Raw genomic sequence first — 56836 nt, 5'->3', positions numbered from 1 at the left:
CGTCGCCACCCCGGGCAGCGCCAACGCCCTGCGCGACCCCAACCAGTTCGTGCTGCGCGGCCTGGTGCAGAACTGGAACGAACAGGCCGGCTCGCAGCTCCAGTGGCGCTCCGACGCCACCTGGCGCCTGGGTGGCGACGGCTTCTTCAATGCGCTGCTGGGCGGCGTGCGCCTGTCGACGCGCAAGGCCAGTTACCACGGCGCCGAAGACCACGCCGACTTCACGGGCGCGGTGCGGCCGACGCCGCTGCAGGCTTTCAGTCCCTCGTTCCAGCAGCTGGTGCCGGGGCTGGACCGCCTGGGCGGGCCATGGGCGACGCCGTCGGCCGACTTCCTGATCGACCATGCCAACCTGGTGCGCGAAGGCTATGGGGTGGGGCCGGGACGGGTGCCCGAGGACCCCACCCGGCTGTTCGACCAGCGCGAACGCAGCGCCACGCTCTATCTCGCCGCGCGCTGGAAGACCGCGCTGGCCGGCGTCGAGGTCAGCGGCGAAGCCGGTGCCCGCGTGGTGCGCGTCAACCGCGAGCTGCGCGGCCAGACCCGCATCGGCGACACCGTCTCGGACGTTGACCTGTCGACCTATGAAACCAACTACCTGCCCAGCGCGTCGGCGATCATCGCCTGGACCGAACAGTGGCAGTCGCACCTCGCGGTAGGCCGCACCATCACCCGGCCCAATTTCAGTGCCCTGAACCCGGCGCTGTCGCTGGTGCCGCCCACCGTGAACGCGCCAGGCAGCGGCGGCGCGGGCAATCCCTACCTGAGCCCCACCCGCTCGACCAACCTCGACGCGACCCTCGAATACTATTTCAAGAACAACGGCTACGCGCAGCTTGCGCTGTTCCACCGCGACATCGTGGGCTACCTGCAGAACTTCACGCTCGACGAATCGATCGGCGGCCAGGTGTACCGCGTGACGCGCCCGCAGAACTCGGGCCAGGGCACGCTGCGCGGCGCCGAATTCGGCATCCAGAAGTTCTTCGACTTCCTGCCCGGCCCATGGAGCGGCTTCGGGGCGCAGTTCAACTACACCTGGATCGACGGCGACAACGAGAGCAAGACCGCCTTCGACAGCGACACCTTCACCACTACCGCGCTGGTGGGGGTAGCGCGCCAGAACTACAACGTCGCGCTACTGTACGAGCGCAACGGCGTCACCGGCCGCCTGGCCGCGACGCGCCGCGGCGACTACGTCGAACAGATCGCCGAGCCGCCATTCAACCAGGACCGCGTGGTCAAGGCTACCACCTTCGTCGACCTGAGCATCGGCTACGAGCTCAATCCGCGGTTGGCGCTGCAGTTCGATGCGATCAACCTGACCCGCGCCAGGTTCCAGAGTTCGCTCGGACCCTACCAGCCGCGCGATATCCGCTACAACCCCACGACCTATGGCGTGAGCCTGCGATTCAAGATGTGAGCACGGCATCGAGGAGAAACGATGGCGCGAACCTACCAGAATCCGGTGTACCCCGACACCATGGCCGATCCCTTCGTCCTGCGGCACGCGGGCGTGTATTACGCCTACGGGACCGGCCCCGCCGGCGCTGACGGGCGCCAGCTGCCGGTGCTGCGCTCGGCCGACCTGGTCGACTGGGAGCCGCTGGGGCACGCCCTGGAGCCGAACGGCGACGCCCGCTACTGGGCGCCCGAGGTGGCCTGCCACGAGGGCAGGTTCTACATGTACTACTCGTCGGGCAATGCGCCGGAGGGGACCGATCAGCGCCTGAAGGTCGCCGTGGCCGACCGTCCGGCCGGACCCTTCGCCGATACCGGGACGATCCTGGTGCCAGACCAACCGTTCTCGATCGACGCCCATCCCTTCCGCGACCGCGATGGCGGATGGTATCTGTTCTACTGCGTCGACTTCCTGGAGCAGGACGCTGACCACCGGGTCGGCACCGGCATCGTGGTCGACCGCCTGCTCGACATGTGCACGCTGGCGGGCGCGCCGCGCGTCGTCGTGCGGCCCCACCATGACTGGCATGTGTTTCGCAAGGGGCGGCATATCTATGACGCGGTACGCGACTGGCATACGGTGGAAGGGGCCGCGGTGCAGGTGCACGACGACGTCTTCTACTGCTTCTACAGCGGCGGCGCCTGGGAGCGCGAGAACTATGGCGTCAGCTACGTCATGGCCGACCATCCGCTCGGCCCCTACCGGCGCCCGCAAGGGGGCGAGGAGGCGCTGCTGATGCGCAGCCGGCCCGGCGCCGTCATCGGCCCTGGGCACAACAGCTTCACGACGTCGCCCGACGGCAGCGAAACCTGGATCGTGTACCATGCCTGGGACGTCGCGCAGACCGCGCGCCGGATGTGCATCGACCGCCTGGCGTGGGATGGCGCGCGGCCGGTCACGTCGGGCCCCAGCGCGGCGCCGCAGCCGGCGCCTAAAAGATCTCCGGTACGATGATCTCGGGCGGCACCGGCCGCCGCACGTAATCGTGGTGGCATTCGCGCTCCGGCGGCTCGATCGTCGGCCGGTCGGCCCCGACATATGGCGTCTGCTGCAGCAGACGATGGATGCAGTGAAGGCGCGCACGCGTCTTGTCCACCCCTTGCACCACCGAGCAGCGCGCCTCCGGGATATGGGTGCGCTCGAGCATGACTTCCTTGGCCCGGGTGTACTCTTCCCAGCGCCGGCGCGATTCCAGATCCATCAGACTCAGTTTCCACTGCTTGAGCGGGTCGTGGATGCGGCGCGGGAAGCGCGCGCTCTGTTCCGCGTCCGAGATCAAGTACCACCGGGCGCGTTCGCGCTCGTTCGGCGCCGGCAGCGCGGCCACCCGGCAGACCCTGGGATTAAGGCGCTGGGCGATGCGCTTGACGACGCCGCCCTTGCCGGCGGCGTCGCGGCCCTCGAACAGGATCACGGCCTTGTGGCCGGTATGCACGACCCTGTCCTGCAGCTTGACCAGTCCGGCCTGCAGGCGCAGCAGATCATGGAAATACTGGCGCCGCGCTTCCTTTTCCTGTTCGTTGCAGGGGGCAAGGGCAGTAGCGTTCCAGGTCGAGGTCAAGGTCGTCGAGTTCCAGCGCGAGTTCCTCGTCGTCGCTGTCGCTGAGGTCGCGCTGCACGCAGCGGGGAAGGCCGATGGCTTGGACGGCAGGCATGGGGGCTTCCTCTGCAAGCGCATGATGGATGGTGAAAAGTCCATGCCGGTGTAGCGCCGTCCCATGTCACCGCCGTGACAGGCCGCCCGTCGGGTCAGTCAGGCCGTTTTCCCGCGTTGTTCCGGATCAGCCCGGGCGCCGCGTACAACCCTTCCGTCACCTGGATCGCCAGGCGCTCGGCATCGCGCCGGCGCACGGTATCCATCACGTGCATGCGTACCTCGGCATCGGGTTCGAGCAGCTCCAGCGCCTTGCCGGCCAAACCGAGCGCCGATTCGACCGTCTCGCGCACCTGCCAGTCCACGCCGGCGCGTATCAGTTCGATGGCGTGCTCGCGGTCGAAGGCGCGCGCCAGCACCGGCGTATGCGGGAACGCGGCCTTGGCGATTTCCACGATCTTGAGGCAGGCCGGACGGTCGTCGATCGCCACGACGATCAGCTGCGCCTCGTGCGCGCCGGCGGCGTGCAGAATATCGAGCCGGGCGCCGTCGCCATAATGCACCTTGAACCCGAGCGGTTCCAGGTCGAAGATCGCCTGGGTGCTGGTTTCGATGATCGACAGCGAGTTGCCGTGCTCGAGTAGCGGCTGGCTGGCGATCTGGCCGAAGCGCCCGAAGCCGATCAGGAGCACGTTGGCCGACAGGTCTGCCGGCGCGGTGACCTTGTCCCTGGATGGCGCCCAGGCAGGCATGAAGGCGTCGTACAGCATGATCAAAAAGGGCGTCAGGATCATCGAGACGATGACGGCGGTGGTCAGTATGGCGTTCTGGCGCGCGTCGAGGATGCCGGCGGCGGCGGCGGCCGCATACAGCACGAAGGCGAACTCGCCGCCCTGGGCCATCAGCACTGCGCGGCCGATCGCTTCGCGGCTGTCGAGCTCGAACATGCGCGCGACGCAGTAGATGACTGCCATCTTGAGCAGCATGTAGCCGGCCACGCCCAACGCCACCTGTTGCCAGCTGCTGGCGATCACGCCCAGGTCGAGCGCCATGCCGACGCCCAGGAAGAACAGGCCGAGCAGGATGCCGCGAAATGGCTCGATGTCGGCCTCGAGCTGGTGGCGAAAGGTCGATTCGGACAGCAGCACGCCGGCCAGGAAGGCGCCCATGGCCATCGACAATCCGCCCAGCTGCATGGCGTAGGCGGCGCCGAGGACGACCAGCAATGCGGCGGCGGTCATGACCTCGCGCGCCCGCGCCCGCCCCAGCACCCTGAACAAGGGGTCGAGCAGGTAGCGTCCCGCCAGCACCAGGCCGGCGATGCTCGCGGCGCCGATGGCCACGGCCTCGATCCGCGCCGCGCCGGTGATGCGTTCGGTGCCTGGCGCCAGCAGGGCCACCACGGCCAGCAGCGGCACGATCGCCAGGTCTTCCAGCAGCAGGATGGCGATCGTGCGCCGCCCGCGCGGCAGCCCGCGTACGCGCCGCTCCTCCAGCATCTGCATCACGATGGCGGTCGAGGTCAGGACGAAGCCGGCGCCGCCGACGAAACTCTGGGCAAACGGGAAGCCCAGCACCATCCCGAACACCGTCAGCACCGCACCGGCGCCTGCCACCTGGGCAAAGCCGAGCCCGAAGATCTCGCCGCGCATGGTCCAGAGGCGCGACGGCTGCATTTCGAGGCCGATCACGAACAGGAACATCACGACGCCCAGTTCGGCGATGTGCAGGATCGCTCCGGGATCGGCCACGATCTGCAGGCCGAACGGCCCCACCGCCATGCCGGCGGCCAGATAACCCGTCACGGAACCGAGCCCCAATCGTTTGAACAGCGGCACCGCCAGCACGGCCGCCCCGAGCAGCATGAGGATTGGCAACAGCTCGATCGCCGCTGCCGGAGCGTGTCCGGCGGTCGCGGAGGTCATGGCATTGCGCTGGCGGGGGCCGGCTTGACCCGGGTCCAGAGCTCGTCGAAGGCGATGGCGTCGAAGAAGGCCCAGACCCTGACGGCCCGGTCGTCGCGCATTTCCATGATCCAGGCATAGGTGTTCACATAAGGCTCGCCATCCAAAGCAGTGCCCTGGGCGTCGAAGAAGACGATCACCGTGTCGCCCTCGGCCACCAGCTTGCGCACGGTGGGCCGCAACGGCCCGGCCATGCGCGCATTGAAGGGGTGGATTACTTCGTTCATGAAGGCCGCTTTGTCGGGATAGGCGCGCGATGCTAGCGAGCGGCCCGTGATGGTCCACTGGGCGTCGTCGCCGAGCAGGCCGAACGGCCCCCCGGTGCCGTCCGCCCAGGCCTGGAAGGCGGCCCTGACCCGTTCCTTGTTGCGCGATTCGGTCTGCGTTGTCATGCTAGCGCTCGTATCGTTGGCCTGCAGCGGAAGTGACGCGCCGGCGGCGAGCAGCGCAGCCGCCAGGCACATGGTTTGCGTGATGGTTGGCATGGTTCGTCGGCTAGATCGTGTTGTCCCAGGCTGCGAGCTGGTGCTGCTTGAGCATGTCCTCGATCACCTTTGGCATCACGTTGCGGAACTTGCCGCTGTCGGCCGGGACGATCTCGATCATCCGCTCGATCATCTCCGTCGGATCCATCTTGCCTTCCGGGGTGGCGAAGAAGTCGTCGAAGCCCTTGCGCAGCTGCGTGCGATCGGTCAGGTGCTTGCGCTCGTCGAGCCAGCGGAAGGGGTTGTCGGCCATGGTCTCGTTGTAGCCGGTATAGTAGGCGCCGGGATTGATGGTCTGGATCCGGATGCCATAAGCCGCCAGTTCCTGCTGCAGCGCCTCGGCGATGGCTTCCAGCGCATGCTTGGTCGAGACATAGGTGCCCCAGTTGGCCGGCGTGAACAGGCCGCCCATCGACGAGGTGAAGACCACCTTCTTGCCCTGGGGCGTGCCGCCGTCGATCCACTTGCGCACCACGCGCTGGGTGAGCGTCAGCGGCAAGAACACGTTCACCTCGTAGTTCTTGCGCACCAGGTCGACGGGGATTTCCCACACCGGCCCGGCCTCGCCCATGCCGGCGTTGTTCCACAGCACGTCGTAATCCCAGGTGAGGGCCTGGTCGATGTCGTAGGGGTCGGTCAGGTCGAGCCGCTCGACGCGGATGCGGTCGGCCAGGCCGAGTTCGCGAACCTCTTCGCGCAGTGTAGTAGCCTGCGAGGACACATGCACGGTGGCGATGATATTGTGACCATTTTTGGCCATGCCGAGGGCGGCGCCGCGGCCGAAACCGACGGCGGGCCGGTAATCAGGATCGTCTTGGACATATCGATACTCCTTGATGGGAAGAATGGATGATGGATTGCCGGGATTACCGTGTGCTGAATGCCGCGGCGCCGGCCCGGGCGATTTCCTGGTCCTCGGTGACCGCGCCGCCCGAGACGCCGACGGCGCCGAGCACGGTCCCGTCGCTGGACTTGAGCGACATGCCGCCGGCGAATGGCATGAGACCACCGTTGCTGAGTTCGAGGCCGGGGGCCGGCGCGCCAGGCTTGCAGTAGTCCCAGATGTCTTCGCTATTGCAGGCGAACAAGGCCGCCGTCCTGGCCTTGCCCAGGGCGACATCGATCGATCCCAGCGGGGCGTCATCCATGCGCTGGAATGCCTTCAGGTGGCAGCCGCTGTCGATCACCGAAATCACGACCGGAACGCCGAGGGTCCTGGCCCTGGCGTGCGCCGCGTCGATGACCATCTGGGCCTGCTGGCTCGTGATACCCATGTGCATACTCCCTTGAATGAAAGTCACGGATCAGGTTTCGGTGGCTACTACCACAGACAGGGACCGCGTTATGACCATGGCCAGAGCATTGCCCCGGCTCGGTGGCAGCGGCTGGCTGCCGCCGGTACCTGATACGGATTATCTGTAAAACATGGTTCGCTGCGTGGTAAGGTATTGCCAATCTCTGGTACTAACGTGCCATGTGCGGGGACACCATGCACACATCAACAACTGCGGACAACCGCCTGCTGGCCGCGCCCGTCGCGAGCAGCCAGAACCGGCCATGGAGCGGTGTCGGCATCAATATCTACGAATGGCAATCGGCCGGCCGGGTCGGCTCGGGTGTGCTTGACCAGGACGTGATCGGGATGCGCATCTCGGGCACGGTCCGCCTGACCCAGGTACGTGACGGCGCGACCCATAGCGCCATGATCGGTCCAGGAAATATCGGTATCCATCCACGCGGCATGCCTTCCGAGTGGGCATGGGATGGCCCCGGCGCCATCATGCTGATGCGGGTGCCGCCGACGTTGCTGCAGCAGGCAGCCGAGACGTCGCTGCGCGGCGCGCTGCCCAGTACCGAGCTGGTGAATTGTTTCGCTACGCGCGACCCGTTCGTGGAGCGGATCGTGGCGCTGTTCCTGGCCGAGATCGAGCGCCCGCCGCACCCGGCTCAGGCCTATGTCAGCCAGGCCTTGTCGAGCGCGCTGGCCCTGCACCTGGTGCATCGCTTCAACTGCCAGATGGCCCCGCCGGAGCGTGCGCCGCGCGGACTGAACGCGCGCAGCCTGCAGCGGGTGAAGGAATTCATCGACGCCAACCTGCACGCAGAGATTGACCTGCAAATGCTGGCCAGCGTCGCCAATGTCAGCCGCTTCCATTTCGCGCGCTTGTTCCGCCGCAGCACCGGCAGCAGCGCCATCGCCTACCTGGAGCGGATGCGCATGCTGCGCGCGCAGGCGCAGATCCGGCATGGCCGGCTGCCGCTGGTGCAGGTGGCGGCGCTGGTCGGGTATGCCGATCAGAGTTATTTTACGAGGCGCTTCCGGCTGGCGGTGGGGGTAACGCCGGCCAGGTATGCGCGGCTGTGCGCCGCGCGCGCGCTCGAGTGGCGCTAGCAGGGCTTCCATGGCGCGGCAGGCGGGGCCGATGGTGTTGGAACGGCATGTTATACTGGCGCCGTTCCGACTTTCGCACTGTATATGCGACGATTCATCGTCATCTGCCTGACCCTGCTGCTCCCCCTGAACATGTTTGCCCTGGCCATGGCCGCATCCGCGATGCAGCCGGCGGCGACGCAACACGTCACACCCTCCGAAGTCCTCATTCACACGGCTGCGCTCGAGACCGATGCCGCCGTGCCGTTGTTCGCCGACGCCTACCTGGGCGGCAACGATTGCCAGTCCGCCTGCGATATCGATCCCGATGAACCGCCGGCCGGCGCCGACGTCCACGATTCGGTCCATGAAGACCTCGGCCTGCTGCTGCCCGGTGCGCCGGGAGGGGCGATCATGCCCCCGGCGCCGCCGCGCGCCAGCCACGCCTCGTTCCCACCGCTGAAACCCCCGCGCAGGCGCTAGGACCTGCCTTGGCCGCGTCCGCGGCGCCACTGGCCGATCACGATCCCCGCATGGAGCGCTGGCGCTGTCGACTGCGCCGCCATGCCGCGATCGCGGCCGCGAACAACTTTTAGCAAAATAACGAGGTAACACCATGGAATGGCTATTCGACCCGGCAATCTGGGCGGGTCTGCTCACACTCGTCGTCCTGGAAATCGTCCTGGGCATCGACAATCTGATTTTCATCGCGATCCTGGCAGACAAGCTGCCGCCGCACCAGCGCGACAAGGCGCGCCTGATCGGCCTGACGTTGGCCATGCTGATGCGCCTGGGCCTGTTGACGATCGTGTCCTGGCTGGTCACGCTCACCACGCCGCTGTTCGCGCTCGGGCCCTGGTCGCCCTCGGGGCGCGACCTGATCCTGCTCCTGGGCGGCGTGTTCCTGTTGTTCAAGGCCACCGTCGAGCTGCACGAGCGCCTCGAAGGCGTGACCCACGTCCAGACCCGGTCGAAGGTGTACGCGAGCTTCGGCGCCGTGGTGGCGCAGATCGTGGTGCTGGACGCCGTGTTCTCGCTCGACGCCGTGATCACCGCCGTGGGCATGGTCGACGAGCTGGGCGTCATGATGGCGGCCGTGATCATCTCGATCGGCGTCATGATCCTGGCCTCGAAGCCGCTCACCCGCTTCGTCAATGCGCATCCGACCGTGGTCGTGCTGTGCCTGTCCTTCCTCCTGATGATCGGCTTGTCGCTGGTGGCCGAGGGCATGGGTTTCCACATTCCGAAAGGTTACCTGTACGCGGCGATCGGCTTCTCGATCGTGATCGAGGCGCTGAACCAGTTCGCGCGCCGTAACTTCCTGAAGAACGAGGCGCGCGTGCCGCTGCGCGACCGTACCGCCGACACCGTGCTGCGCCTGATGGGCGGCAAGCGCCGTCCCGAGCATGACGCCGACGCTGCCGACGCGCCCGCAGAAGAGGCGCAAGCCTTCGGCATCGAGGAGCGCAATATGGTCAGCGGCGTCCTGACGCTGGCCGACCGTTCGATCCGCTCGATCATGACGCCGCGTTCCGAGATGTCGTGGGTAAACCTCGACGACGAAGCGGACGATATTCTGCGCCAGTTGCAGGACTCGCCGCACAGTCTGATGCCGGTGGGGCGCGGCCAGCTGGACAACCTGGTCGGCATCGCCCGCACCAAGGACCTGATCAGCCAGCTGGTGCTGCAGGCGCGCATCGACGATGCCGTCGTGGACGGCAACGGCCCGATCCGCAAACCGATCCTGTTGCCAGACACCGCCGGCGTGCTGAAAGCGATGGACACGCTCAAGCGCGCTCACGGCCAGCTGGTGCTGGTGACCGACGAATTCGGCCTCGTCCAGGGCCTCCTGACGCCGGTCGACATCCTGGAGGCCATCGCGGGCGAATTCCCCGACGAGGACGAGCAGCTGGCGATCCAGCCCAAGGGGCCGGGCGCGTGGGAAGTCGACGGCGCGGCCGACCTGCACCAGCTCGAACAGGCGCTGGAGACCTCGGGCCTGGTCAGCAGCGACGACGAATACACCTCGCTGGCCGGCTTCCTGCTGGCGCGCTTCGGGAGCATGCCGGAACCGGGCCAGGAGGTCGAGATCGACGGCCTGCGCTACCGCATCCTGAGCGTGGAGGAGCGCCGCATCGCCAAGGTGCTGGTCCAGCGTGTCGTGACGGACGCCGCCGAACAAGCCGCCTGAACCCCATTTTCATCATCGTAACCGTACCTGGAAGGACATCATGAAACGTACTCTTCTCTTTATCGCGACCAACCTCGGCATCATGCTGGTGCTGGGCGTCACCGCCAGCCTGCTGGGCGTGAACCGCTTCCTCACCTCGAATGGCCTGGACCTGCCCAGGCTCCTGATGTTCGCCGGCCTGATGGGCTTTGGCGGCGCCTTCATCTCGCTGCTGCTGTCGAAGCCGATCGCGAAATGGAGCACCAGGGCGCGCGTCATCACCCAGCCGTCCAGCTCGACCGAGCAGTGGCTGCTCGACACGGTGGCGGCCCAGGCCCGGCGCGCCGGGATCGGCATGCCCGAAGTGGCCATCTACGACGGCGAGCCGAATGCCTTCGCGACCGGCGCCACCAAGAATTCATCGCTGGTCGCTGTGTCGACCGGCCTGCTGCAGTCGATGACCGAGCGGGAGGTCGAGGCCGTGCTGGCGCATGAGGTGGCCCACATCGCCAACGGCGACATGGTGACGCTGACCCTGATCCAGGGCGTCGTCAACACCTTCGTGATTTTCCTGGCGCGCATCGTCGGCTACTTCGTGGACGGCATGCTGCGCAAGAACGACGAGGAAAACAGCGGGCCCGGTATCGGCTACATGGTCACCGTAATCGTGTGCGAGATCGTGTTCGGCATCCTGGCCAGCATCATCGTGGCCTGGTTCTCGCGCCAGCGCGAATTTCGCGCCGACCGCGGCGCCGCCGCCATCATGGGCCAACCGCAGCCGATGATCGCGGCGCTGCGCCGCCTCGGCGGCATGGCCGAAGGCGAGCTGCCGAAGAACATGAGCGCCTTCGGCATCTCGGGCAAGGGCGGCGCGATGGCGCTGTTCTCGAGCCACCCGCCGATCGAAGAGCGTATCGCGGCGCTGCAGTCGCGCTAATCCTGCGCCGGGATGCCAGGCACGCCGGCGCGAATGGCGTGCGAATAGTCGACGGCCTCCAGGTCCGCCTTGCGGGCGCGGGCATTCACATGGCCGCGCTCGCGCAGGACGGCATAGGGCAGGCCTGCGGTGAGCGCACCCTGGTCGTAGGCATACTCGGCGAAATGGCCGGAGGCCAGGAGCCGGTAGTCGAGCGGCAGCGATGGATCGATGTGGCGCGCCAGCTCGAACAGGATCGTGGTGCAGTTGCTGCTCAAGGTGTTGTAGAACTCGGGCCGGCCACGCAGCCGTTCGGCGCGCGCGAGATAGTCGAGCAGCACCGAGCGCAGTTGCGCCGGCGCCGCGCGCAGCCGGTACAGGTAGACCTGCTCGCCGCGCGCATTGCTGCGGGTGCGGATCAGGTCACGCTCGTCGGCGGCGACGATGACCTGCTCGAACTTGCGAAAGAAGCCGCCGAGCGCCGAGAATTGCTCGCCGTGCTCCTTGCGGATCTCGAGCGAGAACACCAGCCTTTGCCCGTCGCTGAAGCCGAACGACACCAGCGTGTGCGCGATGTGCGGCCCCATCCAGTACGACAGCACCAGGTCGGCCGACTCGAGCTTTCCAAGGTCGTAGCGCCGCGTTTCCCAGCGCGGCGTGTAATCGGTTTCGGTACGCCACTCGAAAGCGCGTACATTGCGTAATTCAAGTTGGTCGCCGATGACTGTCGACTCCAGCAGGCGCGCGACGTCGTCGGCCCACGGCCGGTCGTGCGACGGCGCGAGCGACTGCCACCATCCCAGCATCGACAGGCCCGCCAGTGCCGCCGCGAGCAGCAAGCTGCGCTCGTGCTTTGCACCCGGCGCCCGCATCAGCGTCAGCGCCACGGCAAGGCCCAGCAGACACCACGCAGCGCCGAGGGGCAGGGCGAATGCCGGCGCCAGCTGGAACCACAGGGCCAGCGCGCCCCATGCCGTCACGAGCAGGACGACCAGCGCCAGCACGCCCCTGGCCAGCCGGCGCCAGTTCACCGCGCCTGCTCCGGCGCGGTGGCCTGCTCGGGCAGGAACCAGTTCAGGATCAAGGCGCACAGGCCGCCGGTGGCGACGCCCGATTCGAGCACGTTGCGCACGGCGGCCGGCATATGGGCCAGGAATTCCGGCACCTGCGACACGCCCAGGCCCAGCGCCAGCGAGACCGCGATCACCAGCAGAGCGCGGCGGTCGAGCGTGACGCTGGCCAGGATATTGATGCCGGCCGCCGCCACCGCGCCGAACATGACCATCGCCGCGCCGCCCAGCACCGGCTCGGGCACCGCCTGGATCACACCGGCGACCGCCGGGAACAGGCCAAGGATTACCAGGAACAGCGCGATCCACATGCCGACGTGGCGGCTGGCGATGCCGGTCAGCTGGATCACGCCGTTGTTCTGGGCGAAGATCGAGCTGGGGAAGGTGTTGAAGATCCCGGCCAGGAGCGAGTTGGCGCCGTTGACCAGCACGCCGCCCTTGATGCGCTGCATCCACAGCGGGCCCTCGACCGGCTGGCGCGAGACCTTGCTGGTGGCGGTGACGTCGCCAATCGCTTCCAGTGACGTGACCAGGTAGATCACGATCATCGGGATGAACAGCGACCAGGAAAAGCCCAGGCCGAAGTGCAGCGGCGTCGGCACCTGGAACAGCGGCGCCTCGTGCATGCCGCTGAAGTCGAGGCGGCCCATCCAGCCGGCGAGGGCGTAGCCGACGCCGAGAGCGACCACGATGGCGGCGCTGCGCAGCCACACCACCGGCACCCGGTTCAGGATCACGATGATGGCCAGCACCACGCCGGACAGCAGCAGGTTCTCGCCCGTGGCGAAGCTGCCGTTGGCCATGGCGCTGTAGCCGCCGCCCATGCTGATCAGGCCGACCTTGATCAGGGTGAGGCCGATCATCAGCACGACGATGCCGGTCACGAGCGGCGTGATGAGGCGTTTCACGAACGGCAGCACGCGCGAGACGCCCATCTCGATGAAGGAGCCGGCCACGACCACGCCAAAGATCGCGGCCATCACCGCCTCGACCGGCGTGCCCTGCTTGACCATCAGGGCGCCGCCCGCGATCAGCGGGCCGACGAAGTTGAAGCTGGTGCCCTGCACGATCAGGAGGCCGGCGCCGAACGGGCCGAAACGACGGCACTGGACGTAGGTGGCGATGCCGGAGATGACCAGCGACATCGAGACGATCAGGTTCGTATCGCGGCTGGACACGCCCAGCGCCTGGCAGATCAACAGTCCCGGCGTGACGATGGGGACGATGATGGCCAGCAGGTGCTGCAGGGCGGACAGCATGCCGAGCAGCGGCGGCGGACGGTCATCGAGGCCGAGGATCAGTTCCGACCGGGGTTCTTGGACGTGCTGGCTTGAGGGTGTCGACATGGGAAGCTGCTGGGCAAAGACGCGATTCTACCGCCAGACGGCCCGCCAGGCGCGGTCGGCGTGTAGAATGCCGCCTCTCACGCTAATCATGGGGGGGGGGATCATGGACACGCCAGGACTGACAATCGCGAGGATTCTCCACGCAGGGTATGTCTTCGAATGCGCGGGCCGGCGCATCGCCTTCGACACCATCTTCGAGAATCCTTTCAGCCGCAACTGCCACGCCTTTCCCGATGTGCGGTTCGACGTCGAGGCCATCCGGCGCCAGCGCTTCGACGCCGTCTTCATCTCGCACTTCCATGACGACCACTGCTCGCTCGAGAGCCTGGACTTGCTGGACCGCGCGACGCCGCTCCATATCTATTGCCTGTTCGACGAGCTGTTCGCCATGGTGCGCCAGCTCGGCTTCACCGATGTCCACCGCCTGGTCCTGGACCAGGCGGTCGGGATCGGGCCGTTCACGGTCACGCCGCGCGAGGCGATGGATGCCGAGGTCGACTCGATGTTCCAGGTGAGCGCCGCCGGCATGAACGTGCTGAATGTGGTCGACTCCTGGATCGACGAAGCCGTGCTCTCGCAACTGGTCGCGCAGGGGCCGTGGGACATGGTGCTGTGGCCGTTCCAGACCATGCGCGAGCTCGAGGTGCTGGCGCCGACGCGGCATGCCGCGGCGCCGCCCGGCCTGCCACAGGAGTGGATCGCCCAGTTGCGGGCGCTGGCGCCGCGCATCGTGGTGCCGAGTTCGTGCCAGTTCCTGCAGGAGCCGTGGTCCTGGTATAACCGCGCGTTCTTCCCGATTTCCTATGCCCGCTTCGTGGACGAAGTGGGGGCGGCGCTGCCGCATGCGCGCATCGTGCGGCTCGACCCATCCGTCTCGGTGCGGCTCGATGCCGCAGGCCTGCATCCGGCGCCGCCGCTGCCATGGGTGACCCCGCTAGGCGAGCAGGATGTGGACTATGTCTATGAAGGCAATGCGACGCCGCCGCCGACGAGCGAGGTCGCCCGCCATTTCGCGCCCCTGGCGGAAGACGAACAGGGCCGCGTGACCGAGTTCTGCCGCGTGGGGCTGGCCGCGAAGTATGGCGACACCGAAGCCGACTCCGCGTATTTCGACCATCCGCGCATCTGGCGCCTGTCGGTGTTCGATCATGCGGGCCAGGCGTGCCGGTATCACTACCGCCTGGACGGTGACAGCGCGGTGCCGGTGGACGCCGGCGCGGGTCCCCTCGGCTGGACGACCGAGATCCCGGCCGCCAAGCTGTATGCAGCGCTCGCACTGGGCGAATCGCTGACCTCGATGTATATGCGGATCAACGATGCCACGTTCGATGCCGACACCGAACGTGAGCTGCTGCAAGCCGAGGTGGTCGACGACCCCCTGATCCGCTGCCTGTTCGGCGACACCTTCGGCGCCTACCAGGCGGCCCAGCTGCGCCGCCTGCTGGCGCGCTGATCCCGCTTACTTGCCGAGCAGCCGCAAGGACTGTTCCCAATTGTCCTGCCAGTCGAGCAGGAAGTCGTGGGTTGCGAAGGCGCGCCGCAAGGGGCCGAGCGGCACACGGTAGACGTCGTGCAATCCGAGCGCCAGCGTCACGGGGTTCCACACGGCGTGGCGCTTCGACCTGCGGGCGCTGGCCTTGATGCGTGCGCCGTCGTCGCCGAAGATGCCGATCGCATCGTCGAGCGCCTTGCCCAGGTCCATCCTGGCGTGCGCACCGAACGCTTCGACCAGATGCGCCTTGCCGACGCCGTGCCGTGACTCGGGCGCCGGCCCCGGCGCGGCGGCGCCGCCCTCCAGGGGCGCCGTCTGGGCGCGTGCCAGCTCTTTGGCCAGGCGCTCCAGGTCCTTCCTCAGAAATCGCAATGCGTCCAGCGGTCGCGTGAAACCCGGGGCCGGCAGCCGCGCGACGATCTGGTAGGCGTCCTTGGTGAGGGTGATCACGACATCGTCGCTGCCGGCGGCGAGCCGCGCGATATCGTCGCGAAAGAAGATCGGCGCCGCATAGCCGCCATTGGCGTCGCCGAACAGCTCGGGATGGGCCGGATCGTAATCGAGCCAGACATACGGCGTGAGCGCATGCTCAAGCAGGCGCGCGAGTGTCCAGGCAGACCCGGTCTGTTGCGCAAGCCAGGAGCAGGCCTCGGCGGTATTGGCCCGGAAAGGCAGGTCGGTGGTGTTCATTCGCTGGCCTGATGCATGGTCGGGCCGTCATTCTAGCCGATCGCGGCAGGGTGTCTCCCCAATGCGCGTGTCGCGTTTCTCGCGCCGGACCGCACAGGAACCGACAGGGTGTCAATAGTGACTGACAGCCAGGCAAGCATGCCACTAAGGAGCGTGACCCGGCGATCCGCGTGATCGGCGCCGAACCGGCCCGCTCGGCCTACCGCACGCTGGTCACCGATATCCCGGCCGGCGGCCAGTTCTCCAGCGCGATCGAGGGCGTCGGCAAGGGTTGTCCTTCGCCCGCATTCGATCCGGGCGTGGTCGACGACGTGGCCCAGGTGCCGGATGAAAAGCGCTGGCCTGGATCCAGCGGCTGGCGCGCGAAGAGGGCATCCTGGCCGGCGGCTCGAGCGCTTGCGTGAGCGCCGGGATCGCCCGGCTGTTGCCGCAACTGGGCAAGGCCCGGGTCGTGACGATCTTCCCGGATTCCGGCGCCTTCTGTCGAAGTATTGCTAGGTGGGCTCAGCGCCCGTCGCGGCCGGCGTCGTCGTCGGCCTCGCTGCCTTCCGGCGCACGCGCGGTCGGCAAGTGCCAGCCGAAGCGGATGGCCGCCAGGCGCAGGCCGAAGCACAGGAGCGCCCCGCCGATGGCCGTGGGCGTGCTCGGCAAGCCCAGGGCGTCGCCCACGACCACGACCGACGCTCCCGCCAGCGCCGCGACGGCATAGATGTCCGAGCGGAACACGGCCGGCACGTTCGACAGCAGCACGTCGCGCGCGACGCCGCCGCCGATGCCGGTCAACATGCCGAGCAGCGCCGCCATCACCGGTTCCAGGCCGAATACCAGCGCCTTCTGGGCGCCGGCGACGCAGAACAGGGCCAGGCCGGCGCCGTCGAACACCAGCACCGGATGGCGCAGGCGGTTGATGGCCGGCGCCCAGAAGAAGATCGCCACCCCGGCCAGCAGCGACACGCCCAGGTAGCGCCAGTCGGTGAAGGCGGCCGGCGGCGTGGCGCCGATCAGCACATCGCGCACGATGCCGCCCGAGGTGGCGGCGACGAAGGACAGCACCAGCACGCCGAACAGGTCGAGCTGGCGCCGGACGCCGGCGGTGGCGCCGCTCAGGGCGAACACGAAGGTGCCGACCAGGTCGAGGGTCAGCACCAGGGTCTTCATGGCGACGCCCATGTCGAGGGCGGGAACGGGGAACACGGCATACCTCTGGTCAAAAAGGTGCGAGCCGCACCGAGGATGCGGATTCTACAACGCCGTGCCCGTCCGTGCCGTTGCCGCTCCCGCCCGGTCGCCTTCAGGAGGTCTCGCTGGCCTGCACGATCGCGCGCGCCACGCCGTCCCCATACGCCGGGTCGCACATCGTGCAATTGGCGATGTGGCGCGCCTTGACCTCGTCCGAGGCGCCGGCGATCGCCCGCGCCGTGTTCTGGAACAGGGCTTCGCGCTGGGCCGGCGACATTTTCCGGAACAGCAAGGCCGGCTGCGAATAATAGTCGGTGTCGACCCGGTGGTTCCAGTGGTCGGCCGCGCCTTCGAGCGTCAGTGGCGGTTCCTTGAAGTCCGGCTGGTCCTGCCACTCGCCATGGCGGTTCGGCTCGTACGACGGCGTGCCGCCGCGGTTGCCGTCAACGCGCATGGCGCCGTCGCGGTGGTAGCTGTGCACCGGGCAGCGAGGGGCGTTCACCGGGATCATGTGGTGGTTCACGCCGAGCCGGTAGCGCAGCGCATCGCCATACGAGAACAGGCGGCCCTGCAGCATGCGGTCGGGCGAGAAGCCGATGCCGGGCACGATGTGGGCGGGATTGAAGCCGGCCTGCTCGACCTCGGCGAAGTTGTTCTCGGGGTTGCGGTTCAGTTCCAGCACGCCGACCTCGATCAGCGGATAGTCGGCGTGCAGCCAGACCTTGGTCAGGTCGAACGGGTTGTAGCGGTAGGTGGCAGCTTCTTTTTCCGGCATGATTTGCACGTACATGGTCCAGCGCGGGAAGTCGCCCGCCTCGATGCTGTCGTACAGGTCGCGCAGGTTGCTCTCGCGGTCGCGACCGATCACCGTGGCCGCTTCGGCATCGTCCAGGTTCTGGATTCCCTGCTGCGTCTTGAAGGTGAACTTGATCCAGAAGCGCTCGTTGGCGGCGTTGATGAAGCTGAAGGTATGGCTGCCGAAGCCGTGCATGTGGCGAAAGCTCCTGGGAATGCCGCGGTCGCTCATGACGATCGTGACCTGGTGCAGCGCCTCGGGAAGGCTGGACCAGAAGTCCCAGTTGTTGTCGGCGCTGCGCATGCCGGTGCGCGGATCGCGTTTCACGGCGTGGTTCAGGTCCGGGAACTTGAGCGGGTCGCGCATGAAGAACACGGGCGTGTTGTTGCCGACCAGGTCCCAGTTGCCCTGCTCGGTGTAGAACTTCATGGCGAAGCCGCGGATGTCGCGCTCGGCGTCGGCCGCGCCGCGCTCGCCGGCAACCGTCGAAAAGCGCATGAAGAGATCGGTCTTCTTGCCGACTTCGGCGAACAGCAGCGCCTTGGTATAGCGCGTGATGTCGCGGGTCACGGTGAAGGTGCCGTAGGCGCCGCCGCCCTTGGCGTGCATGCGGCGTTCGGGAATCACCTCGCGGTCGAAGTGGGCCAGCTTTTCCAGGAACCACACGTCCTGGAGCAGGGCCGGTCCGCGCGGGCCGGCCGTCATGGTGTTCTGGTTGTCCACCACGGGGGCGCCCGCGGCGGTGGTCAGTTCTTTCATCACATCGTCCTCTGGTTGGATGGTGGCGCTCGGCCCGGTCCGGGTCAGCCGCGTACGAAGGCCAGCAGGTCGGCATTGACCTGCTCCTTGTGGGTATCGGTCAGGCCATGCGGCGCGCCGGGATACACGATCAGCTGGGCGTGCGGCACCAGCTTCTTCGAGGCACGCCCGGCTGCGTCGATCGGCACGATCTGGTCGTCGTCGCCATGGATGATCAGGGTCGGGATCGCGAACTTCTTGAGGTCGTCGGTGAAGTCGGTCTGCGAAAACGCCTTGATCGAGTCATAGGTGTTCTTGTGGCCACCCAGCATCCCCTGCAGCCACCACGACTGGATCAGGCCTTGCGACACCTTGGCGCCGGGCCGGTTGAAACCGTAGAACGGGCCGCTCGGGATGTCCAGGTAGAGCTGGGAGCGGTCGGCCAGCTGCCCCGCGCGGATGCCGTCGAATACTTCGAGCGGCAGGCCGCCGGGATTGGCCTCGGTCTTGAGCATCAGCGGTGGCACCGCCGAGATCAGGCCGGCCTTGGCGACCCGCCCGGTGCCGTGGCGGCCGATGTAGCGGGCCACCTCGCCGCCGCCGGTCGAGAAGCCGAGCAGCACCGCGTCCTTGACGTCCAGGTGAACGAGCAGCTCGGCCAGGTCGTCGGCGTAGTGGTCCATGTCGTTGCCGTTCCAGGGCTGGCTCGAACGGCCGTGGCCGCGCCGGTCGTGCGCGATGCAGCGGTAGCCCTGGTCGGCGAAGAAGATCATCTGCGATTCCCAGCTGTCCGAACTCAAGGGCCAGCCGTGGCAGAACACGATGCTCTGGCCGCTGCCCCAATCCTTGTAATAGAGTTCGACGCCTTCGGTGGTGGTGAACGTGGCCATGCGGTTACTCCTCGTGGTGTTGGTGGATATGGATCGACAGCGTGGACATGGGCGCTCCTGTCGGTGTGGATCGGTCGCGCGAAGACTGTCCCCAAGTGTAGAGAGACGCCTGGCGCGGGCGTGAGTGAATCGTCGTGAAAGCCGGCGGAGCGGGGCCGCGCGCGCAGGGTTTCACGCAATTTCACCCTCCGGGCGCTGCTTGCTGATTAGACTCGGTTTTTGTCGTCGACAACAGTGACCAAAGGAGGAACCATGAACGCGACCATCGATATTGCCGTCGCCGAGGGCAGCTTTTCCGCCTATCTCGCGCATCCAGCGTCCGGCCCCGCCGATGGGCGCGGGCGGCCCGCGCTGATCGTGCTGCAGGAGATCTTCGGCGTGAACGCGGGTATCCGCTCGATCGCCGCCGAGATGGCGAAACAAGGTTTCATCGTGCTGTGCCCGGACCTGTTCTGGCGCAGCGAACGCGGACTATCCATGCACGAAGGCGACCCGGCGCACCAGGAGCGCGGGTTCGCCCTCTATCGCGGCTACGACTTCGAGCGCGGCGTGGGCGACATCGCGGCCACCGCCGCCACCGCGCGCGCCCTGCCCGGATGCTCGGGGAAGGTCGGCGTCATGGGGTTCTGCCTGGGCGGGCTGCTGACCTTCCTGGCCGCCGCCGAGGACGGGATCGCCGACGCCGCCGTGGCCTATTACGGTGGCGGCACCGAGCGCTTCCTCGCGCGGGCGGCGCAGGTCCGCACGCCGCTGCTGATGCACCTGGCCGAAGAAGGCGAATACATCGGCAAGGACGCGCAGGCCGCCATCCACGCTGCGCTGGACGGGCAAGCCGGCGTGACGATCCATGCCTATCCCGGACAGTCGCACGCCTTCGCCCGGCCCGGCGGCGCCCACTTCGATGCGGCGTCGGCGGCGCTGGCCAACGGCCGGACCGCGGACTTCCTGCGGCGGCATCTCGGGTGACGCCAGGGCGTATCATATTTACATCTTGTCAAGCGCGCGCCAAAGGCTTAAGTTAACCGCTGGGGCGGCCCGACCGGCGCAAGATGCGTCCGGCGGCGTGTCCGCCGGCCAGCGACCCTATCGACATGCATACCGACACCGTATCCGACCAGCCGGCGAACCAGGGCGGCATGCCGCCCCGGCCAGCCGGGGTCGACTATGCCTTCGGGCGCTTTTCGCTCCATCCGGGGCGCAAGCTGCTGGCCTGCGACGGTGCGCCGGTGACGCTGGGCGGACGCGCCTTCGACCTGCTGGTGGCATTGGTCGCGCGCGCCGGCGACGTGGTAAGCCACCAGGAACTCGTGGCCGCGGTCTGGCCGCACGCCGTGGTCGAAGAAAACGGCTTGCGTGTGCATATGTCGGCGCTGCGAAAAGCGCTGGCCGAGACGCCGGCGGACCAATACATCATGACGGTGCTGGGACGCGGCTACCGCTTCGTCAAGCCGGTCTGCGCGGCGCCTGCGGCCGGCCACTCCCAGCCGGGCTGGTCGCCGCTGCCGCCCATGCCCGCCGTGTTCGACCGGCGCGCAGGGCTCGGTCGGCTGCTGGGCCGGGCCACCGTGGCCACCGAACTCGATGCGCTGCTGGCCGGGGCCGCGCTGGTGACGCTGACCGGGCCGGGGGGAATCGGCAAGACGGCCGTGGCCCTCGACTATGCGGCGACCCACGGCGCGCGCCATGCCGATGGCTGCCACCTGGTCGACTTCGCCGCGCTCGATGATCCCGCCCTGGTGCCGGCCGCCATCGGCAGCGCGCTCGGCATCTCCTTGCAGCAGGTCGATCCGCTGTCCGGCATCTGCAACGCGCTCGCTGCGCTGCACACCCTGCTGGTCTTCGACAACTGCGAGCACGTGCTGGGGGCGGCCGCCGAGTTTGCCGGACAGATCGTGGCCACCGCGCCGCGGGTCAGGGTGCTGGCCACCAGCCGCGCAGCGCTGGGCGTGGCCGGCGAAGCGGTGTACCGCCTGCCGCCGCTGGCTTTGCCCGCGCCCGACGCGGCGCCAGACTGCGCCGCGGCCAGCATGTCGCCGGCGGTGGCGCTGTTCGTCGAGCGCGCCCAGGCCAATTCGAGCGATTTCGTCCTCGACCCCGGCAATCTGCCCACGGTGCTCAGGCTGTGTCAGCAACTCGACGGCCTGCCGCTGGCGATCGAGCTGGCGGCGGCGCGGGTGGAGGCGCTCGGCGTCGAGGGGCTGGCCGCGCGCCTGGACGACATGCTGGGCCTGCTCACCCGCAGCCGGCGCCTGGCAAGCCCGCGTCACGCTGCGCTCGAGACCATGCTCGATTGCAGCCACCGGCTGCTCGGCGACGTCGAGCGCACCGTATTCAGGCGGCTGTCGGTGTTCCACGCCGCCTTTTCGCTGGAGTCGGCCGCGCTGGTCTGCGCCTTCGACACGCTGGCGCCGGCCCAGGTACTGGACGCCGTGCTGGCCCTGGCCGACAAATCACTGCTGACGGTCGACGCCGACCACCGCCTGGCGCGCTACCGCTTCCTGAATACCACCCGGCGCTACGCCGCCGCGCGCCTGGCCGCCAGCGGCGAAGGGCACGCATCGCGGCGGCGCCACGCCACGCACCTGTGCACGCTGTTCGGGCAGGCGCGCGCCGAGATCGACGAGCGCTCGCTGCCTCGCTGGTACCGGCGCTACGGTGGGCTGAGCGCCGACCTGCTGGCCGCCCTCGACTGGGCGTTCGGCAGCGGCGGCGAGCCGATGCTCGGACTCGCGTTGTGCGTCGCCGTGCCGCTGCCCATGATCGAATTGGGCATGGTCGACCAGTTCCGGCGCCGGCTCGACATGGCGCTCCAGGCGCTGGGCGCGCTGGTGGCGGCCGAAGCCGTGACGGACGGCGTCGAACTGGAGGCGCGGCTGCTGGCGGCGTGGACGCTCGCGACCACCCATGTCGCCATGCCGCCCGAGCAACGCATTCGCATGTACGCGCGGCTGGTCGACGCCGCACCGCGGGTGCGCGCGCCCGAGGCACGGGCGCTGGTGGCGAGCGCGCTGTGCGTGGGCGCGTTCATCGCCGGCGACTACGCGCGCATCGGCGCGGTCGCGGCGCAGGCGCGCCTGGACAGCACCGGGATGGCCGTGCTCGACCCGGCCGCGCGCGTGGCGCGGCTGCTGGCGACGCGCTGGGGCGCGCTCGGCCTGCATTTCCAGGGCCGCCATCGCGCGGCGCGCGAACAGGCCCTGCATACGCTCGATACCGACATGCCGGGCGGGCACAGCAATGTGCTGGGTCCGATTCCGCAACGGATCGTCATGGGTGTGGTGATGGCGCGCAGCGAGTGGATCACCGGCGAGGCCGACGTGGCGCTGGTACGCGCGCGGCAGATCGTCACCCTGGCCGAGAACGAGCACCCGTTCGCGCTGTCGCTGGCGCTCGGGCTGGCGCTGGCCCCGGTCGCGCTGTGGCGGGGCGACGACGTGCTGGCCCTGGAAACGCTGGAACGCCTCGAATCCCATGCGCGGCGCCATGCGCTCAGCTTCTGGAGCGAATGGGCCGTGCATCTGCGGCTGTCGATGGGCGACGCCGCGCCGGCCGGCGAGCATCAGCTGGCGGCCGTCCGTGAACTGGTGGCGGCCCAGCCGATGATGCTCGAGCTGCTCGCCACCACGCGGCCCGGTTTTCTGCCGCCAGCGGCGCTGGCCACGGCCGCGCGTGGACAAGAGACGTGGTGCGAGCCCGAATTGCTGCGCATCCAGGCCGAGTCCGCGCACGCGAACGGGGCGCCCCGTGCCAGCGTCGAGGCAGCTCTGGCGCATGCCATGGTGACCGCCCAGGCCCAGGGGGCGCTGGCCTGGGAGTTGCGCGCGGCGACCAGCCTGGCGCGCATCTGGGCCGCAGCCGGTCGACAGCGGCGGGCGGGCGAGCTGCTCGACGGCGTGCTGGGACGGTTCCACCAGGGTTTCGACACGGCCGACCTGCGCGCCGCGCGCGACTTGCGTGAACGTTTCGTCCAGGATCCGGATATCCCCGCCGTCCCGCTGTCGCCTGCTTGATCTGCCCCGGGTCGTGGCGCCAGGCTAGTCGAGCGCGCCGCGCGCGCGCCCCGGCGGCGCCGCCGGCAGCAGCAGGAGCCCCGCCAGGACGGTACCGGCGATGACTGCGACCATCGCCAGCGGCCCGCCGGCGGCCATCAGCGGCAGCAGCAGCAGCGGCGCGCAGGCCGCGCCGAAGCGGTTCATGGCCCAGGCCGTAGCCACCGAGGCCGCACGCCTGGTGGTCGGGAACACCTCCGACGCATACAGGTTCAGCACCGCCGCCGCCACCGTGGCGCAGACCATGAAACCGAGATTCGACGCCACCAGCAGCGCCGGCGACTCGGCCTGCACGAACAGCAGCGCCAGCAGCGCGCCGGCGCCCGTGGTCGCGGCCAGGGCGGTCTTGCGCTCGACCCGGTCGATTCCAAACGACGCGGCCAGCGTGCCCACGATCGGGCCCAGCGCGGCCAAGCCGACATAAAGCAGGGTATCGGCCAGCGCAAAGCCCTTGCGCGCCAGGATGGCCCCGGTCAGGATCGGAAACGCCACCGTCGACCAGGCCGACAGGAAAAACAGGGCCGACACCAGCAGCCAGCGGCGCCGCGCACTGGGTGGCGCCCCGGTAGCGGCTTGTGCCGGTGCGGCCGCGGGCGCCAGCGGCGCGCTGGCGGCAAGCACGGCGCGCGCGCGCGCCAGGCGTTCGCAACCGGCCCGCGCCGCCGCCGCGCGGCCGCGCGCCTCGAGCCAGCGCGGCGATTCGGGCAGCCAGGCGAACAGGAGGCCGGCGGCGGCGCTGCCGGCGCCGCCCAGGATGAGGCCCCAGCGCCAGGCCTCCAGGCCGAGGGGCTCGAGCGGCACCAGGGCCCGGATCAGGAAGGTCCCGGCGACCGGTCCCGTGAACCCGAAGGCCACGGTGGCCAGCATGAAGGCGCCGCGCCGCCGCGCCGGCAGCAGGTCGGCCAGGTAGGTAAACATGAGCGGCGGATAGCCACCCAGCGCGACGCCTGACAGCAGGCGCCACGCGGTGAGCTGGTCGGCGTCGCGGCTGGTCGCGGCGCCGAGCGAGGTCACGGCCAGGAACAGCAGCGCCGCCATCAGGCTGCGCTGGCGACCGATGCGGTCCGCCATCCATCCGAGCAGGGGCGCGCCGACCACGGCGCCCACATACACCGCCGCCAGCATGGCCGACAGCCGCACCGGCCCGGTGGCGTGGGGCGGCGCCGAGAATACCGCCGCAAGGGTGGTGCCGAGCGTTATCTCGAACACGTCGAAGGCGAATCCGATCGCGCACAGGCCAACCGCCAGGCAGTGCAGGGTTCCGACCGGCATCTGGTCAAGACGGCTGGCGACAGGCGTGGCGAGTTCAAGGGATGGCATGCATGTTCTCCGATTGCTGCGGGTATCGTAAATGCTTGTCCCCGGCCGCGGGCGGATGCAGAGGAATATTCACAAGGTTTCACGCCGCGCAGCTTCGCGGGGGCGTGGGGGCTGTCGACGCGGGATGCACGCTATTGGACCAGAACGCTTTTTCACAATAATTTATTGGTAAAGGGGCAATTTCCCGCTCAAAATGGTGGGTGCCATATGTTTCATGGGTAATCGTTGGGTGGTCGTGTATTCACTTGATGCGAAATAAGACAATGCTGCGGAGCGGAAGGTATTGGGTCTGCAACAGTCCAGGGGAGAACGAGCGGTGGCGAGGCACGATGCACGGGACGCGCAGGACACGTATGCCTTCGGCGCCTTCCGCCTGTTGCGCCAGGGGCGCCAGTTGTGCCTCGGGGCCACGCCGGTGCGGCTGGGCGGGCGGGCGATCGACCTCCTGGTGATGCTGGTCGAGCGGGCCGGCAAGGTCGTCAGCCGCGCCGAACTCGAACGGGCGATCTGGCCCGACAGCATCGTCGAGGACAGTTGCCTGCGGGTGCACATCGGGGCGCTGCGCAAGGCCCTGGGCGATGGCGTCGGCGAGCCGCGCTATATCGTCAATGTGCCGGGCCGCGGGTACAGCTTCATCGCGCCGGTATCGGTCCTGAGCGGCCTGCCGCCGGCGCCGGAAGCGGCGGGCGGCGCCACGCGTCCGCTGCCGCCGCGCCTGACCTCCATCCTTGGCCGCGACGAGGAACTGCGTCAACTGCGCGCGCGCCTCGCGCAGCGCCGTCTGGTCACCATCGTCGGCCACGGCGGGATCGGGAAGACCACGCTGGCGGTGTGCCTGGCCGCCGAGGTGCGGGCCGAGTATGCCGACGGGGCCTGCTTCGTCGACCTGGCGCCGCTGTCGGGCGGGGCCCAGATCCCGGACGCGCTGGCGGCGGCGCTGGGGATCGCGGTGGCTGGCGAAAGCGTGCTGCTGACCATCGAGCGCTGGCTGGCGCCGCGCCGCCTGTTGCTGGTGTTCGATAATTGCGAACACCTCATCGATCCGACTACCGCCTTCATCGAACAGGTGCTGCACATCGCGCCGCAGGTCGACGTCGTCGCGACCAGCCGCGAACCGCTCGATGCGGTGGGTGAATGGGTGCACCGCCTGGCGCCGCTCGCCTGCCCGCCGGACGATCCGGCGCTCGACGTCGAGCAGGCGCTGGCCTTTCCGGCGCTGCGCCTCCTGGCCGAGCGCGCCGGCGCGAGCATGGACACGTTCCAGCTCGGCGCGGCCGAGCTGCCGGCGGCGGTGAAGCTGTGCCGGCGTGTCGACGGCGTGCCGCTGGCGCTCGAATTCGCCGCCGCGCGCGTCGGCCTGCTCGGCATGCACGGGGTGATCGAGCAGCTCGACGACCGCCTGCGCCTGCTGGGCAGCGGCCGGCGCACGGTGCTGCCGCGCCACCGCACCCTGCGTGCGCTGCTCGACTGGAGCTATGAGCTGCTCACGCCCGCGGAACAGCATGTGCTGCGCTGCTGCGCGGTGTTCAGCGGCGCGTTTTCGCTCGATTCGGCGATCGCGGTGGCCGAGGATGGACCCGACAGCGGCGCCGACAGCGATGCCGAGGTGGCGCGCTGCGTGCTGGCGCTGGTATCGAAGTCCCTGCTGGCCGCCGACACGCGCGGGCCGGACGCCAGCTTCGCGCTGCTCGGCATCACCCGCGCCTACGCCATCGACAAGCTGGCCGACGATCCGGCGCGCGACCAGGTGGCGCTGCGCCATGCACGCCATACGGCGGCCCTGCTGGGCGAGTGCGAGCTGGCCTGGGAAACGCTCGATCAGTCGAGCTGGCTGGCGCGTGCCAGTCTCCTGGTCGGCAATGTGCGGGGCGCGCTCGACTGGGCCTTCGGCCCGGGCGGCGACCGCGAACTGGGCGCGCGCCTGGCCGCATCTTCGTGCATCCTGATGTCGGGAGTGGTGCGCGAGCCCGAGCTGCGGCGCTATGCGGCGCAAGCCCTGGAAGCCATCGGCGCGGGGGCATCGGCCAATCCGCTCGACGAAGTGCGCCTGCGCTCGGCGTTGTCGATCACCGAGCTTCCCGCCGACCCGGCCCGGCCCGGCGGCGCGCCCGACTGGACACCCTTCGAGCGCGCCTTCGACCACGCGGTGAGCGGCGGCAGCGCCATCGAAATGGCCGAGGCCCTGTACGACGCCTTCGTGCGCTGCTATGGCGCGGGCCAGTACGCCGCGGCGCAGGAATACGCGCAGCGGATGCGGCAGGTCGCCGAACAGGCCGGACACACACGCTCGCTGCTGGTCGCGCGGCGCGCCCTGGCCCAGTGCTGGCACATGCTGGGCCAGCATGAGTCGGCGACCGTGCTGGCGCGCGAGGTGCTCGGGGCGCCGGGCGGCAAGTCGCCGCTGCGCATGACCAGCCCGATCGATCGCGGCGTGTCGATGCGCATACTGCTGGCGCGGACCGCGTGGTTGCAGGGCCGCGGCGGCGAGGCGGCGGCGATCGCGCGCGACGCCCTCGACCTGGCGGCCAAGGACCGGGCGCCGGTATCGCGCGCCTGCGCGGTGGCGCTTGGGGCCTTGCCGGTGGCGCTCTGGCGCGGCGACGACGCGTGGGCCGGCGAACTGGCCGCGCACCTCGCGGATCTGGCCGAGCGCAACGCGCTGCAGTACTGGGGCGGCTGGGCCCAACTGTACCGCCAGGTGCTGGTGGCGCGTTCGAGCCGGGCCAACGATCTGTCGTGCTCGACCTGGGAGATGGACCCCAAGCAGGGCGACCACCTGGCCACCTACTGGAGCGCCCTGGCCGACCACCAGGCCAGGCTGCGCTGCGAGCGGCGCTTGGTCGCATGGTGCGCGCCCGAGGTATGGCGCGCCAGCGCTGAACAGCTCTTGGGCGCAGGTACAAACCAGGAGGGCGCGGCCCAGGCGTTGTTCCTGCGCGCCCTGGACGAGGCGCGCCGGCAAGGCGCGCGCGCGTGGGAATTGCGCTGCGCGACCAGCCTGGCGCGCCTGTGGCGGGAGTCGTCCGACCGCGCGCGCGGCGCGGCGCTGCTCGAGCCGATCGTGCAGGCATTGCACGCACACCACGACGGCGCCGACCTGCGCGCCGCCTTGACAGTCCTGGAGGCATCATGACAATGATTGCTGGCGGCGTGGCAGCCCTGGCCGCCGTGACCGATGATGGCGATACGCTCGCCATCGGCCCGTTCGAGCTGGCGCCGGCGCGCCAGGCGGTGCGGCTGCGCGGCGCGGTGCTGGCGCTGGCGCCGGGCGAGGCCGCGTTGCTGGCGGCGCTGGTCGAACGGCGCGGCGCCGTCGTGCCCGAGAACGTGCTGGTGCGCTTTTGCGCGGCGCCGGCCGGCGCGGGCGGGCTGTACGAGCGCGTGGCCGCCGTCAACCGCGCGCTGGCCGTGCACGCGCCAGACATCTATGCGATGCAGGTCGGCGCCGGCTATGCGCTGAAGCTGCCGGTGGGCGATGCGCCGCGGCGGGTGCTGTTCGGGCGCGCCGCGGCGCTGGCGGCGCTCGGCCGCCTGCTGGCTGCAGAGCGCCTGGTCTCGATCGTCGGTCCCGGCGGCATCGGCAAGACCAGCGTTGCGCTGGCGCTGGCGCAACAGGCCGGGGTGCGCGACGGCGCCCATGTGCTCGACCTGGCCGCCATGCCCGACGCGCGCCACTTGTTGCCGGCGCTGGCCCAGGTGCTGGGCATGCCCGACGGCGCCACGGGCCGCGAGCGCGACCTGGCGCAGCGCTTCGGCGCGCTGCTGGCTGGACGCAGCACGCTGCTGGTGCTCGACGGCTGCGAGCATATGATCGATGCCGCGGCGGGCGCGGCCGAGCTGTTGCTGGCGGCCGCGCCCGGCGTCACGGTGCTGGCCACCAGTCGCGAGGCGCTGCGCGCCGACGGCGAGCGGGTGTACCGGCTGGCGGCGATGGGCGTGCCGCCGCCTGGCGCCAACGCGTCCGAGATACGGACCGCGCCGGCCGTCAGGCTGTTCGCGGCGCGCGCCTTTGGCGAGCGCGACCTGGCGCCGGACGAGCTCGATCCGGTCGCCGCCCTGTGCCGCGGCCTCGACGGCTTGCCGCTGGCGCTGGAGCTGGCGGCGGCACTGACCCCTTCTCTGGGACTCGAGGCGCTGGCCTTGCGGCTGGACCAGCACCTGCTCGACCGCGATCCACAGGCGGCGAACGAGGACCTGGACGGCATGCGCAGTCGCCACCTGAGCCTGGGCGCCATGCTGGCCTCGAGCTATGACCTGCTCGGGCGCGACGAGCAGGCCGTATTTCGCCGGCTGTCGGTGTTTCGCGGCGGCTTCACGCTGGACGCCGCCGCGGCAGTGGCGGGCGACCCCGGACTAGCCCTCGAGGATGTCAAGGAAATCGTCATCGGCCTGATGGCCAAGTCGCTGGTGAGCGTCGCCCCGGAACCGGGCGCCCGGCCGCGCCTGCTGGACACGACACGCGCCTACGCCGCGCGGCTGCACGCGGCCGACGCCGACCGGGCGGCGGTGCGCGCGCGCCACGCCGACTGGCTGCGCACGCTGCTCGAGAGCGCCCATGGGGCCTGGATGACGATGGGCCGCGAAGCCTGGCTGGCCAGTCACGCACCGTGGCTGGATGACTTGCGCGCCGCGCTCGACTGGACCTTCGGCGCCGACGGCGACGGCATGCTCGGGGTACGCCTGACGGCGCTCGGCTTCCCGCTGGCCGAGCAGGCCGGCGCCGGGCTCGAGTTCGGCGGCCGGGTCGCACAGGCACTGGAGGTTCTTTCCGGCACGGCCGAGCCAGCACCACTGCTGCGGCTGCGCCTTGCCGGGTTCACCTGGGACAGCCGGAGCGAAGCGGGCGGCAGCGTGAGCTCGGTACTGCGCGCACACGCCAACGCCCTGCACGACGTGCGCGCGCACAGCGAGGCGCAGATCGCCAGTGGCGTCCTGATGGCGCGCTGGTGCGTGGCTTTCGGCAGCGCAGATTACCCAGCGGCGCTGGCGACCGCCCACGACATGGCCCAGACGGCGCGCGCCCAGGACGATCCCGTGCTGGCCCAGCTCGGCCGCAAGGCGCTGTCGCAATCGCTGCATTTCATGGGGCGCCACGAGGAAGCGCTGGCGGCCGCGCAGGCCGCTGTCGGCGGCGCCTGCAGCGTGCCGCTCGGCTATGTCACGTCCCCTGTGCCGACCCGGGTCGCGGTAGGCATCGTCATGGCGCGCACGCACTGGCTGGGCGGCGATGCCGCGCGCGCCGCCAGCGCCTGCGCCGACGCCATGGCGCGCGCCGAGGCCGAGCGGCCGATGACGCAGTGTCATGTGCTTGCAATGGCCGCGCTGCCGATTGCGCTGTGGGCCCGCGACCTGGCCGCCTGCGAGCCGCTGCTGGCGCAGCTGGAACAGCATGCGCGCCGCTACTCGTTCGGCCTGTGGCACACCTGGGCCGCTTTCTACCGCGACGTGCTGGCCTGCATGGCGCTGGCGCCCGGTGCCGGGCGGCGCTCGCTCGCGCTGGCGTGCGCCGAGCGCATCGCCGCGCGCGACGGCAAGCAATCGGACCACCTGGCGACCTTCGATCCCGACTTCCTCGCGCCGGCGGCGCTCGAGCGGGTGCTGGCCGGGCGGGTTGGCTGGTGCGCCCCGGAAACGCTGCGCGCCCATGCGGGACACCTGCTGGCCGATGGCGACGGGAAAGGGGCGCGGGCGATGTTACGGCGGGCCCTGGCGCTGGCCACGGAGCAGGGAGCACTGGCCTGGCAGCTGCGCATCGCCGACTGGGAGGCCGTGCACGGACCCGCGTGAAGGATGGCCAGGCCGCGACGGACGCCCGCCGGCGGGCCTGCGGCGGCGCGCGGAGGATGGAATCCGCCTGGCATCGATTTCACACATTTTCACTCCAGTTTTATGACCTGTCTCATATCATGAGGGTATTGCCAACCATTTAGAGGCAAGCTGATGGAGGTGCACCCGATTTCCCCGCCACCGGACGACATGGCGCTCGCGTTTGGTCCTTTCGTCCTGTCGCCAGGGGCGCGCGCGCTGCGCCGCGACGGCGCCCCGGTCGCGTTGGGCGAGCGCCCCTTCGACCTGTTGCTGCTGCTCGTCGCGCGGGCGGGCGACGTCGTCGGCAAGCGCGAGATCAGCGCGCGCCTGTGGCCGGGCGATGACGCCGAGCGCAGCCGCCTGCGCGCACACGTCGCGCTGCTGCGGCGCGTCCTGGGCGAAGGCGAGCTTGGCCGGCGTTATATCGTCAACGTCCCTGGGCGCGGCTATGCGTTCGTGGCGCCAGTGCGGCGCCAGCCGGTGGCGCGGCCCGTGCTTGCCCCGGCCCTGCCCACGCCCGTCGTGCGCTCGCTGCCGTCGACCAGCATGCCGGTGCTCGGCCGCGAGGAGGCGGTCGCCGCCCTGGTCGACGCAATACGCGCACGCCGACTGGTGACGGTCGTCGGCGCCGGCGGCCTGGGGAAAAGCATGACGGCGCTGGTGGCCGCGGCCCGGCTGGCGCCCGAGTTCGCGGGAGGCGTCGCCTATGTCGACCTGGCCACGCTGGCCGATTCCGGCAGGCTCGCACAGGCGGTCGCGGCGGTGCTGGACGCCGGACCCGTCGGAACGCTGGCCGAGCTGTGCGCCGTGCTGGACGGACGCCGACTGCTGCTGGTGCTGGACAATTGCGCCCACATGACCGATTCGGTGGCGCTGCTGGCCGAGGGCGTGCTGGAGATGACGACCGACGTCCGCCTGCTTGCCACCAGCCGCGAAGCCTTGTGCCTGCACAGCGAATGGGTTTACCGTCTGGCGCCGCTGGCACCGCCGCCGGCCGCACCGCTACCCGAACAGGCACTGACGGATCCGGCCCTGCGCCTGTTCGCGCTGCATGCCGGGGTGCCGGCGCTGAGCGCCTGCGAGCTGACGGACGTGGCGGCGCTGTGCCGCGAGCTCGATGGCAATCCGCTGGCCATCGGGCTGGCCGCGGCCAGGGCCGCAGCGCTTGGTATCGTGGCCATCGGCGGCCTCGAGACCCTGTTCCCGGCGGACGAAGACGCCGCGAACCTCGGCGCTGGCCGCCACCGCTCGCTGGACGCCATGCTCGACTGGAGCTGGCGGCTCCTGGCCGCGCGCGAGCGCACGGTCCTGGCGCGCCTGTCGGTGTTTCGCGGCCCCTTCGGCCTCGGCCTGGCGGCGCAGGTGTGCTCCTGCGGCCAGCTCGACGCCAATGGCGTCGCCGACAGCATTCTCGTGCTGAGCCAGCGCTCGCTGGTCGAGGTCGAGGATGCCGATCCGGCGCCACGCTACCGCCTGGTCAACACCACGCGCGCCTATGCGCGGCGCCGGCTCGCACGCAGCGGCGAACTGGCGGCGCTGGCGCTGCGTCACGCGACGGCCATGCTGGCGTTGTACCGCGCCGCCGACGCCGACCTGCACCGGATGGGCGGCGCCGCCTGGCGCGAGCGCTACGGGGGCGCCATCGACGATTTCGGCGCCGCGCTCGACTGGGCGATGGGAGACCAGGGGGCGCCGGCGCTCGGTGTCGAGCTGGCGGCCTCGGGCTGGTTCGTGATGATCGAATGCGGCCGTGTCGAGACCCACCGGCGCCACGTGCGGCTGGCGCTCGACGCGCTGGCGCACTTGCGCCAGCCACCCGCGGACCTGGAGCTGCGCTTGCTGGTGGTCCATGTGCTGCTGCTGGGCCTGTGTCACGCGGACCCGATGGACGCGGCGCCGTCGATAGTACGGCTGGAGACGCTGGCGCGCACGACCCAGCCGCGGATGGCGGTGCAGGCGCTGCATGCGCTGGCGGGATGGACGATGAGCCAGGGTGAATATGGCGTGGTGCGAAAAATTGCCGAACGCATGGCGCCGCTGGCGGGTGGGCTGAGCGATTCGGGCGCGCTGCTGCTGGCCTACCGTTTCCGGGCCCAGGCCTTGCATTGCCTTGGCATGCACGGCGAGGCGGCGCGCACTGCCGGCGCCGTGATCGAAAGCCCCACGGTGCAGCGCCACGTGCATTACCTGGGGCCGGCGCCGCGCACCTTGCCGATGCTGGCGGTGCTGGCCAGGACCGCCTGGATCCAGGGACGGCCCGACCAGGCCTGGGCGCAGGCGCAAGAGGCGCTGGCGCTCGCCGAAGGCGGCCACCCGTTCGCCACCTGCTTCGCGCTCGGCATGGCGGCGCTGCCGGTCGCCCTGTGGCGCGGCGACCGAGCGCAGGCGCGCGCGTTGCGCGAGCGTCTGGGCCGTGAAATCGACGATGGTGCCGCCAGCTACTGGCGGCCCTGGCGCGATGTGCTGGCGCCGCTGCTCGAGCGTGAAGCCGCGACGCTGGCGCCCGGGATGCTCGCTGCGCTGCCGGTTCCGCTGCGCGACCTGCTCGCGACCGTCGATCCGCGCCTGGTCGACGCGGCCAGCTTGCGGCGCGTGCGCAGCGGGACGCTCGGCTGGTGCGCGCCTGAAGTGTTGCGCGCGCATGGCGAGCGCCTGCTCGGGGCCGGCGCGGCCGACCACAGGGCAAGGGCGCTGGCCGAGGGCTACTGGCTGGCCGCGCGCGCGCTGGCGCGGCGCCAGGGCGCGGCGGGCTGGGAGCTGCGCATCGCCACCGGCCTGGCTGCACTGTGGGACGGGACGACGCGCGAGGCCGAAGGATGGACGGAGCTGCGTGCGATCAGCGCACGCTTTGCCCAGGGCGCGTGCGGCGCCGACGTGGAGCGCGCCCGCACGCTGCTCAAAGGCGCGGACCGTGCGGCGCCCACCTTTCCCTGCCGCGCACGGCTGGCGATTGCCTGAAGGGGACAGGCGCGCGGCATGCCGGTTGCCTCGCGTCCGCTTGCTTCATGCCCGCTTGCTTCACGCCCACTTGCTTAACATCCGCTTGCTTCACGCCCGCTTGCTTCAGGCCCACCTGTTTCACACATCTTCACAGCCGCGCACACGCGCCGCGTCTAGCATGTCAGGCATTGCAACGAGCAAGGCGTGCGACGATGACGACTTCAAGCATGGGCACGATACCGGCGGGGCCGCCACGCTCTACCCGCGGGGCGCCGGCGGCGGTCGCGCTGGCCATCGCGGCCGGGACCGGCACCGGGATGGCACCGGCCGTGCTGGCCCAGCCGCCGGCATCCGAAGCGGCCCCGAGCCCGCTGCCCGAGGTCGTCGTCAGCGCCGAGCGGGTCAGCACCCTGGCGCGCACCACGCCCGTCTCGGTGGGCGTGGTCGACGCGCGCGAGATCGAGGCCAAGGGCGTGCTCGACCTGCAGGACGTGGCAGGCGTGGTGGCGGGGGTGTCGGTGCCGAACGGCTTCTCGAACATGCCGCAGGCGGTCGCCATCCGCGGCGTCGGGGCGTCGCTGCCGGCCATGAGCCAGGCGGTCGGCATCTACCTCGACGACGTGCCGCTGGTGCGTGGCTACGCGACCTCGGTCTGGGACTTGCCGGACATCGAACGCATCGAAGTGCTGCGCGGACCGCAAGGCACGCTATACGGCCAGAACTCATCGGGCGGCGCGGTCAAGTACGTGACCCGCGCGCCCGAGGCAGAGCGGGCCGCCTGGGTCGCCGTCGCTGCCGGCAACCCTGGGGCGCGTGAAGCGCGCGCCTACCTCAACGGCGCGCTCGGGCGCCCCGGCCTTGCCGGCAGCCTTGGCCTGTCGGGCCGCCGCACCGACGGCTTCGGCTACAACGCGGCGATCGAGCGCGACGTCAACCGGCTCGACACCGCGCAGTTCCAGGCCAAGCTGCGCTGGGCCGGCACGCCCGGCCTGGACGTGGTGCTGGCGCTGGACGGCCTGCGCGACCGCTCGGACAACAACACGCTCAATTACCCGCTCAACCATCCGCGCGCGGCGCCGCGCACCACCTTCACGACCGCCGGCATGGACGCGTTCCGGCGCATCGCCGGCGGCGGATCGCTGCGGCTCGTCAAGCGGCTGGCCGGTGGCCTCGAACTGCGCTCGATCACCGGCTACCGGCGCTATCGCGACGATCCGCTCCAGGCCGATTTCGGGGGCCTGGAAACGGCGCGCCTGACGATCGACCAGAAGGTGGAGCAGGAGGCGTTCTCGCAGGAGCTGCAGCTGCAGGGGCGCGGCCCGCGGCTGGCCTGGACCGCCGGGGCGATGCTGGTGCGCGACGAGTTCGAATTCCTGCGCCTGACGCATGCGCAGCCGCTGGCAGCGCCGGCCCCGATCCATTCGGATGCGGCGACGCGCCAGGTGACGCGCGACCTTGGCCTTTACGCCCAGGGCCGGCGCGCATTCGCTGGCGGTATCGGCCTCACCCTCGGCCTGCGCGCCTACCAGACGCGCCAGACCGGCAGCAACGGCTTCTGGCGCGTCGATGGCGCCGGCGTGCGCACCCAGCAGATCTACCGTGTGGACGACTTGTCGACCCGCAGTGCCGGCGTGCTGCCGCGCATCGCCGTCGACTACCAGTGGACCGGCGCCACCTACCTGTACGCGAGCTATGCGCGCGGCGAGAAGTTCGGCGGCTTCAACCGCGCGGCCGAATCGCTGGCGTCGGCGCGCCAGGCCACCGACCCGGAGCGGGTAAGCACCTTCGAAGCCGGCCTGAAGGGACGGTATGCGGGGGGCAAGGCCACACTGGCGCTGGCGCTGTTTCGCAACGATTACCACGATTATCTGGCGGGCCTGACCGGCGTGCGCATCGGCGGCATCCAATTGACCGACACGGTCCTGGTCAACGCCGGCCGGGCCAGCAGCCATGGCGTCGACCTCGACCTGGCGGTGGCGCTCGCGCCGCGCACGCGCTGGACCGTGTCGCTCGAAGCCCTCGCGTCTCGCTTCGACGAGTTCGCCAATCCGGGCGGCGCCGAGGCAGGGGATTATGTCGGCAACGCGCTGCCCAACGCACCAAGGCTGAGCGCGATCAGCGGCGTGAGCCACGTGCAGCCGCTGGCCGGTGGCGGCTCGCTCACGCTCGACCTGTCGGCAAAGTATGTGCGCGGCCATTATTCGGACGTGTCGAATGCCGCCCGGCTCGCCGTGCCGGCCCAGACCTACGTGAACCTGGCGGCCAGCTACCGGACGGCGGCGCGCGACTGGACACTGTCGCTGCGGGTCAGGAACCTGCAAGATCGGGCCTACCCGACGCTGCGCACCTTCATCGCGCCGCTCGGCATCGATTCTGCCTATTTCAACCCGCCGCGTACCGTTTTGCTGACCGCGCGCCGTGATTTCTGAGGCGGCGCGCGGCGTGCCTAGCGCGCGGTGACCTCGTCGGTCGTGCGCATGGCGGCATACGCAAACCCGAGCGCCGCCATGAAGGCGGCGTGGGCATGCGCCGCCGGCACCTTGACCCCGTCGAATTCCAGGTCGCGCGAGGCGCAGGCGTCGTGCACCACAGTGACCTTGAAGCCGAAGTCGTTGGCGGCGCGGGTGCAGGCGTCGACGCACATATGGCTCATGGCGCCGCAGATGACGACTTCGTCGACGCCGTGGCCGCGCAGGATGTCCAGCAGGGCGGTGTCGCGGAAGGAGTTGATGTGGTGCTTGAGCAGCACGGGCTCGCCTTCGACCGGCGCGGCCGACGGGTGGATCGCGGCGCCCTCGGAGCCGGGCGCGAAAAAGGGCGCGCTGGCGGCGTCGGGGAATTCGTGGCGGATGTGGACGACCGGCGTGTCGCGGCTGCGGTAGTGGCTCAGCAGGCGCCCGACATTGGCGCTGGCCGCCTCCATCCTGGCCAGCTCCCAGCGGCCGTCGGGAAAATAGTCGTTTTGGACGTCGATGACGATCAGGGCTTGCTTGCTCATGATGATTCCTCGTGGTGGTGGTGGGGGTGGGTGGTTGCGGAAATGGCGGAAAATTGCTCGAGCAGGTGCTCGGTCGCGACCAGCTGGTGGGCATAGCTGGAGGCATTGAGGTCGTGGGCGGCGCGCAGCGCGGCGTTGCTGAAGGCGGCGGTGGCGTCGTGCACCAGCGTGACGTGGTAGCCCAGCTCGGAGGCGGCGCGTCCGGTGCCCTCGATGCAGGTGTTGGCGACCAGGCCCACCAGCACCACATGGGTGACGGCGCGCTGGCGCAGTTGCAGGTCGAGATCGGTATTGGCGAAGCCGCTGCTGGACCAGTGTTCCTTGACCACCAGCTCGCCCGCCAGCGGGCCGATGGCGGGATGCCACTCGCCGCCCCATTCGCCGCGCTGGAACACGAGGGCGCGCGCGCTGCCGGCCTGGTAGGGCGTGGCGAAGCGCCAGGCGTCCAGGTCGCCCGGCGCATAGCGGTGGTGCGGCACGGTCACCACCGGAATGCCGGCCGCGCGCGCGCCCTTGAGCACCGCGCTCAGGTTGCCGTGCAGCCTGGCCGCATTGCGCGTGGTGGCGATGCGCGGCCACAGCTTGCCGCCTTCGGACAAGAAGTCGTTATAGGGGTCGACCAGCAGCAATGCAGTGTGGCCGCGCGCCAGTTCGCTCTCGTTCATGCTCGCCCCCGGATGTGATTGACGGCTGCTACTGGTTGACCTTGCCCGGCAGCGTCAGTTTCCCGGACGCGACCTTGAACACGTCCGCCACGCACAGCAGCGGGCTATGGACGCTGGCGTTGACCCGCAGCGCCGCCGTGACGCCGTCGAAGCCCGCCGCCTCGACCACGCCGATATCGTCGAACGGCACCTTGACCTCGAGCGACTCGGCCCTGAACAACGGGCTCCAGCCGGGACTGTCGAGCAGGATCGGAAAGCCGGGCCAGGTCTTGGGCAGGCGCGGCTTGGCGCCCTCGGGGATGTCGACCACCTTCAGCGCATCCTTGCCGCAGGCGTCGTCCTTGGTCAGCACCACCCAGTGCGAATGCCACAGGTTGCCGTCGTTGCCGAGGTCGCCGTCGCCGTTCTCGTCGTACAGCGGGGTGTCGTCGAAGTCGGGATGCGACGTGACGGCAAAGGCCAGGATGCCGGCCCGGCTTTCGAAGCCGACCACATAAGGATCGATGGTGGTGGGCCAGACATACGAGAACACGGTGCTGCCGCCCAGCTTGCCCGACTTGGCGGGATAGGTCTTGCCAGCCTTGCCGGACACCGCCACGTGGAAGGTGGCGATATTGCCCTCGGTGGTGATTTTCGTGTGGATGATGTCATAGTCGGCCTTGACCCCCCTGGCGCCGGTGCTCTGGATCCCGCCCTTGTGGCTTTCGTGGGCGGCAGCGGTGCAGGCGGCAAGGGCAAGGGTAGCGGCGAGGATGGTGCGCGTTGCGGTCATGATGGATCCCTGTTGGTCTGTATAGTCATGAGGTGTGTTGCAGCGACTGCCAACGAGCTTATGCGCCCCGCATCCTGCCGGCTGTAAAGACGTGTGATGAAATGTTCCTCTAGGGCGCTGCCGCCACCAATGGGAGAGACCGGATGCTTGCGCCGGAACGGGCGCACGCCGTTTCACGAGGATTTACTGTGGCGGCGCGTGGTCCGACCTTAGTATCGATGCATGGTCCGGGGCAGACGCGCCCTGGCGATCCACCAGGGAGATGCGCCATGAAAGTCAAGGATTCCGTCGTACTCATCACCGGGGCCAATCGGGGCCTGGGCCGCGCCTGGGCCCGGCTATTGCTCGAAGCCGGCGCGCGCCAGGTCTTCGCCGGCGCCCGCGATCCGCGCGCCATCGACCTGCCCGACGTGATTCCCCTCGAGCTCGACATCACCCGGCCGGAACAGGTGCGGCGCGTAGCGGCCGAATGCGGCGAAGTGACCCTGCTGGTCAACAATGCCGGCATCGTGCGCGGGGGCGACCTGCTCGACGACGAGGCGCCCGAGCGTGCCAGACAAGAGCTCGACACCAACCTGTTCGGCACCCTGGCCATGTGCCGCGCCTTCGCTCCCATCCTCGGCGCCAACGGCGGCGGCGCCATCGTCAATGTGTTGTCGGTCCTGAGCTGGATCAGCATCCCGGGCGGCGCCACCTACAGCATCTCCAAGGCGGCCACCTGGTCGATGACCAATGGCGTGCGCATCGCCCTCAAGCGGCAGGGCACGCAGGTGGTCGGCGTGCATGTCGCCTTCATGGATACCGACATGACCGCCGGCATCGATGCGCCGAAGGCGTCGCCGCTGGACGTCGTGGCCCAAACCCTCGCCGCCCTCGAGGCCGGGCAAGACGAAGTGCTGGCCGATGCGCTCACGCGCGATGTCAAGCGCGGGCTTTCGCTCGAACGGGGCATCTATCTCGATGCCGCGGGCTGATTCCGGCGCCATGCAATCCGGGCTGGCCGATCGGCCTGCGGTGGTCTACAGTGAATCAAGGTGGCCGGCCGTCCCGGCAGCCACGTCGCCAGGAGCGAACAGATGAGCATTTCTTACCTGCGGGTTGCGCAGACACGCCAGCATCCGAGCGAGCGCCTGCAGGCGCGTCGCAACATCCTGCGCGACGCGCATGACGAGAATGCGCTCGACGAAGCGCTGGCCGAATCCTTCCCGGCCAGCGACCCGGTCGCCGTCGCCATCAGTACGGCGGTCCCCGGGCGGGCGTGCGCTACGCCCTCGCGCGACAAGCCGTCCTGAGTGCAAGCGCGCGCCCTCATCCGTGACGAACCCTGCACTTGGTCGCCCGGCATCGGAAGCCAGGCGGTTTCCGTCGCTCCCGGCAGGCGGTGGCGGGGCATCCAAGAACCAAGATTGCCGGGTCTACGACCATCACCATCGACGGCAGGGCGGCATCGCCAATCCCAGCCGGTCCGGACACATGTGCCGGCCCATCTGGACATGCCGCAGATCGAGTGATGCGGCTTGCTATCCCAGATCCGCCAGGCGCGGGCCGGAATGCGCGGCGTGGGCGAAATCGGCATCACGGGCACGATGGCGGCGATCGCGATCGCGGTCTGCAACGCCTGCGGCAAGCCGGTGAGACCTGCCGATCACGCTCGACAAGCTGCTGCGATGCGGCTGCGGGGGCGGCCCGCCCTTATTTCGAGATGCGCAGGATGGAAGACGCCAGGCGCGAAAAGCAGGGCGTCAGGTCGGCGTCGGTCGCCGCGTAGCAATACATGCCGACCGGCTGGGACGGGTTCTGGCAGCGCGCCGGCGCGTCGGGGGTGTTGGCCATGCACTTCAAGATCGTCTCGCCGTTGCTGGTCGTATCGCTGGCCACGACCTCCTTCAGGCCCGCGCCGAAACCCAGCGTGAACACGTAGACGCCTTCGCTGCGCGCCTTCGCCGCCACGCTCTCGGCGAGGTTGCGTGATGCGCGAAGGATATTGCGCTCGAATGCGGCAGGCGTGCTGATATCGGCGGTGACCTGGCGCGGCGTGTTCGTCACCACGGCAAACTCGCGTACCGAGCTGCTGCGTCCGTTGTACCAGTCCGGCAGGCGACGCACCGCCGGCACCGTCTCGGTGCGCCAGGTAAGAAACGAAAAGGACGATCTCCAGACCTTGCAGCCTTCGGTGATGACGCGCGGTTGGCTCGACGCGAGGTTGGACAGGCCGCCGTCGTTGAGCACGCGGTCGAGCGCGCCCGCGGTCTTGCAATCGTTGGCGTTGATGAATTCGGGCAGGGCCCCGAAGGATGTCGGCGCGCCGTCCGAGAAGAAAACGATGACCCGCATCGTCGAGCGGTTGCCCGAGGGAACCGAGTTCAGCTGGCGGCGCGCTTCCCACATGCCTTCGAAGGACGAGGTGCCGCCGTCGAAGACATAGCCATTGATGGCGCGGTTCATGGCGGGGCGGTCGAATCCGCGCTCCGACGGCTTGATGGGACTATCCGTTTCGACGCCGGCGGCGAAGTGGATCAGCGCTACCCGGTCCTGGGTCACGTTGAACCGGTTCAGGAAGCTCGTCGAGGACGACTTGACGGTGGCCGCGGAAGTCTTGAGCGATCCCGAGGTGTCGATCACCAACGCCATGTCCAGGTCGTTGCGGATGGTCTGCGCCGACGCCACTGGCGTCAACGATTCGAAGCCCAGTACCTGCATGATCGACACCGGCATTTTCGCATCGGCGGTGACGTCGATCACCGCCTGGCCCCCATTGAACGTCACGCTGGTGTTCAGGATCCTGGGTGACGACAGCAGATAATTGGTGGGGATATTGGCGGCAAAGAAATCCTTTGCCGCGGCGACCGCGTTGTCGATCTGCTCTTTCTGGTTGGCGCCGGTCGTAACCGCGCGGGCGCCGGCCAGCGCGGCCGAATCGACCGCCGCATTCAGGCGCGCCTTGACCAGGTAGGCCAGGCCGGCGTCGATCGCCAGGCCGACCACCCCAAGGAGGACCATCATGGAAATGGCCACCATGATGGCGATTGCGCCGCGCTGGCGGTAAAGAATCGGGGACATATCAGAATACGCTCATGGAATACAGGTCGGGCCCGAACACGGGAAGGGCATTCTTGCCGAACGTGAAGGCATTGACCAGCATGTCGAATTTGTAGAAGGTCTCGACCACGTACACGATCTCGCCATCGTCGAGTTTGCCGGTCAGCACGGCTGCGGCCGGCCGCGACGTGCCGCTGATCGACGTGCATTTGCCGCGGTTGTTCCAGGCGTTGCAGGCGTGGATGCGGCTGGCCGGCTGGTAGCTGCTCCTGCGGGCGCCGAGATTGCGGGCGGCGTCGTCCCAGCGGTACTGGTCCAGCACGACGCTGCGGGTCGTGCCCACGCCCATCACGCGCGTGATGACCATCATTCCCTGCTGGTTGACGTTGAGCGGCGGCGCGCTGGCCATCACGGCGTAGATGATGTCCTGGCTGCCGTCCTCGAGGTCGGTGCTGCCGCGCGCGGCCAGGTTGGCGCCTTCGCGCGCGATATTCGTCATGATGATGTTCGCCTGCAGCGCGCGGGCGCCGTCGATGGCGCACAGGGCCAGGATCACCAGCATGGGCAGCAGCAGGGCAAGCTCGACCGCGGCAATGCCGCGCTGCCGGCAGCGGTTTTTCGGTACAGTAAGGCCAGCGCGCCCGGCTTCCGTGGGCATCACGGGAAGATCTCGTTGCGCATGGTGGCCGCCACCGTGAAGCGGTAGACGCCATTGGTGAAGAAGCTCGACAGCAGCGGCGTCGTCACCGGCCAACCACAGTCGAGCTGGATGACGACGATGTCGCCAGGCGCGCCGAACATGCCGTTATTGAACGTCGTGGTCGAATACCTGGTGCCGTTGACCGAGATCCGGGGATCAAGGCGCTCGTACATGCCGAGCGCGTTGTTCTGGATCTTGGCGATGACGTTGGCGTAGCGCTGCTGGTTGCCGGTCGCCGATTCGGCGTTGCGGCCCGTGATCGCGAAGCGGGCGCCCTCGCGCACCGCATATTGCATCGTGAGCGTGGCGAAGAACATCATGCTCAGCTCGATGATCGCAACGAGCACCAGCAAGAAGACCGGTGCGATGATCGCCATCTCGACGAGTGTGGCGCCGGATTGACGGCGGGGCGTGGAATACATCGTTATTCTGGCAATTTTACGGAAAGTGGCAGGGCGTATGCGGTAAGCTTCGGGGATTCTACAGGGCAAAAATCATTTCCCGTGTCGCTATTAAAAATGATTCAACGCCTTTGTCGGCGCCATACAACATGACTTGGTTAGCCAGCTTCCTTCATTCCTTTGTTCGACCAGCCTTCCTGACGCGCACAGGGCAGAACGCCAGCGGGCAACGCGTCGCCTCGGCCGACGCCGAGGTCTGGATGGTGTTCGGCATGCGCGTGCTGCTGTCCGTCTCCGCATTGCTCACCCTGTATATCGGACCCGGCGGCGTGACATTGACGGGCCACTGGACCTGGCTCGTGTTTGCCGCCTATGTCCTGCACAGCCTGACCTTGCTCGCGATCGCCGGCTATCGCGCCGGGCTCTCGCATGGACCGCTGGTGTACTGGATCGATATCGGCTGGTACGGCCTCATCATCTGGGCCAGCGGCGGCACGGCAAGCCCGTTCTTTTCGTTCTTCTTCTTCGCCATCCTGGCCACCTCGTTCCGCCATGGCTTCGACGCCGGCGCCAAGCTGACCCTGGGCTCGGTCGCCGTGGTGGCGCTGTCGGTGCTGGCGGCCCAGGGCCTGGCCTCGCTCCATATCCTGCTGCTACGTGCGACCTTCATGCTGGCGCTGGGCTATATGGTCGCGTTCTGGGGGGGGCTGGCGGTCGACCAGCGCCGGCGCCTGGCGCTGCTGCGTGACGTCAGCCGCCTGTCCAACCCGCGCTTCGGGGTGCAGCACACGCTCGATTCGCTGATGGAAAAAATCCTGCGTTTCTATGGCGGCGACACCTGCGTGCTCCTGATGCAGGATAGCCACGAGCGCTGGACGATGAATACGGCCCACCATCCCAGGAGCGGGCGCGCGATCGGCCGCAGCCGGCCGGATGCGGACGACATCGCGCCTTTGATGCAGCTGGGCGACGGCGCCATCCTCTACCGCGCTTCCCCGCGCCACTTCGGGCTGTTCGTGCTGGGCGCGGCCACCGCGCTGCGCCAGGGAAGCGGCAAGCCCGACTGGCACAAGGCCGACCGTGGCGCCTGCGGCCACGTTGCCGACCTGCTGGACGCCGGGGGCTTCGTCAGCGCCTCGCTTCCATTGCGCAAGGGCAGCGGCCGCATCTTCGTGACGGGCGAGCGCTTCAAGCGCAACGACGCCAGCTTCCTGAAGCACATCGTGCAGCAGGCCTTCCCGGTCATCGAAACCATCGACCTGCTCGACCGGCTGGCGTCCGAAGCCGCTTTCCGCGAGCGCCAGACCATCGCCCGCGACCTGCACGACAGCACCATCCAGCCCTATATCGGCCTGCGCCACGCGGTGGCGGCGATCCGCAACCAGGCTGGCGACGCCAGCCCGGTTGCGCCCGAACTCGATCGACTGATGGACATGTGTACGGGGGTGATCGGCGACATGCGCGACTTTGCCCAGCGCTTTCGCAGCGGGCGCCAGGAGGAGCCGGAACTCCTGATCGCCTTGCGGCGCCAGTTGCACCAGGTGGAGACTTTCTATGGCCTGGACGTGATGCTGGAGATGCATGCCGACAGCATGATCAACGACCGCATGGCGGCCGAGGTGTTCCAGATCGTTACCGAAGGCGTCAACAATATCTGCAAGCATACCCGGGCGCGCACGGCCGGCGTCGTGGTGGAGGAAGGGGGCGGCATGCTCGCCATCGACATCTTCAATCCGGCGACCGTGCCCGGACAGGCGCCGCTGCCGTTCGTGCCGCGCTCGATCGCGGAACGGGCCCAGGGCCTGGGCGGCAAGCTGGACGTGGAGGCCGACGGCCGCCAGACCCTGCTGCGCATCCGCATTCCGATCTGATAACAATATGCTCCAAGGAGAGAAATGACCATCCGTATCCTGCTGGTCGACGACCATAAGACCATGCTGTGGGGCCTCGAGCGCCTGATCCAGGCCGAGGGCGAGGCCTTCCAGCTGGTCGGCAGCGCCAGCGACGGCGCCGAGGCCAGGGCCCTGTGCGCCGAATTCAAGCCCGATGTCGTGCTGCTCGACCTCGACCTGAAAGGCAGCAGCTCGATCGATTTTTTGCCGGTGCTGCTGGAAAACGGGTCGACCAGGGTCGTGATCCTGAGCGCCAACCGCGACCAGTCCACACTGGCGGCGGCCGTCAAGGCCGGCGCGCGCGGCGTCGTCAGCAAGGAAGCGCCGACCGACGACGTGCTCGCGGCCGTGCGCAAGGTGCATGGCGGCGAGCTGTGGCTCGACCAGTCGCTCATGCAGGTATTGCTGGGCCAGCTGATCGCCCCGGGCCCGAAGGCCGACCCGGAGGCCCAGCGTATCGCGTCGCTGACCGCGCGCGAGCGCGAGGTGATCGGCATGATCGTGCGGGGCAAGGGCGCCCTGAACAAGGACCTGGCCGAGCGCGCCTTCATCTCGGAGCGCACGCTGCGCAACCACCTGACCACCATCTACCAGAAGCTGGATGTCGCGAACCGGCTCGAATTGTACGTCTACGCCACCAAGCACGGCCTCTCCTGACGCGCTTCCCGCCGGCGCCTCCGTGGGCGCCGCGCCCTGTCGGTCTCTTCCCACAAGGCGTCTAGGACATATGTCCTAGACCGCCCCGGCAACAAGTCCCCCCCAAAAAGGTAGTTTTGACGGATGGCAACAATTTGGCCGGTCCGTAAGATTCAACTCATGCGCTGCGTATCGTTTCACACGGTACGGCGGCAAGGGGACAGGAGCGAACGTGTACGACATCGAACAGAAGCGGGAAGACAATCCGGAGCTGCAGTATGAACGAAGCGGCAGCCCGGCGATGTCGTACCTGGTCCTGAGCGTCCTGCTCGCAGTCGTCTGTTTCATCGCGGCGATGGCCGTGTGGACGAGCGCATAAAGCCCAACTTATCTACTACTTCAAAGGAATTCTCATGAACTTCATCGCCAACCTGATCAAAGAAGAAGACGGCGTCACCGCGATCGAGTACGCACTGATCGCCGCGCTCGTCGCTGGCGCCATCATCGTCGCAGTGACGGCGCTTGGCACCAGCATCACCGGGCTGTTCAACAAATTGGCTGACCTCATCAATACAAATACTCCGAAGTGATTCGTGACATCTAGGCCGCCACGGTGGCCAGCCATCCGGCGCGAAGTCTCGCGCCGGATTTTTTTTGACCGGAGTCCGTCTTGACAATCCTGCCATTCCTGCTGCTGTTCGCGCTGCTGGGCGCCGCCGTCCGGCACGACGTGCGTGCGCGCCGGATCCCGAATGCGATCGTGTTTCCCGGCATGCTGGGCGCATTTCTGCTGCACACGCTGCTGCCGGCCGGGCAGGGACTGTTTGCGTCGCAGATGGGCGGCCTGGGACTGATGCAGTCGCTCGGTGGTTGGGGCCTGGGCCTGGCACTGCTGCTGCCGATGTATGCGCTGCGCATGATGGGTGCGGGTGACGTCAAGCTGCTGGCGATGGTCGGCGCCTTTGTCGGCGCCGGCCAGATCCTGACCGTCGGCCTGGTCACGCTGGTGGCGGGCGGCGCGCTGGCGCTGGTGTTCGCGGCCTGGCAGGGCAAGCTGCGGCGCCTGGTGGGCAATGCCTACCACATGACCATGCACAGCGCCTTCTCGGCCCTGGGCGGGCACTTCGCTGCGCCGCCGAACCCGCCGGAAGCGGCCAGCGGCCGGCTGCCTTACGCGGTGGCGATTGCTGCGGCGACGGCCGGCTGCGTGCTGTGGATCCGGGCCTGCGGGGAGTTGCCGCTGTGAGCGGTGCACTGCTGGCGCCGGCCAACGCCCGTGCCCCGCGTACGGTGGAGGATACTGGCCTGCCTTTCCTGTTTCTGGCCGAGCTGATCTCGAAGGTCCTGTACCAGCGCGGCCAGCTGCGCCTGGCGGAGCTCGCGAGCCACCTGAAACTCAATGTCAGCGTCATCGATCCGCTGGTCGGCTTCCTGCGCACCGAAAAACTGTGCGAGATCGCCCGCGTCGGCAACAGTGGCACCGACGCCGACCTGTCGTACATCCTGACCGATGGCGGCCGTGCGCGCGCCGCCGGCGCCATTGCACGCAACGCCTACGCGGGGCCGGCGCCGGTGACGCTGGCCTGCTACACCGCCCAGGTGGCGGCCCAGAGCGTGGCGGCACTGCAGGTCACGCGCACCTCGATGGCCGCCGCTTTCACCGGTATCGTCGTCAACCCATTGGTGCTCGACCAGCTGGGCGCGGCCATGAATTCGGGCCGTGCTGTTTTCCTGCACGGCCTGGCCGGCAGCGGCAAGACGTACCTGGCCGAGCGCCTGCGCGAGCTGCTGGCCGGAACCATATCCGTGCCGCACGCCCTGATGGTGGACGGCGAGGTGATTCCGTTCTTCGACGCCGCGCACCATGTGGCGGCCGACGAGGCGGGAGTGCCTGGTGTCGGCCTCGACCGCGGCAGCGCGCCCGACGCGCGCTGGCTGCGCGGCGTGCGCCGACCGGCGGCGATGGCCGGCGGCGAGCTGACGCTGGACATGCTCGACCTCCGGTTCGACCCGCACACCCGCCTGTACCAGGCGCCGCCGCACCTGAAATCGAACAACGGCATCTTCATCATCGACGACCTGGGACGCCAGCGCTGTACACCGGAAGCGCTGATGAACCGCTGGATCGTGCCGATGGACCGCAACGTCGATTACCTGACCCTGCACACCGGCCACACGTTCCAGATCCCGTTCGACGTGATCGTTGTCTTCTCGTCGAATTTCGTGCCCCAGCGCCTGTCGGATGGCGCCTTCCTGCGCCGCCTGGGCTACAAGATCGAGGTGCCGCCGGCATCGGCGCAGGAGTATGCGACGTTGTTCCGCCAGGCCTGCGCCAGCGTCGGCGTGGCATTCGACAGCGCGGTATTCGACTACCTGCTGGCGCGCCACGACGAGCGCAAGGTGCCGTTGCTGGCTTGCTATCCGCGCGACCTGATGCGCCAGCTGCGCGACCTGGCGCGCTATGAAGAGCAAACCCCGGCGCTGTCACGCCGCACCATCGACTGGGCCTGGGATAACTATTTTGCCGCCGGCAGCGCCGGCCGCCCCCTAGAGACCGAACGCCGCGATCGCGGCACTGTGGAGTACGAGAATGCGTAATTCGAGAGCAATCCTGATCATCGGCGTGGCTTTGCTGCTGGCCTTGGGCGCCGTGGTGATGGCGGCCAAGTGGATGGGCGAGCAAGGCCCGTCCGGCAGCCAGGTGGTCGTGGCGGTCGCGAACATCAACCAGGGTTCGCGCCTGGCGCCGACCAGCTTGCAGCTGGCCGAGTGGCCGGCGACCTCGGTGCCGCCGGGGGCCATCACCGACCTCAAGGCGCTCGAGGGCCGCATCGCGCGTGCCGAGATCCTGGTGGGCGAACCGATCCTCGAATCGAAGCTGGCGCCGAAAGGCACCCTCGGCGGCCTGTCGTCGGTGGTCAGCGCCGGCAAGCGCGCCATGACGGTGCGTGTCAACGATGTGGTCGGCGTGGCCGGCTTCGCGCTGCCGGGCAACTACGTCGACATCCTGGTCAATATGCGGGCCACCGGCGGCGACCTGGCCGGCTCGGGGGCGATCTCCAAGATCGTGCTGGAGCGGATCCTGGTGCTGGCCGTGGCTCAGGAATCGACGGTCGACGACAGCAAGCCGCGCGTGGTGAACGCCGTGACCCTCGAACTGACGCCGGAGCAGGTGGAAAAACTCGACCTGGCGCGTTCGATCGGTGACCTGTCGCTGGTGCTGCGCAACCAGGTCGACCCGCAGCCGGCCGCTACCAGCGGCGCCACCCGCGAGTCGGTGCTGGGCCTGCCGGAACGCACCGCCGCCCAGCCGCCCGCGGCGCCAGCCCAGGAGCCGGCGCCGCGCGCTGCAGCCCTGGTGCGCCAGAGCGCCGCCCCGCGCGGCGACGGCGTGCTCGTGATCCGCGGCCTGGACGCCGCTTCGCAAAGCTTTTAAGTGACGACACCATCATGAACCAGACGTTCAAACCGACCCTGCTCGCTGCGAGCCTGACCTGCGCCCTGGCAATGAGCGCCGGCCTGGCGACCGCCGCCGACTGCATCGACCTGCGCAGCGACGCCGCCCCGCGCCTGGAACTGGTGCGCGGCAAATCGGTCATCAAGCGCTTTTGCACCCCCGCCAGCCAGGTCACCGTGGGCGATCCCCAAGTGGCCAACGTGGTGGTCCCGAACGCGGGCGAGGTGGTGATCGTGGCGCGCAGCGTCGGCACCACCAACCTGATCGTGTCGGGCCGCGACAAGAAATCGACCGTGATCGACATCGCCGTCGGCGTCGACACCGGGGCGCTGCGCAGCCAGTTCGACGCGCTGTTCCCGCAAGAGAAGGACATCCGCATCGGCAGCAGCGGCAATGCCCTGATCCTGTCGGGCATGGTGAGCGACGCCATCGTGGCCAGCCAGCTGGTGGAACTGGCCAACGCTTTTCAGGCCGCGGCGGTGCCATCCGGCGCTGGAGCGAATGCCGGCGCAGGCAGCCCGTCGCCGGCCGGCGTGGGCGCTCCGGCCGCCGCGGCCGGCGGCGGCGCTTCTTCCGCAGCCGGCGCCAAGGTGCTGAACATGCTGTCGATCGCGGCGCCGCAGCAGGTCATGCTCGAAGTGAAGATCGCCGAGGTGTCGAAATCATTGGTCGACCAGCTCGGCGCCAAGGCCGGCTTCAGCAAGACGAACGGCAGTTGGACCTATGGTATCGCCTCGGCCCTCCTGAGCGGCGGCGCCGGCAGCGTCGGCGGCGTCGGCACCGGCATTAAGGAACTCACGGTCGACGGCGAGAAGCGCGACGGCCTGGTCAAGATCCTGGCCGAGCCGAACGTGATGGCCATCAGCGGCCAGGAAGCCAGCTTCCTCGCCGGCGGCAAGATCTTCATCCCGGTGGCGCAGTCGGGCGCCGCCGGCGCCAACACCATCACGCTCGAAGAAAAGGAGTATGGCGTGGCGGTCAAGTTCATGCCTACCGTGCTGGCGGGCGGGCGCATCAACCTGCGCGTGGCGCCGGAAGTGTCGGAACTGAACCGCGAAGGCATCGGCATCAGCGCCAGCGGCGCGAGCAGCGGCGCGACCGCGATCCTGCCGTCGTTCACCACGCGCCGCGCCTCGACCACGGTGCAGCTGCTGGACGGTCAGAGCTTCGCCATCGGTGGCCTGATCCGCAACAACGTGACCAGCAGTATCAAGCGCTTCCCGTTCCTGGGCGAAGTACCTGTATTGGGTACCTTGTTTCGCAGCAGCGACTTCCAGAACGACCGCACCGAACTGGTGTTCATCGTGACGCCGCGCCTGGCCCGGCCGATGGAAGCCGTGCCGGCGCTGCCGACCGATAAATACGTGCCGCCGACCCGCACCGAGTTCCTGCTCGGCGGCCAGCACGAAGGCAAGAGCGCCGCTGGCGCCGCAACCTCGAAGGAATGACGATGAAGAAGACCCTGACCGCCAGCCTGCCGGCCTCCATGCTGGTTTCCCTGTGCATCCTTGCCGGCTGCGCCACCGACGGCCCGGCCACCGACGGCGAGTCGGTGCGCGCCATTTTTGCGAGCCAGGCCGCACCGGCGCAGCCGCGCGTGGAAGGCGGTCACGACGCGCGCGCCGCGGTCGCCGGCTACGCCAACTACCAGCAATCGTACGTGACGCCGACCGCGCTGGAAAACGCCAGCGCCTTCGGCAATAAATAAGAGACCAGCAAGAGAGCCCCCATGAAGATCGCAGTCCTTTCGCGCGACGAGCGCCACCTGATCGAGCTGTCGCGCCAGTTGCGCGCCCGGCCGGGCAGCGACGAAGTCGACATGATCGCCGGCACCGCCGCGCGCCTGGCGACCATGGCCGACGAGGCCGTGCCCGACCTCCTGATCGTCGATACGCCGCGCGCCGACGAGGGCGAACTCGAGCAGCTCGAGCGCCTGGGCCACCTGTTCCCGCGCATGGTCTTCATCGTGCTGTCCGAAGACCTGTCGCAGGACTTCCTGCTGCGCGCGATGCGCGCCGGGGTGCGCGAAGTGCTGGTCGCCAAGCCACTGCCGGCCGAGCTGGTCGCGGCAGTCGACCACGTCGCCGAGAAGCTGGGCAGCCAGGGCGCGGCCCAGGGCCGGGTGCTGGCCTTCATTTCGTGCAAGGGCGGCAGCGGCTCGACCTTCCTCGCTACCAATCTGGCCTATGCCCTGAGCGCCGGCGGCGCCAAGCGCGTGGCCCTGATCGACGTGAACCTGCAGTTCGGCGACGCCTCGCTGTTCGTGTCCGACAACAAGCCGCTGGCCACGCTGTCGGACGTCGCGACCCAGATCCATCGTCTGGATCCGTCGTTCCTGTCCTCGAGCATGGTCAGCGTGACGCCAAACTTCAGCGTGCTGGCCGCGCCGTCCGACCCGGCCCACGCCAGCGACGTCAAGCCCGAACACATCGACGCCATCCTCAAGCTGGCGCGCCGCCAGTACGATTTCATCGTGCTCGACGTCGGCCGCAGCCTGGATCCGGTCAGCATCCGCGCGCTGGATCATGCGGACACGATCTATCCGGTGCTGCAGACGACCTTGCCGTATATCCGCGACGGCAAGCGCCTGCTGACGGTGTTTCGCAACCTCGAATACGGCAACGACAAGGTCGAGCTGATCGTCAACCGCCATGACAACAACAGCGATATCCGCCTGAAGGACCTCGAGGAGGCGTTCGACACGACGAACCTGCGCACGATGCCGAACCACTACGACGCGGCCGCCAAGTCGGTCAACCAGGGCGTGCCGGTCACGCGCCTGGCGCCGGACAGCCAGTTGAGCATGGCCCTGATGTCGATGGCGCGCGGCCTGACCGGCGAAGCCGCCCCCGAGCAGGCTGCCGGCCTGATGGCGCGCCTGTTCAAGCGCCGCAAGACCGACGTCTAGTCGGCGCCGAACGACATGAATAAGAAGGAAAGACCACGATGAACATGACGCCACCTTCCTCCCTGCGTGAACGCCTTGCCAGCGTGAGCGGCAGCGCCAGCACGGGCACGGTCACGCGAGCCGTCGCCCAGCGCGGCGGCCCGATCGACAACCGCGCCTACCACCAGCTCAAGGCCCGTATCCACGAGGCGCTGCTCGACCGCGTCGACCTGGAAAGCATGCAGCGCCTGAACCAGGACCAGATCCGCCAGGAGCTGCGCCTGCTGGTCGAGCGCCTGCTCGAGGAAGAGATGGTCGTCATCAACGACGCCGAGCGCAAGACGCTGACCCGCGACATCCAGAACGAGATGCTGGGCTTCGGTCCGCTGGAGCCGCTGCTGGCCGATCCGAGCGTGTCGGACATCCTGGTCAACACCCACAAACAGGTCTATGTCGAGCGGCGCGGCAAGCTCGAGCTGACCGACGTCACCTTCACCGACGACGCCCACCTGATGAAGATCATCGACAAGATCGTCTCGCGTGTCGGCCGCCGGATCGATGAATCGAGCCCCATGGTCGATGCCCGCCTGCCGGACGGCTCGCGCGTGAACGCAATCATTCCGCCGCTGGCGATCGACGGCCCGGTGATGTCGATCCGGCGCTTCAGCGCCGATCCGCTGCGCCTGGCCGACCTGGTCTCTTATGGCAGCATGACGGCCGACATGGCCGAGGTGCTGCAGGGCCTGGGCAAGGCCAAGGTCAATATCCTGATCTCGGGCGGCACCGGCAGCGGCAAGACCACCATGCTGAACGTGATCTCGGGCTTCATCAGCCACTACGAGCGCGTGGTGACGGTGGAAGACGCGGCCGAGCTGCAACTGCAGCAGCCACACGTGGTGCGCCTGGAAACCCGGCCGCCGAACATCGAAGGCAAGGGCGAAGTGAGCCAGCGCGCGCTGGTCAGGAACGCGCTGCGGATGCGACCGGACCGCATCATCCTGGGCGAGGTGCGCGGTGAGGAAGCGATGGACATGCTCGGCGCCATGAACACCGGCCACGAAGGCTCGATGGCGACCATCCACGCCAACACCCCGCGCGACGCCCTGACGCGCCTGGAAAACATGATCAGCATGGCGGCGCCGAACCTGCCCCCGAAGGCCATGCGCCAGCAGATCGCCTCCGCCGTGGGCGTGGTTGTTCAGGTGTCGCGCCTGACCGACGGCAAGCGCAAGGTGTTGTCGATCTCGGAAGTGACGGGGATGGAAGGGGAGGTCATCACGATGCAGGAGATCTTTACGTTCCGCCAGACCGGTGTGGCCGACGACGGCACCGTGATCGGCCAGTCGAGCGCCACCGGCGTGCGGCCGCACTTCGCCGAACGGTTGCGCACCTTTGGCGTCAACCTGGCGCCGCATATTTTCGAGCCGCGCTGAGCCGTCAAATGAATACCACCTTCATCCTGTTCATCCTGATGCTGTTCACGGCCGTCATGCTGCTGGTCTGGGGCATGTATCTCGCCTGGCATGCGGCGCGCGACCCCGAGGCCGAGCGCGTCGCACGCCGTCTGCGCGGCGTCATCAACAGCGATACGCGCCAGGAAGATGTCACGATCACCAAGGATCGCCGTCTGTCCAGCAACCCGGACCTGGAGCTGCTGCTGCGCCGTATGCCGGGCGCGCGCCGTCTCGACCGCATGCTGATGCAGGCCGGCAGCGCGCAACTGGTGGCATCGCTGCTCGCGGTGTGCATGGCCGGCTTCGGCATCGGCCTGGTGGCGGCGCTGGCGCTGCGCCTGCCGCTCCCCGGGTTGCTGGGGTGCGCGCTGGGGGGCGCAGGCCTGCCGCTGCTGCGGCTGGCGCGCGGGCGCGACAGCCGCATGGTGCGCTTCGAGCATCAGTTGCCCGAGGCCCTGGACATGATGAGCCGCGCGATGCGCGCCGGGCATGCCTTCCCGACCGCATTGAAGCTGGTCGCCGACGAAGTGGCGGCGCCACTGGGCGAGGAATTCAAGATCGCTTTCGACGAAGTAAACTTCGGCGTCTCGATGGCCGACGCCCTGAACAACCTGGCGCAGCGCGTGCCGAGCATGGACTTGCAATATTTCGTGGTCGCGGTCCTGATCCAGCGCGAGAGCGGCGGCAACCTGACCGAGCTCCTGTCCTCGATCTCGACCATCATCCGCGACCGCCAGAAGCTGGCTGGCCAGGTCCGCGTGCTATCGGCTGAAGGACGGATCTCGGCATGGGTACTGTGCTTGCTGCCGTTCGGCGCCGGCATCATGATGTATATCGCTAATCCAGATACGATGGGCGTGCTGGTGCACGACCCGGCAGGCCGCAAGCTCAGCGGTGGCGCACTGGGCATGATGGCTTTCGGGGTGCTGGCGATCCGCAAGATCGTGCGCATCCGCATGTGACTTCCAAGCCGAATTCAGGACGTAGACAATGACAATGCCTCAAATCGTGATGCTCGCGGCGATGTTCGTGCTGGTCTTCGGCGTGGCCGTGGGTGCCATGCTGCTGCTCACGCGCGACCCGGTGAAAGCGCGCCTGGCAGCGCTGGACGACCGCGACACGCCCAGCAAGGTGCATGCCGACGGCTGGCGCGAGCGCCTGGCCCGGCTTGCCGAGCCCCTGGCCAAGCTGTCGGTGCCCGTCGACGGCTGGGAAACCTCGCCGGTGCGCTTGCGCTTCATCAACGCCGGCTGGCGCGCACCGTCGGTCCCGGGCCTGTTTCACGCTGGGAAGACGGCGCTGACCCTAGGCCTGCCGCTGGTCGTCTACATCGGATTGCCACACGATAACGACCGGCAGCTGGCGCTGACGTTCCTGTACCTGGTAGGCTCGGCCACATTGGGTTACTACATGCCCGACATCGTCCTGAAGCGCCGCATCGCCCACCGGCAGCGGGAAATCTTCGAGAGTTTCCCGGACGCGCTGGACCTGATGACGGTGTGCGTCGAAGCCGGCCTGGCCATGGACTCGGCGCTGGCGCGGGTCGGGGGCGAAATCGGCCTGAAAAGCCCGGTGCTGGCCGAAGAGCTGCAATTGGTAACGCTGGAATTGCGCGCCGGCAGCGGCAAGGAAAAGGCATTGCGCAACCTGGCGCTGCGTACCGGCGTGGAAGACGTCGACGCGCTGGCCAAGATGCTGATCCAGGCCGAGCGTTTCGGCACCAGCATCGGCACCGCGCTGCGGGTCCAATCCGACCAGTTGCGCACGCGGCGGCGCCAGCTGATCGAAGAAAAAGCGGCAAAAATTGCGACTAAACTCTTGTTTCCGCTGATTTTCTGCATCTTTCCTGCGCTGCTGGTCGTCCTGCTGGGGCCGGCGGTGTTGCAGATCATGCGTTCGGTAATGACCGTAGCGACTTGAACAACCTGCTAACGACATGGGTCTGTGACCGCCGCGCTGGATCATGCGCGATCGCGAAGACGGCAGCGTTGCAAGATAGTCGATCTGTGAATGACGAACATCATGGATCTCAATTTGATTTCTATCTTGGAGAGCGCATACTACAGGCATACCAGATCACACACGAAAGAGAAGATCATGTCCACCCTGTCGCTCCGCCCAAGTCTCGCTGCCCAACTGTCCGCCTTCGCCGACACCCTCGCCAACTTCGTGCGCGCGAAAGCAGCCCCGGTCGCGGTTGCCCGCAGCGCCGACGCCGGCGACGTCTGGGCCCTGTACCGCATGACCCGCGGCGCCGATGCCGTCTCGCCGGCCGTCGCCCGCCGCCTCGAAGCGCACGCGCGGCAGAAGTAACGCGCATCCTGCTCCAATGAAAAACGCCCTGCTTCGAGCAGGGCGTTCTGCTTTCCGGCTTACTGAACTTCGGGCGGTTCGTGGAACTCGTCGGCGCGCGCGAACAAGTCCCAGGCCGCGATGAACAGCGCCGCAATCACCGGCCCGATCACGAAACCGTTCAGGCCGAACAACGCCATCCCGCCCAGCGTCGACAGCAGGATCACGTAATCCGGCAACTTGGTGTCCTTGCCGACCAGGATCGGGCGCAGGATATTGTCGACCAGGCCGATCACCATCACCCCGTAGGCCACCAGCACGACGCCCTGCCAGACAGCGCCGGTCGCCAGGAAGTAGATCGCGACCGGACCCCATACCAGGGCCGCGCCGACCGCGGGCAGCAGCGACAGGAAGGCCATCACCACCCCCCATAGCAGCGCGCCGCTGACGTCCAGCGCCCAGAAGATCAGGCCACCGAGCGCACCTTGCGCCATCGCGACCAGCACATTGCCCTTGACCGTGGCGCGGATCACGGTCGTGAAGTTCTGGAACAGGCGGCCCTTGTACTCGATCGACAGCGGCACCGCGCGCTGGATACGGGCGGCCACCATCCGACCGTCGCGCAGCAGGAAGAACAGCAGGTACAGCATGATGGTCATGCTGACCACGAAATCGAGCGTATTGCGGCCGATATTGAGCGCGTAGTGCGCGGTGGCCTGGCTGATCTGGGCCGCGCCTTCGGTGATCTTCTGCTGCAGCGATGTCAGGTTCGTGAGTTCGAAGCGCTCGAGCAGCGAGATGGCCCAGTCTGGCAGAGCGCGGATGACGAGGTTGAAATAGGACGTGAAGTTAACCTGGCCGGCATTGACGCGGGCATAGATCGCCGTGATCTCGTTGACCAGCGACGCCGTGATCAGCGCCAGCGGCAGCAGCACCATCAGGATGATCACCAGCAGCGAGAGCAGGGCCGAGACCGTTGGCTTGCCCTTCGTCGCGCGCAGCAGGCGCGACTGCAGTGGCGCGAAGATGATGGCGAACACGACGCCCCAGAACACCGCGCCGGAGTAGGGTAGCAAGATCCAGAAAAAGGCGATCGTGACGATCGTCAGCAAGAGGAGGAAGGAATTCTGCGGCAGCGTGTATTGCTTCATTGGCGGATTGCGCGTCAAGGTGCGAAATGGTTAATGTTTCCTGATCATAAACCATGGCACCTCCTATACGCCCTACCTTTTATAGGGCGCCGTACGCCAGCTAACACATGTCCCGAGATTCCGGCGCATGTCGCTAACTGACCACAAAGTCAGTTCAATCGTGCGCATTGTAAATCTGTCATCTTGCGATAATTAGATGTTGCCGCGTCAAGACGTAGTCTGGCGGGCACTTGAACAACTTTTTTTCGGAGCCACCACCATGTCCCGTCACGCGCAGCACACCTCCCTGTCCACACTGAATGCCACGATCGTCACCGCGCTCAAGGGCGCCGTCCTGCTGGGCGCCGCTGCGGCCGGCATCGCCCAGGCCCAGCAGTCGCCGGCGCTCGACCGCATGAGCATCTCGGCCGGCGCCTTCCGCGCCGAACCAAAGATCCACCTCGGCGGAGACACCGACTACGGCCGCATCGACACCCCGGACGAGAAGATCGACGACGTGACGCTGCCGCGCGTGAAGGCCGAGCTCCTGATCGGCGACAGCCACGGCCTGTCGTTCGATTACTTCCGCTTCGACGAAGACTGGGCCGGCACCGCCAGCGGCGACACTGTCTACGAAGGCCGCCCGGTGAGCGGCACCATCAGCGCCGACGCCGACCTACGCCTGGAGATGGCCCGCTTTGCCTATAAATGGTGGCTGGGCCAGGAAAAGAACGCCTTCGGCATCGGCCTGGGCGCCGCCTACCTGCGCGCCAAGATCTCCGGATCGGTCGACGCCAACCTGAGCGCCTCGAACCCGGTCGAGAATTATTCCTGGAGCGGCTCGGCCTCGGGCAGCGACAGCGTCTGGGCCCCGACCGTCGAGCTGGCATGGCGTCACGCGCTGAACGAGCAATGGCGCCTGTACGCAGAGGCGTCGGGTATCAAGAAGAACGGCGGCACGGTCGAAGGCCACGTCTGGAACGGTTCCGTCGGCGTCGAATGGTTCCCGCACAAGAACGTCGGCCTGGTACTCGACTATAACGTCCAGAAGATCGACCTGCATCGCAACGGCGGCAGCAACGCTGACCTCGACCTGAAACTGAAGGGGCCTTCGGCCTTCGTCAAGGTCCGCTTCTGACCTGCCGCGCACGCGAGAATCCGATCTTCAGGCGCGCTCAATTGCTTCCGGTCATAATACATGGTGCTATTGCACTGTTGTAGGGAGAGCGATTGAGC

52 protein-coding genes (2 of these 52 only partly in view) are annotated in these 56836 nt (G+C 68.4%); 32 read left to right on the top strand and 20 right to left on the bottom strand.

Annotated features, from left to right (window positions below):
• Together AC56KW_RS04810 and AC56KW_RS04805 are read left to right on the top strand one after the other, a co-directional pair.
• A protein-coding gene (locus tag AC56KW_RS04810) for a TonB-dependent receptor (RefSeq protein WP_497169596.1) crosses the window boundary here: on the top strand, nt 1–1420 show its 3' portion. Its footprint begins 1388 nt before the window's first position; the window shows 1420 of its 2808 coding nt (coding positions 1389–2808); the start codon falls outside the window, past its left edge; its stop codon occupies nt 1418–1420.
• 21 nt (nt 1421–1441) lie between these two features.
• Complete coding sequence (locus AC56KW_RS04805; RefSeq protein ID WP_497169595.1) at nt 1442–2413, top strand: glycoside hydrolase family 43 protein; 972 nt, start codon at nt 1442–1444, stop codon at nt 2411–2413.
• On the opposite strand, the gene AC56KW_RS04800 is transcribed toward AC56KW_RS04805, so the two are convergent.
• The 6 genes from AC56KW_RS04800 to AC56KW_RS04775 all read right to left on the bottom strand — a co-directional run bounded on the left by AC56KW_RS04800 (nt 2391) and on the right by AC56KW_RS04775 (nt 6776).
• Nucleotides 2391–3020, bottom strand: coding sequence for a polyphosphate kinase 2 family protein (locus AC56KW_RS04800; protein WP_497169594.1), 630 nt, complete (start codon nt 3018–3020; stop codon nt 2391–2393). The two genes, AC56KW_RS04805 and AC56KW_RS04800, sit on opposite strands and share 23 nt — an antisense overlap.
• Entirely contained in the window at nt 2941–3114 is a 174-nt protein-coding gene (locus tag AC56KW_RS04795) for a hypothetical protein (protein ID WP_497169593.1), read from the bottom strand. The genes AC56KW_RS04800 and AC56KW_RS04795 overlap by 80 nt, the downstream gene beginning before the upstream one ends.
• A 94-nt stretch (nt 3115–3208) precedes the next feature.
• Nucleotides 3209–4978, bottom strand: coding sequence for a monovalent cation:proton antiporter-2 (CPA2) family protein (locus AC56KW_RS04790; protein WP_497169592.1), 1770 nt, complete (start codon nt 4976–4978; stop codon nt 3209–3211).
• A complete protein-coding gene (locus AC56KW_RS04785) occupies nt 4975–5502 on the bottom strand; it encodes a nuclear transport factor 2 family protein (protein ID WP_497169591.1) in 528 nt (175 codons plus the stop codon). The genes AC56KW_RS04790 and AC56KW_RS04785 overlap by 4 nt, the downstream gene beginning before the upstream one ends.
• A 10-nt stretch (nt 5503–5512) precedes the next feature.
• Nucleotides 5513–6340 (bottom strand): SDR family oxidoreductase, encoded by an 828-nt coding sequence (locus AC56KW_RS04780; RefSeq protein ID WP_497169866.1) that lies wholly within the window; start codon nt 6338–6340, stop codon nt 5513–5515.
• Between the two features lie 28 nt (nt 6341–6368).
• Nucleotides 6369–6776 (bottom strand): GlcG/HbpS family heme-binding protein, encoded by a 408-nt coding sequence (locus AC56KW_RS04775; protein WP_497169590.1) that lies wholly within the window; start codon nt 6774–6776, stop codon nt 6369–6371.
• 215 nt (nt 6777–6991) lie between these two features.
• Between AC56KW_RS04775 and AC56KW_RS04770 the strand changes: the two genes are divergently transcribed.
• From AC56KW_RS04770 to htpX, 4 genes are all read left to right on the top strand, one after another.
• Nucleotides 6992–7894, top strand: coding sequence for a helix-turn-helix domain-containing protein (locus AC56KW_RS04770; RefSeq protein ID WP_497169589.1), 903 nt, complete (start codon nt 6992–6994; stop codon nt 7892–7894).
• An 84-nt stretch (nt 7895–7978) separates the two neighbouring features.
• On the top strand, nt 7979–8356 hold the full coding sequence (locus tag AC56KW_RS04765) for a hypothetical protein (protein WP_497169588.1): 378 nt from the start codon (nt 7979–7981) through the stop codon (nt 8354–8356).
• Between the two features lie 133 nt (nt 8357–8489).
• The gene (locus AC56KW_RS04760) at nt 8490–10064 is read left to right on the top strand and encodes a TerC family protein (protein ID WP_497169587.1); all 1575 of its coding nucleotides are present in this window, start codon (nt 8490–8492) and stop codon (nt 10062–10064) included.
• A 40-nt stretch (nt 10065–10104) separates the two neighbouring features.
• Nucleotides 10105–10980, top strand: coding sequence for a protease HtpX (htpX, locus tag AC56KW_RS04755; protein WP_497169586.1), 876 nt, complete (start codon nt 10105–10107; stop codon nt 10978–10980).
• On the opposite strand, the gene AC56KW_RS04750 is transcribed toward htpX, so the two are convergent.
• Both AC56KW_RS04750 and AC56KW_RS04745 read right to left on the bottom strand, forming a co-directional pair.
• Complete coding sequence (locus AC56KW_RS04750; protein WP_497169585.1) at nt 10977–11990, bottom strand: Lnb N-terminal periplasmic domain-containing protein; 1014 nt, start codon at nt 11988–11990, stop codon at nt 10977–10979. The two genes, htpX and AC56KW_RS04750, sit on opposite strands and share 4 nt — an antisense overlap.
• Entirely contained in the window at nt 11987–13375 is a 1389-nt protein-coding gene (locus AC56KW_RS04745; protein WP_497169584.1) for a nucleobase:cation symporter-2 family protein, read from the bottom strand. Before AC56KW_RS04745 ends, AC56KW_RS04750 begins: the two co-directional genes overlap by 4 nt.
• 103 nt (nt 13376–13478) lie before the next feature.
• On the opposite strand from AC56KW_RS04745, the gene AC56KW_RS04740 reads away from it, so the two are divergent.
• Complete coding sequence (locus tag AC56KW_RS04740) at nt 13479–14828, top strand: MBL fold metallo-hydrolase (RefSeq protein ID WP_497169583.1); 1350 nt, start codon at nt 13479–13481, stop codon at nt 14826–14828.
• Nucleotides 14829–14834: 6 nt separating this feature from the next.
• Here AC56KW_RS04740 and AC56KW_RS04735 read toward each other — a convergent pair whose 3' ends face one another.
• Nucleotides 14835–15557 (bottom strand): hypothetical protein, encoded by a 723-nt coding sequence (locus AC56KW_RS04735; protein WP_497169582.1) that lies wholly within the window; start codon nt 15555–15557, stop codon nt 14835–14837.
• 170 nt (nt 15558–15727) lie between these two features.
• Here AC56KW_RS04735 and AC56KW_RS04730 point away from each other — a divergent pair, with 170 nt between their 5' ends.
• Entirely contained in the window at nt 15728–15961 is a 234-nt protein-coding gene (locus AC56KW_RS04730) for a hypothetical protein (RefSeq protein ID WP_497169581.1), read from the top strand.
• 100 nt (nt 15962–16061) lie between these two features.
• On the opposite strand, the gene AC56KW_RS04725 is transcribed toward AC56KW_RS04730, so the two are convergent.
• The 3 genes from AC56KW_RS04725 to AC56KW_RS04715 all read right to left on the bottom strand — a co-directional run bounded on the left by AC56KW_RS04725 (nt 16062) and on the right by AC56KW_RS04715 (nt 19160).
• Nucleotides 16062–16751, bottom strand: coding sequence for a trimeric intracellular cation channel family protein (locus AC56KW_RS04725; RefSeq protein ID WP_497169580.1), 690 nt, complete (start codon nt 16749–16751; stop codon nt 16062–16064).
• A 97-nt stretch (nt 16752–16848) separates the two neighbouring features.
• Complete coding sequence (locus tag AC56KW_RS04720) at nt 16849–18291, bottom strand: catalase (protein WP_497169579.1); 1443 nt, start codon at nt 18289–18291, stop codon at nt 16849–16851.
• A gap of 44 nt (nt 18292–18335) precedes the next feature.
• Nucleotides 18336–19160 carry an alpha/beta fold hydrolase gene (locus tag AC56KW_RS04715; RefSeq protein WP_497169578.1) on the bottom strand — a complete coding sequence of 275 codons (825 nt, stop codon included), beginning with the start codon at nt 19158–19160 and terminating at the stop codon, nt 18336–18338.
• Between the two features lie 252 nt (nt 19161–19412).
• Between AC56KW_RS04715 and AC56KW_RS04710 the strand changes: the two genes are divergently transcribed.
• On the top strand, nt 19413–20126 hold the full coding sequence (locus tag AC56KW_RS04710) for a dienelactone hydrolase family protein (protein ID WP_497169577.1): 714 nt from the start codon (nt 19413–19415) through the stop codon (nt 20124–20126).
• A 125-nt stretch (nt 20127–20251) separates the two neighbouring features.
• Entirely contained in the window at nt 20252–23170 is a 2919-nt protein-coding gene (locus AC56KW_RS04705; RefSeq protein WP_497169576.1) for an ATP-binding protein, read from the top strand.
• 24 nt (nt 23171–23194) lie between these two features.
• Here AC56KW_RS04705 and AC56KW_RS04700 read toward each other — a convergent pair whose 3' ends face one another.
• On the bottom strand, nt 23195–24529 hold the full coding sequence (locus tag AC56KW_RS04700; protein WP_497169575.1) for an MFS transporter: 1335 nt from the start codon (nt 24527–24529) through the stop codon (nt 23195–23197).
• Between the two features lie 316 nt (nt 24530–24845).
• On the opposite strand from AC56KW_RS04700, the gene AC56KW_RS04695 reads away from it, so the two are divergent.
• From AC56KW_RS04695 to AC56KW_RS04680, 4 genes are all read left to right on the top strand, one after another.
• On the top strand, nt 24846–27662 hold the full coding sequence (locus AC56KW_RS04695) for an ATP-binding protein (protein ID WP_497169574.1): 2817 nt from the start codon (nt 24846–24848) through the stop codon (nt 27660–27662).
• On the top strand, nt 27659–30316 hold the full coding sequence (locus AC56KW_RS04690; protein ID WP_497169573.1) for an ATP-binding protein: 2658 nt from the start codon (nt 27659–27661) through the stop codon (nt 30314–30316). The genes AC56KW_RS04695 and AC56KW_RS04690 overlap by 4 nt, the downstream gene beginning before the upstream one ends.
• A 159-nt stretch (nt 30317–30475) precedes the next feature.
• A complete protein-coding gene (locus tag AC56KW_RS04685) occupies nt 30476–33295 on the top strand; it encodes an ATP-binding protein (protein WP_497169572.1) in 2820 nt (939 codons plus the stop codon).
• A gap of 194 nt (nt 33296–33489) precedes the next feature.
• Nucleotides 33490–35706 (top strand): TonB-dependent receptor, encoded by a 2217-nt coding sequence (locus AC56KW_RS04680; RefSeq protein ID WP_497169571.1) that lies wholly within the window; start codon nt 33490–33492, stop codon nt 35704–35706.
• Nucleotides 35707–35723: 17 nt separating this feature from the next.
• Here AC56KW_RS04680 and AC56KW_RS04675 read toward each other — a convergent pair whose 3' ends face one another.
• Genes AC56KW_RS04675 through AC56KW_RS04665 form a run of 3 tightly spaced genes read right to left on the bottom strand, consistent with a single transcriptional unit; the run spans nt 35724 to nt 37712 of the window.
• Nucleotides 35724–36275 (bottom strand): cysteine hydrolase family protein, encoded by a 552-nt coding sequence (locus AC56KW_RS04675; RefSeq protein ID WP_497169570.1) that lies wholly within the window; start codon nt 36273–36275, stop codon nt 35724–35726.
• Nucleotides 36272–36940, bottom strand: coding sequence for a cysteine hydrolase family protein (locus AC56KW_RS04670; RefSeq protein ID WP_497169569.1), 669 nt, complete (start codon nt 36938–36940; stop codon nt 36272–36274). The genes AC56KW_RS04675 and AC56KW_RS04670 overlap by 4 nt, the downstream gene beginning before the upstream one ends.
• A gap of 28 nt (nt 36941–36968) precedes the next feature.
• Entirely contained in the window at nt 36969–37712 is a 744-nt protein-coding gene (locus AC56KW_RS04665) for a hypothetical protein (RefSeq protein WP_497169568.1), read from the bottom strand.
• A 269-nt stretch (nt 37713–37981) separates the two neighbouring features.
• On the opposite strand from AC56KW_RS04665, the gene AC56KW_RS04660 reads away from it, so the two are divergent.
• On the top strand, nt 37982–38686 hold the full coding sequence (locus AC56KW_RS04660) for an SDR family oxidoreductase (RefSeq protein ID WP_497169567.1): 705 nt from the start codon (nt 37982–37984) through the stop codon (nt 38684–38686).
• 102 nt (nt 38687–38788) lie between these two features.
• Nucleotides 38789–39004: a hypothetical protein gene (locus tag AC56KW_RS04655; protein WP_497169566.1), complete on the top strand. Its 216-nt coding sequence runs from the start codon at nt 38789–38791 to the stop codon at nt 39002–39004.
• 400 nt (nt 39005–39404) lie between these two features.
• Here the strand turns inward: AC56KW_RS04655 and AC56KW_RS04650 are convergent, their stop codons facing one another.
• Genes AC56KW_RS04650 through AC56KW_RS04640 form a run of 3 tightly spaced genes read right to left on the bottom strand, consistent with a single transcriptional unit; the run spans nt 39405 to nt 41873 of the window.
• The gene (locus AC56KW_RS04650) at nt 39405–40772 is read right to left on the bottom strand and encodes a VWA domain-containing protein (RefSeq protein ID WP_497169565.1); all 1368 of its coding nucleotides are present in this window, start codon (nt 40770–40772) and stop codon (nt 39405–39407) included.
• Between the two features lies 1 nt (nt 40773).
• Complete coding sequence (locus AC56KW_RS04645) at nt 40774–41409, bottom strand: TadE/TadG family type IV pilus assembly protein (RefSeq protein WP_497169865.1); 636 nt, start codon at nt 41407–41409, stop codon at nt 40774–40776.
• On the bottom strand, nt 41409–41873 hold the full coding sequence (locus AC56KW_RS04640) for a TadE/TadG family type IV pilus assembly protein (RefSeq protein ID WP_497169564.1): 465 nt from the start codon (nt 41871–41873) through the stop codon (nt 41409–41411). Before AC56KW_RS04640 ends, AC56KW_RS04645 begins: the two co-directional genes overlap by 1 nt.
• A 128-nt stretch (nt 41874–42001) precedes the next feature.
• On the opposite strand from AC56KW_RS04640, the gene AC56KW_RS04635 reads away from it, so the two are divergent.
• From AC56KW_RS04635 to AC56KW_RS04570, 14 genes are all read left to right on the top strand, one after another.
• A complete protein-coding gene (locus tag AC56KW_RS04635) occupies nt 42002–43723 on the top strand; it encodes a sensor histidine kinase (protein WP_497169563.1) in 1722 nt (573 codons plus the stop codon).
• A 24-nt stretch (nt 43724–43747) separates the two neighbouring features.
• The gene (locus AC56KW_RS04630) at nt 43748–44401 is read left to right on the top strand and encodes a response regulator (RefSeq protein WP_497169562.1); all 654 of its coding nucleotides are present in this window, start codon (nt 43748–43750) and stop codon (nt 44399–44401) included.
• Nucleotides 44402–44612: 211 nt separating this feature from the next.
• Nucleotides 44613–44759, top strand: a complete 147-nt coding sequence (locus AC56KW_RS04625) for a hypothetical protein (RefSeq protein WP_497169561.1) — start codon at nt 44613–44615, stop codon at nt 44757–44759.
• A 34-nt stretch (nt 44760–44793) separates the two neighbouring features.
• Complete coding sequence (locus AC56KW_RS04620) at nt 44794–44970, top strand: Flp family type IVb pilin (protein ID WP_497169560.1); 177 nt, start codon at nt 44794–44796, stop codon at nt 44968–44970.
• 80 nt (nt 44971–45050) lie between these two features.
• Nucleotides 45051–45626, top strand: a complete 576-nt coding sequence (locus AC56KW_RS04615) for an A24 family peptidase (protein WP_497169559.1) — start codon at nt 45051–45053, stop codon at nt 45624–45626.
• Entirely contained in the window at nt 45623–46978 is a 1356-nt protein-coding gene (locus AC56KW_RS04610) for a DUF8689 domain-containing protein (RefSeq protein WP_497169558.1), read from the top strand. The genes AC56KW_RS04615 and AC56KW_RS04610 overlap by 4 nt, the downstream gene beginning before the upstream one ends.
• A complete protein-coding gene (gene cpaB, locus AC56KW_RS04605) occupies nt 46971–47816 on the top strand; it encodes a Flp pilus assembly protein CpaB (RefSeq protein WP_497169557.1) in 846 nt (281 codons plus the stop codon). The genes AC56KW_RS04610 and cpaB overlap by 8 nt, the downstream gene beginning before the upstream one ends.
• 14 nt (nt 47817–47830) lie before the next feature.
• On the top strand, nt 47831–49285 hold the full coding sequence (locus AC56KW_RS04600; RefSeq protein ID WP_497169556.1) for a type II and III secretion system protein family protein: 1455 nt from the start codon (nt 47831–47833) through the stop codon (nt 49283–49285).
• 2 nt (nt 49286–49287) lie between these two features.
• Nucleotides 49288–49545, top strand: coding sequence for a hypothetical protein (locus tag AC56KW_RS04595; protein ID WP_497169555.1), 258 nt, complete (start codon nt 49288–49290; stop codon nt 49543–49545).
• A gap of 21 nt (nt 49546–49566) precedes the next feature.
• A complete protein-coding gene (locus AC56KW_RS04590; RefSeq protein WP_497169554.1) occupies nt 49567–50745 on the top strand; it encodes a CpaE/TadZ family protein in 1179 nt (392 codons plus the stop codon).
• Between the two features lie 38 nt (nt 50746–50783).
• Nucleotides 50784–52157, top strand: a complete 1374-nt coding sequence (locus AC56KW_RS04585) for a TadA family conjugal transfer-associated ATPase (RefSeq protein WP_497169553.1) — start codon at nt 50784–50786, stop codon at nt 52155–52157.
• Between the two features lie 8 nt (nt 52158–52165).
• Nucleotides 52166–53140, top strand: coding sequence for a type II secretion system F family protein (locus tag AC56KW_RS04580; RefSeq protein ID WP_497169552.1), 975 nt, complete (start codon nt 52166–52168; stop codon nt 53138–53140).
• Nucleotides 53141–53168: 28 nt separating this feature from the next.
• Nucleotides 53169–54098 carry a type II secretion system F family protein gene (locus AC56KW_RS04575; protein ID WP_497169551.1) on the top strand — a complete coding sequence of 310 codons (930 nt, stop codon included), beginning with the start codon at nt 53169–53171 and terminating at the stop codon, nt 54096–54098.
• A 90-nt stretch (nt 54099–54188) separates the two neighbouring features.
• Entirely contained in the window at nt 54189–54491 is a 303-nt protein-coding gene (locus tag AC56KW_RS04570) for a hypothetical protein (protein WP_497169550.1), read from the top strand.
• A gap of 59 nt (nt 54492–54550) precedes the next feature.
• Here AC56KW_RS04570 and AC56KW_RS04565 read toward each other — a convergent pair whose 3' ends face one another.
• Nucleotides 54551–55621, bottom strand: coding sequence for an AI-2E family transporter (locus AC56KW_RS04565; protein WP_497169549.1), 1071 nt, complete (start codon nt 55619–55621; stop codon nt 54551–54553).
• A 259-nt stretch (nt 55622–55880) separates the two neighbouring features.
• Here AC56KW_RS04565 and AC56KW_RS04560 point away from each other — a divergent pair, with 259 nt between their 5' ends.
• Entirely contained in the window at nt 55881–56738 is an 858-nt protein-coding gene (locus tag AC56KW_RS04560) for a hypothetical protein (protein WP_497169548.1), read from the top strand.
• A gap of 92 nt (nt 56739–56830) precedes the next feature.
• On the top strand, nt 56831–56836 hold the beginning of the coding sequence (locus tag AC56KW_RS04555; protein WP_497169547.1) for a paraquat-inducible protein A. The gene runs 1281 nt beyond the window's last position; the window shows 6 of its 1287 coding nt (coding positions 1–6); the start codon lies at nt 56831–56833; its stop codon lies off the right edge, out of view.

Source organism: Telluria sp. RT2P19 (assembly GCF_059685725.1).
Note: the sequence above shows the minus strand (reverse complement) of the source record. Positions and strands in the feature narration are given on the sequence as shown.

What these genes read in the sequence shown, in the direction of transcription:
- AC56KW_RS04805 (WP_497169595.1), top strand. Translation starts at nt 1,442, where the DNA reads ATGGCGCGAACCTACCAGAATCCGGTGTACCCCGACACCATGGCCGAT.
- AC56KW_RS04795 (WP_497169593.1), bottom strand. Translation starts at nt 3,114, where the DNA reads ATGCCTGCCGTCCAAGCCATCGGCCTTCCCCGCTGCGTGCAGCGCGAC.
- AC56KW_RS04790 (WP_497169592.1), bottom strand. Translation starts at nt 4,978, where the DNA reads ATGACCTCCGCGACCGCCGGACACGCTCCGGCAGCGGCGATCGAGCTG.
- AC56KW_RS04785 (WP_497169591.1), bottom strand. Translation starts at nt 5,502, where the DNA reads ATGCCAACCATCACGCAAACCATGTGCCTGGCGGCTGCGCTGCTCGCC.
- AC56KW_RS04775 (WP_497169590.1), bottom strand. Translation starts at nt 6,776, where the DNA reads ATGGGTATCACGAGCCAGCAGGCCCAGATGGTCATCGACGCGGCGCAC.
- AC56KW_RS04770 (WP_497169589.1), top strand. Translation starts at nt 6,992, where the DNA reads ATGCACACATCAACAACTGCGGACAACCGCCTGCTGGCCGCGCCCGTC.
- AC56KW_RS04765 (WP_497169588.1), top strand. Translation starts at nt 7,979, where the DNA reads ATGCGACGATTCATCGTCATCTGCCTGACCCTGCTGCTCCCCCTGAAC.
- AC56KW_RS04760 (WP_497169587.1), top strand. Translation starts at nt 8,490, where the DNA reads ATGGAATGGCTATTCGACCCGGCAATCTGGGCGGGTCTGCTCACACTC.
- htpX (WP_497169586.1), top strand. Translation starts at nt 10,105, where the DNA reads ATGAAACGTACTCTTCTCTTTATCGCGACCAACCTCGGCATCATGCTG.
- AC56KW_RS04745 (WP_497169584.1), bottom strand. Translation starts at nt 13,375, where the DNA reads ATGTCGACACCCTCAAGCCAGCACGTCCAAGAACCCCGGTCGGAACTG.
- AC56KW_RS04740 (WP_497169583.1), top strand. Translation starts at nt 13,479, where the DNA reads ATGGACACGCCAGGACTGACAATCGCGAGGATTCTCCACGCAGGGTAT.
- AC56KW_RS04735 (WP_497169582.1), bottom strand. Translation starts at nt 15,557, where the DNA reads ATGAACACCACCGACCTGCCTTTCCGGGCCAATACCGCCGAGGCCTGC.
- AC56KW_RS04720 (WP_497169579.1), bottom strand. Translation starts at nt 18,291, where the DNA reads ATGAAAGAACTGACCACCGCCGCGGGCGCCCCCGTGGTGGACAACCAG.
- AC56KW_RS04715 (WP_497169578.1), bottom strand. Translation starts at nt 19,160, where the DNA reads ATGGCCACGTTCACCACCACCGAAGGCGTCGAACTCTATTACAAGGAT.
- AC56KW_RS04710 (WP_497169577.1), top strand. Translation starts at nt 19,413, where the DNA reads ATGAACGCGACCATCGATATTGCCGTCGCCGAGGGCAGCTTTTCCGCC.
- AC56KW_RS04705 (WP_497169576.1), top strand. Translation starts at nt 20,252, where the DNA reads ATGCATACCGACACCGTATCCGACCAGCCGGCGAACCAGGGCGGCATG.
- AC56KW_RS04700 (WP_497169575.1), bottom strand. Translation starts at nt 24,529, where the DNA reads ATGCCATCCCTTGAACTCGCCACGCCTGTCGCCAGCCGTCTTGACCAG.
- AC56KW_RS04690 (WP_497169573.1), top strand. Translation starts at nt 27,659, where the DNA reads ATGACAATGATTGCTGGCGGCGTGGCAGCCCTGGCCGCCGTGACCGAT.
- AC56KW_RS04680 (WP_497169571.1), top strand. Translation starts at nt 33,490, where the DNA reads ATGACGACTTCAAGCATGGGCACGATACCGGCGGGGCCGCCACGCTCT.
- AC56KW_RS04675 (WP_497169570.1), bottom strand. Translation starts at nt 36,275, where the DNA reads ATGAGCAAGCAAGCCCTGATCGTCATCGACGTCCAAAACGACTATTTT.
- AC56KW_RS04670 (WP_497169569.1), bottom strand. Translation starts at nt 36,940, where the DNA reads ATGAACGAGAGCGAACTGGCGCGCGGCCACACTGCATTGCTGCTGGTC.
- AC56KW_RS04665 (WP_497169568.1), bottom strand. Translation starts at nt 37,712, where the DNA reads ATGACCGCAACGCGCACCATCCTCGCCGCTACCCTTGCCCTTGCCGCC.
- AC56KW_RS04660 (WP_497169567.1), top strand. Translation starts at nt 37,982, where the DNA reads ATGAAAGTCAAGGATTCCGTCGTACTCATCACCGGGGCCAATCGGGGC.
- AC56KW_RS04655 (WP_497169566.1), top strand. Translation starts at nt 38,789, where the DNA reads ATGAGCATTTCTTACCTGCGGGTTGCGCAGACACGCCAGCATCCGAGC.
- AC56KW_RS04650 (WP_497169565.1), bottom strand. Translation starts at nt 40,772, where the DNA reads ATGTCCCCGATTCTTTACCGCCAGCGCGGCGCAATCGCCATCATGGTG.
- AC56KW_RS04645 (WP_497169865.1), bottom strand. Translation starts at nt 41,409, where the DNA reads ATGCCCACGGAAGCCGGGCGCGCTGGCCTTACTGTACCGAAAAACCGC.
- AC56KW_RS04640 (WP_497169564.1), bottom strand. Translation starts at nt 41,873, where the DNA reads ATGTATTCCACGCCCCGCCGTCAATCCGGCGCCACACTCGTCGAGATG.
- AC56KW_RS04635 (WP_497169563.1), top strand. Translation starts at nt 42,002, where the DNA reads ATGACTTGGTTAGCCAGCTTCCTTCATTCCTTTGTTCGACCAGCCTTC.
- AC56KW_RS04630 (WP_497169562.1), top strand. Translation starts at nt 43,748, where the DNA reads ATGACCATCCGTATCCTGCTGGTCGACGACCATAAGACCATGCTGTGG.
- AC56KW_RS04620 (WP_497169560.1), top strand. Translation starts at nt 44,794, where the DNA reads ATGAACTTCATCGCCAACCTGATCAAAGAAGAAGACGGCGTCACCGCG.
- cpaB (WP_497169557.1), top strand. Translation starts at nt 46,971, where the DNA reads ATGCGTAATTCGAGAGCAATCCTGATCATCGGCGTGGCTTTGCTGCTG.
- AC56KW_RS04600 (WP_497169556.1), top strand. Translation starts at nt 47,831, where the DNA reads ATGAACCAGACGTTCAAACCGACCCTGCTCGCTGCGAGCCTGACCTGC.
- AC56KW_RS04595 (WP_497169555.1), top strand. Translation starts at nt 49,288, where the DNA reads ATGAAGAAGACCCTGACCGCCAGCCTGCCGGCCTCCATGCTGGTTTCC.
- AC56KW_RS04590 (WP_497169554.1), top strand. Translation starts at nt 49,567, where the DNA reads ATGAAGATCGCAGTCCTTTCGCGCGACGAGCGCCACCTGATCGAGCTG.
- AC56KW_RS04585 (WP_497169553.1), top strand. Translation starts at nt 50,784, where the DNA reads ATGAACATGACGCCACCTTCCTCCCTGCGTGAACGCCTTGCCAGCGTG.
- AC56KW_RS04580 (WP_497169552.1), top strand. Translation starts at nt 52,166, where the DNA reads ATGAATACCACCTTCATCCTGTTCATCCTGATGCTGTTCACGGCCGTC.
- AC56KW_RS04575 (WP_497169551.1), top strand. Translation starts at nt 53,169, where the DNA reads ATGACAATGCCTCAAATCGTGATGCTCGCGGCGATGTTCGTGCTGGTC.
- AC56KW_RS04570 (WP_497169550.1), top strand. Translation starts at nt 54,189, where the DNA reads ATGACGAACATCATGGATCTCAATTTGATTTCTATCTTGGAGAGCGCA.
- AC56KW_RS04565 (WP_497169549.1), bottom strand. Translation starts at nt 55,621, where the DNA reads ATGAAGCAATACACGCTGCCGCAGAATTCCTTCCTCCTCTTGCTGACG.
- AC56KW_RS04560 (WP_497169548.1), top strand. Translation starts at nt 55,881, where the DNA reads ATGTCCCGTCACGCGCAGCACACCTCCCTGTCCACACTGAATGCCACG.